This window comes from Photobacterium kishitanii, assembly GCF_000613045.3.
GTDB classification, from domain to species: Bacteria; Pseudomonadota; Gammaproteobacteria; order Enterobacterales; family Vibrionaceae; genus Photobacterium; species Photobacterium kishitanii.
The window spans coordinates 115343-173013 of the sequence record NZ_LN794352.1 but is presented as its reverse complement, the minus strand read 5'-3'; the positions used below and the strand labels follow the sequence as shown (position 1 = coordinate 173013).

The 57671-nt window shown below is 40.7% G+C and carries 49 protein-coding genes (1 of these 49 cut by a window edge); 28 read left to right on the top strand and 21 right to left on the bottom strand.

Translation table 11 applies throughout. The features are described 5' to 3' along the window. Positions 1-797: 797 nt before the first annotated feature. On the bottom strand, positions 798-1160 hold the full coding sequence (locus PPBDW_RS00960) for a DUF4145 domain-containing protein (RefSeq protein ID WP_230850442.1): 363 nt from the start codon (positions 1158-1160) through the stop codon (positions 798-800). A 188-nt stretch (positions 1161-1348) separates the two neighbouring features. Between PPBDW_RS00960 and PPBDW_RS00955 the strand changes: the two genes are divergently transcribed. After that, on the top strand, positions 1349-1681 hold the full coding sequence (locus PPBDW_RS00955) for a DUF2500 domain-containing protein (RefSeq protein WP_036789249.1): 333 nt from the start codon (positions 1349-1351) through the stop codon (positions 1679-1681). Positions 1682-1732: 51 nt separating this feature from the next. Here PPBDW_RS00955 and PPBDW_RS00950 read toward each other — a convergent pair whose 3' ends face one another. Both PPBDW_RS00950 and PPBDW_RS00945 read right to left on the bottom strand, forming a co-directional pair. Beyond that, positions 1733-2737, bottom strand: coding sequence for an acyltransferase (locus tag PPBDW_RS00950; protein ID WP_036789247.1), 1005 nt, complete (start codon positions 2735-2737; stop codon positions 1733-1735). A gap of 151 nt (positions 2738-2888) precedes the next feature. Next, a complete protein-coding gene (locus tag PPBDW_RS00945) occupies positions 2889-3611 on the bottom strand; it encodes an SDR family oxidoreductase (protein ID WP_036789245.1) in 723 nt (240 codons plus the stop codon). Positions 3612-3817: 206 nt separating this feature from the next. Between PPBDW_RS00945 and PPBDW_RS00940 the strand changes: the two genes are divergently transcribed. From PPBDW_RS00940 to PPBDW_RS00930, 3 genes are all read left to right on the top strand, one after another. After that, positions 3818-4663: a LysR family transcriptional regulator gene (locus PPBDW_RS00940; protein ID WP_036789244.1), complete on the top strand. Its 846-nt coding sequence runs from the start codon at positions 3818-3820 to the stop codon at positions 4661-4663. 121 nt (positions 4664-4784) lie between these two features. Next, positions 4785-5672, top strand: a complete 888-nt coding sequence (locus PPBDW_RS00935) for a patatin-like phospholipase family protein (protein WP_036789242.1) — start codon at positions 4785-4787, stop codon at positions 5670-5672. Positions 5673-5799: 127 nt separating this feature from the next. Then, on the top strand, positions 5800-6276 hold the full coding sequence (locus PPBDW_RS00930; RefSeq protein ID WP_036789240.1) for a Dps family protein: 477 nt from the start codon (positions 5800-5802) through the stop codon (positions 6274-6276). Positions 6277-6421: 145 nt separating this feature from the next. Here PPBDW_RS00930 and PPBDW_RS00925 read toward each other — a convergent pair whose 3' ends face one another. Beyond that, positions 6422-7648 carry an EAL and HDOD domain-containing protein gene (locus PPBDW_RS00925; RefSeq protein WP_036789238.1) on the bottom strand — a complete coding sequence of 409 codons (1227 nt, stop codon included), beginning with the start codon at positions 7646-7648 and terminating at the stop codon, positions 6422-6424. Between the two features lie 93 nt (positions 7649-7741). After that, positions 7742-8359, bottom strand: a complete 618-nt coding sequence (gene rhtB, locus PPBDW_RS00920; protein ID WP_036789236.1) for a homoserine/homoserine lactone efflux protein — start codon at positions 8357-8359, stop codon at positions 7742-7744. Positions 8360-8561: 202 nt separating this feature from the next. On the opposite strand from rhtB, the gene PPBDW_RS00915 reads away from it, so the two are divergent. Together PPBDW_RS00915 and PPBDW_RS00910 are read left to right on the top strand one after the other, a co-directional pair. Beyond that, on the top strand, positions 8562-9530 hold the full coding sequence (locus PPBDW_RS00915; RefSeq protein WP_036789235.1) for an alpha/beta fold hydrolase: 969 nt from the start codon (positions 8562-8564) through the stop codon (positions 9528-9530). Positions 9531-9686: 156 nt separating this feature from the next. Beyond that, positions 9687-10490 (top strand): Cof-type HAD-IIB family hydrolase, encoded by an 804-nt coding sequence (locus PPBDW_RS00910; RefSeq protein ID WP_036789232.1) that lies wholly within the window; start codon positions 9687-9689, stop codon positions 10488-10490. 66 nt (positions 10491-10556) lie between these two features. Here PPBDW_RS00910 and PPBDW_RS00905 read toward each other — a convergent pair whose 3' ends face one another. Then, complete coding sequence (locus PPBDW_RS00905) at positions 10557-11015, bottom strand: EVE domain-containing protein (protein WP_036789230.1); 459 nt, start codon at positions 11013-11015, stop codon at positions 10557-10559. A gap of 61 nt (positions 11016-11076) precedes the next feature. Here PPBDW_RS00905 and PPBDW_RS00900 point away from each other — a divergent pair, with 61 nt between their 5' ends. The 11 genes from PPBDW_RS00900 to adiA (PPBDW_RS00850) all read left to right on the top strand — a co-directional run bounded on the left by PPBDW_RS00900 (position 11077) and on the right by adiA (PPBDW_RS00850) (position 30748). After that, complete coding sequence (locus tag PPBDW_RS00900; RefSeq protein ID WP_036789228.1) at positions 11077-11496, top strand: hypothetical protein; 420 nt, start codon at positions 11077-11079, stop codon at positions 11494-11496. A gap of 80 nt (positions 11497-11576) precedes the next feature. Beyond that, a complete protein-coding gene (locus PPBDW_RS00895; RefSeq protein ID WP_036789227.1) occupies positions 11577-12158 on the top strand; it encodes a tRNA-uridine aminocarboxypropyltransferase in 582 nt (193 codons plus the stop codon). Positions 12159-12288: 130 nt separating this feature from the next. Further along, positions 12289-12756: an outer membrane lipoprotein gene (locus PPBDW_RS00890; RefSeq protein ID WP_036789225.1), complete on the top strand. Its 468-nt coding sequence runs from the start codon at positions 12289-12291 to the stop codon at positions 12754-12756. A 694-nt stretch (positions 12757-13450) separates the two neighbouring features. After that, a complete protein-coding gene (gene potE / locus PPBDW_RS00885; RefSeq protein ID WP_036789220.1) occupies positions 13451-14776 on the top strand; it encodes a putrescine-ornithine antiporter in 1326 nt (441 codons plus the stop codon). A 219-nt stretch (positions 14777-14995) separates the two neighbouring features. Next, complete coding sequence (gene adiA / locus PPBDW_RS00880; RefSeq protein ID WP_107188719.1) at positions 14996-17299, top strand: arginine decarboxylase; 2304 nt, start codon at positions 14996-14998, stop codon at positions 17297-17299. 654 nt (positions 17300-17953) lie between these two features. Further along, complete coding sequence (potE, locus tag PPBDW_RS00875; protein WP_036789223.1) at positions 17954-19279, top strand: putrescine-ornithine antiporter; 1326 nt, start codon at positions 17954-17956, stop codon at positions 19277-19279. Positions 19280-19492: 213 nt separating this feature from the next. Next, a complete protein-coding gene (gene adiA, locus PPBDW_RS00870; protein ID WP_107188719.1) occupies positions 19493-21796 on the top strand; it encodes an arginine decarboxylase in 2304 nt (767 codons plus the stop codon). A 653-nt stretch (positions 21797-22449) separates the two neighbouring features. Beyond that, the gene (potE, locus tag PPBDW_RS00865) at positions 22450-23775 is read left to right on the top strand and encodes a putrescine-ornithine antiporter (RefSeq protein ID WP_036789220.1); all 1326 of its coding nucleotides are present in this window, start codon (positions 22450-22452) and stop codon (positions 23773-23775) included. A 219-nt stretch (positions 23776-23994) separates the two neighbouring features. Next, positions 23995-26298, top strand: coding sequence for an arginine decarboxylase (gene adiA / locus PPBDW_RS00860; protein ID WP_107188719.1), 2304 nt, complete (start codon positions 23995-23997; stop codon positions 26296-26298). Between the two features lie 635 nt (positions 26299-26933). After that, positions 26934-28259, top strand: coding sequence for a putrescine-ornithine antiporter (gene potE / locus PPBDW_RS00855; RefSeq protein ID WP_036789218.1), 1326 nt, complete (start codon positions 26934-26936; stop codon positions 28257-28259). 185 nt (positions 28260-28444) lie between these two features. Continuing rightward, on the top strand, positions 28445-30748 hold the full coding sequence (gene adiA, locus PPBDW_RS00850; RefSeq protein WP_036789216.1) for an arginine decarboxylase: 2304 nt from the start codon (positions 28445-28447) through the stop codon (positions 30746-30748). A gap of 203 nt (positions 30749-30951) precedes the next feature. Here adiA (PPBDW_RS00850) and cspE (PPBDW_RS00845) read toward each other — a convergent pair whose 3' ends face one another. From cspE (PPBDW_RS00845) to ftnA, 9 genes are all read right to left on the bottom strand, one after another. Next, a complete protein-coding gene (cspE, locus tag PPBDW_RS00845; RefSeq protein ID WP_036789214.1) occupies positions 30952-31164 on the bottom strand; it encodes a transcription antiterminator/RNA stability regulator CspE in 213 nt (70 codons plus the stop codon). A gap of 252 nt (positions 31165-31416) precedes the next feature. Further along, positions 31417-31629, bottom strand: coding sequence for a transcription antiterminator/RNA stability regulator CspE (gene cspE, locus PPBDW_RS00840; RefSeq protein WP_036789212.1), 213 nt, complete (start codon positions 31627-31629; stop codon positions 31417-31419). A gap of 252 nt (positions 31630-31881) precedes the next feature. Continuing rightward, the gene (gene cspE / locus PPBDW_RS00835; RefSeq protein ID WP_036789210.1) at positions 31882-32094 is read right to left on the bottom strand and encodes a transcription antiterminator/RNA stability regulator CspE; all 213 of its coding nucleotides are present in this window, start codon (positions 32092-32094) and stop codon (positions 31882-31884) included. Positions 32095-32306: 212 nt separating this feature from the next. After that, on the bottom strand, positions 32307-32516 hold the full coding sequence (locus PPBDW_RS00830) for a hypothetical protein (protein ID WP_036789208.1): 210 nt from the start codon (positions 32514-32516) through the stop codon (positions 32307-32309). A gap of 338 nt (positions 32517-32854) precedes the next feature. Continuing rightward, the gene (cspE, locus tag PPBDW_RS00825; RefSeq protein WP_036789206.1) at positions 32855-33061 is read right to left on the bottom strand and encodes a transcription antiterminator/RNA stability regulator CspE; all 207 of its coding nucleotides are present in this window, start codon (positions 33059-33061) and stop codon (positions 32855-32857) included. Positions 33062-33439: 378 nt separating this feature from the next. Further along, the gene (locus tag PPBDW_RS00820) at positions 33440-34627 is read right to left on the bottom strand and encodes a BaiN/RdsA family NAD(P)/FAD-dependent oxidoreductase (protein WP_036789204.1); all 1188 of its coding nucleotides are present in this window, start codon (positions 34625-34627) and stop codon (positions 33440-33442) included. A gap of 146 nt (positions 34628-34773) precedes the next feature. Continuing rightward, positions 34774-35883, bottom strand: coding sequence for a mechanosensitive ion channel family protein (locus PPBDW_RS00815; protein WP_036789202.1), 1110 nt, complete (start codon positions 35881-35883; stop codon positions 34774-34776). Between the two features lie 146 nt (positions 35884-36029). Continuing rightward, complete coding sequence (gene uspB, locus PPBDW_RS00810) at positions 36030-36368, bottom strand: universal stress protein UspB (protein ID WP_036789200.1); 339 nt, start codon at positions 36366-36368, stop codon at positions 36030-36032. A 74-nt stretch (positions 36369-36442) separates the two neighbouring features. Then, positions 36443-36973, bottom strand: coding sequence for a non-heme ferritin (gene ftnA, locus PPBDW_RS00805; RefSeq protein WP_036789199.1), 531 nt, complete (start codon positions 36971-36973; stop codon positions 36443-36445). A 255-nt stretch (positions 36974-37228) separates the two neighbouring features. Between ftnA and PPBDW_RS00800 the strand changes: the two genes are divergently transcribed. Together PPBDW_RS00800 and PPBDW_RS00795 are read left to right on the top strand one after the other, a co-directional pair. Beyond that, a complete protein-coding gene (locus tag PPBDW_RS00800; RefSeq protein ID WP_036789198.1) occupies positions 37229-37651 on the top strand; it encodes a universal stress protein in 423 nt (140 codons plus the stop codon). 137 nt (positions 37652-37788) lie between these two features. Next, the gene (locus PPBDW_RS00795; RefSeq protein ID WP_036789197.1) at positions 37789-38676 is read left to right on the top strand and encodes a carboxylate/amino acid/amine transporter; all 888 of its coding nucleotides are present in this window, start codon (positions 37789-37791) and stop codon (positions 38674-38676) included. 53 nt (positions 38677-38729) lie between these two features. On the opposite strand, the gene fre is transcribed toward PPBDW_RS00795, so the two are convergent. The 5 genes from fre to trxA all read right to left on the bottom strand — a co-directional run bounded on the left by fre (position 38730) and on the right by trxA (position 43683). Beyond that, positions 38730-39440 (bottom strand): NAD(P)H-flavin reductase, encoded by a 711-nt coding sequence (gene fre, locus PPBDW_RS00790; protein ID WP_036789196.1) that lies wholly within the window; start codon positions 39438-39440, stop codon positions 38730-38732. A gap of 9 nt (positions 39441-39449) precedes the next feature. Beyond that, positions 39450-39713 (bottom strand): 2Fe-2S iron-sulfur cluster-binding protein, encoded by a 264-nt coding sequence (locus tag PPBDW_RS00785; RefSeq protein WP_036789195.1) that lies wholly within the window; start codon positions 39711-39713, stop codon positions 39450-39452. 66 nt (positions 39714-39779) lie between these two features. Continuing rightward, positions 39780-41660 carry a 4-hydroxy-3-polyprenylbenzoate decarboxylase gene (gene ubiD / locus PPBDW_RS00780; RefSeq protein WP_036789193.1) on the bottom strand — a complete coding sequence of 627 codons (1881 nt, stop codon included), beginning with the start codon at positions 41658-41660 and terminating at the stop codon, positions 39780-39782. 232 nt (positions 41661-41892) lie between these two features. Continuing rightward, positions 41893-43158, bottom strand: coding sequence for a transcription termination factor Rho (gene rho, locus PPBDW_RS00775; RefSeq protein WP_036789191.1), 1266 nt, complete (start codon positions 43156-43158; stop codon positions 41893-41895). A 198-nt stretch (positions 43159-43356) separates the two neighbouring features. Next, entirely contained in the window at positions 43357-43683 is a 327-nt protein-coding gene (gene trxA, locus PPBDW_RS00770; RefSeq protein WP_036789189.1) for a thioredoxin TrxA, read from the bottom strand. 112 nt (positions 43684-43795) lie between these two features. On the opposite strand from trxA, the gene rhlB reads away from it, so the two are divergent. After that, a complete protein-coding gene (rhlB, locus tag PPBDW_RS00765) occupies positions 43796-45100 on the top strand; it encodes an ATP-dependent RNA helicase RhlB (protein WP_036789187.1) in 1305 nt (434 codons plus the stop codon). A 19-nt stretch (positions 45101-45119) separates the two neighbouring features. Further along, positions 45120-46610: a guanosine-5'-triphosphate,3'-diphosphate diphosphatase gene (gene gppA / locus PPBDW_RS00760; RefSeq protein WP_036789185.1), complete on the top strand. Its 1491-nt coding sequence runs from the start codon at positions 45120-45122 to the stop codon at positions 46608-46610. Between the two features lie 108 nt (positions 46611-46718). On the opposite strand, the gene prlC is transcribed toward gppA, so the two are convergent. Continuing rightward, entirely contained in the window at positions 46719-48761 is a 2043-nt protein-coding gene (prlC, locus tag PPBDW_RS00755) for an oligopeptidase A (RefSeq protein ID WP_036789183.1), read from the bottom strand. Positions 48762-48974: 213 nt separating this feature from the next. Between prlC and PPBDW_RS00750 the strand changes: the two genes are divergently transcribed. From PPBDW_RS00750 to PPBDW_RS00720, 7 genes are all read left to right on the top strand, one after another. Next, a complete protein-coding gene (locus tag PPBDW_RS00750) occupies positions 48975-49814 on the top strand; it encodes a 23S rRNA (adenine(2030)-N(6))-methyltransferase RlmJ (RefSeq protein WP_036789181.1) in 840 nt (279 codons plus the stop codon). A gap of 197 nt (positions 49815-50011) precedes the next feature. Further along, the gene (gene gorA / locus PPBDW_RS00745) at positions 50012-51370 is read left to right on the top strand and encodes a glutathione-disulfide reductase (RefSeq protein ID WP_036789179.1); all 1359 of its coding nucleotides are present in this window, start codon (positions 50012-50014) and stop codon (positions 51368-51370) included. A 95-nt stretch (positions 51371-51465) separates the two neighbouring features. After that, positions 51466-52791, top strand: coding sequence for a tyrosine-type recombinase/integrase (locus PPBDW_RS00740; RefSeq protein ID WP_036789177.1), 1326 nt, complete (start codon positions 51466-51468; stop codon positions 52789-52791). Further along, the gene (locus tag PPBDW_RS00735) at positions 52784-54553 is read left to right on the top strand and encodes a phage integrase N-terminal SAM-like domain-containing protein (RefSeq protein WP_036789175.1); all 1770 of its coding nucleotides are present in this window, start codon (positions 52784-52786) and stop codon (positions 54551-54553) included. Before PPBDW_RS00740 ends, PPBDW_RS00735 begins: the two co-directional genes overlap by 8 nt. A 103-nt stretch (positions 54554-54656) precedes the next feature. Beyond that, complete coding sequence (locus PPBDW_RS00730; RefSeq protein ID WP_341534634.1) at positions 54657-56594, top strand: hypothetical protein; 1938 nt, start codon at positions 54657-54659, stop codon at positions 56592-56594. Further along, the gene (locus tag PPBDW_RS00725; RefSeq protein WP_036789171.1) at positions 56591-57058 is read left to right on the top strand and encodes a hypothetical protein; all 468 of its coding nucleotides are present in this window, start codon (positions 56591-56593) and stop codon (positions 57056-57058) included. Before PPBDW_RS00730 ends, PPBDW_RS00725 begins: the two co-directional genes overlap by 4 nt. A 192-nt stretch (positions 57059-57250) precedes the next feature. Further along, positions 57251-57671: the beginning of a TrlF family AAA-like ATPase gene (locus PPBDW_RS00720; protein ID WP_036789169.1), read on the top strand. The gene runs 2294 nt beyond the window's last position; only the first 421 of its 2715 coding nucleotides appear in the window; the start codon lies at positions 57251-57253; its stop codon lies off the right edge, out of view.

Genomic DNA, 57671 nt, shown 5'->3' with positions numbered 1-57671 from the left:
TCACTCAAGCATCTGTCTCTAATCTTAAACCCACTTTGTAGGCAGTTAAGTCTCACTGTATGAGAAAAGCCACCAATAGCAAACATAACAGACCGCCGCAACACGAAAATAACCGATAAAAAACCGCCACAACTAAAAATAAAAAACAATTAAAACAATCAATTAAAATAAAAAAACAATTAAAAAAACACTAGCAAGCACTAATGGCACCAACTCAGTTTTAAGTGATAAAAAATGTCACGAAAAATACTTAACATAATGAAAAGCCACCACTTTAACTATTTTATAGACGTAAGACATTATCACCACCGACATAAACAGTAGAATATAACCACCAAACAACTCCACCATTAAATATTAGTGTTTTTTATCAACTTATAAAAACAAATATCAAAACAATCATGACAATAAAATAATAAACAAACAAAAACAATTAGTTAAATAAAAAATAAACCACAAATAATTTGATAACATTAAATTTACAACACAAAAAACGTTGTTTTAATAGTGATAAACAGCTCTTATTGCCACCTAAAAATGTTTTTATAGCAGATATATAGCAATCAAACTTGTAAACACCACTAAAAGCATGTTATCTTTATTGTCAAGAGAAAATGCACTCACCATCAAGGATCGAAAAATATGCTTACGCACTCACAAAAACAAGGTCTTGTAATGATTGCTGTTGTTGTTGGTTTAATGACACTGCCAATTATTTACTAAGACTTATTCAAGAAACAAAAAAATAGCGCCTAATGGCGCCATTTTTTTATCTGGGTTATTAATATGCTTCATTGTCATAATTTAATATGTTGCCAATGATAAAAATAAAACCCCAATGCTGCTAAAGTAATCCCACCAAGAAGTACCACTGCCACTCCCCATACTAAACGGCTACTACGTGGCATTAGCTTCTGCTCACACTCTGAACATAAATCGATAAAACGCTGATAGTCACTCGATGCCGATAGTGGAATGTCATCAGCCATTAATTGCTGGCGCATGGTTGCAATTTGATTAAGCTTATTAACCATATCGTCAGGAAAGCGATTATCACAACTATGAACTAATTGGGTTAAGTCAGTACCTTTAGCATGATAATGTTGACGCAGTAAATCTTCTAGTCGTCGAGATTTATCAATAACTTGCTCAATATCCATTATCATCACCTCCCTCGTATTCAATTATGGTTACCTTACCTAAGCTACCAATCCAACATAGTGTTTTAGTAAAATAATTGTATTTAGATCACGATTTTATTATCCATAGCTAGGGATGTATAAATTTGCTGTGAATAATAGCGCGGTATTTATCTAATATAGCTTACTAACTACCAAGGAGTTTGGAGATGCCGACATGGATTATGGTCGTACTGTGCCTGCTATTACTATTAGCATTATCTTATTTTATTTATAACTACCGCCGCCACACTTTAGGTCTTGACGCACCAGAGAAAAAAGTTGAAGTACAAATTCTCGATAAACAAAGTAACCGTATTATTGGTGCACAACCAGGAGAGGAAGACGAAGAGTATTGGTTTTATGTCCAACCATTAGCGGGAGGCCCAAAGCGTGAGTTCATGATTGGTATTCATTATTACCACGCTTTAAACCCTGGTGATATTGGCACTATGACCTACCGTGGTCAGCAATTTGTTCATTTTGCGCTACAACGCCAATAAATTAAGTCTCTGTTTGCTCACCCATACGTGAGCAAACAGATAGTTATTCCGTTATGGCACTAACCAAGCAGTATAACGATTACGACCCAATAACCAACTAGTGACTAACGCTAAGCTCGCTGCAATAAATGTCCATACTGGAATCGCAATTAACGGATTAGCAAAATAGAGATCATATTCTCGTAATGGCCACAAAAAGATCGGATGAATCAAATACACCCCAAGACTGTATTTACTCAACCATGCCAATTTATTTCGAGTTGGTAAGCTTAATTTATCACTCACCATTCGACAGAACATAAAAATAGTCGCTGCAACCAATACCGTATTTAAGGTTTTATACGACATCCAACGCGCCATCTTATATTCACCGGCAGCGAAGCTATTACTGATCACATTATAATCAGTCACGATTACCGCGATCACCGCTAATGGCAATAGCACCACTAAACTTGGCCAACGATACTGATAAAGGCAATAACCTAATAATAAATAACCGCTATAAAGTAAGTAAGTATCACTCCATAAACCATCAATATAAAACAGATATAAACCAGTGATCAGCAGCCATACCATAATGACCCCTTTAACTTGCCCTGGTTCCGCTTTTTTGACCCACCATTGAATAACCGGAACAATAAGATAAAGAGGAATAAAGTAATAGAAAAATCCAAGGTGATAATAGGTTTCATGAACAGGCATTTTTTTCAGTACTGACCAACTAACAGCGCTATCAAAACCGCTGACAGTTAAACCTGAAAACAATGCATAAAACACCGACCATACTAAAAATGGCACTAATACTTTGCCGAGGCGGCGCTTAATATAATAGACGGGTTCAAAAGGACGCTGATCACTGAGCATTAGAGCACCACTGATCATAATAAAGACGGGAACCGCCCAACGACTCAAGCTATTGATCGTAATAGCACTAATCCACTGCCAATCAGGCAATTGACCAATTTGGTCACGATAAGGGCCTAAGACATGGATCACTACTACCGCGATGGCGGCAACCACCCGCAGTAAATCAACAAACCATATTTTTTCTCTCACCAACGTCTCCTTAATAAGCAAAAGCAGAGCCATAATCATTTAAGGCTCTGCTTTGAATATAGCAGCCGTTGCATAGCAAGTATCTAACACTTCAATGAATTAGCCGATAATTCACCGTTATATGACACTCACTTTACGGTCATTTAACTATTTATGGTTGTTGGCGAGTTGCAGCCAATACTATCTCACGAACACATAAATTTTGAGGTTGGTTATAGGCATAGCTAATCGCATTAGCAATATCTTGTGGCGCAATAACGCCACCCATGCCATCTTTCCACTCTTCATAGCCCGCTTTAATTGCATCGCTACTGGTATGAGTTAATAATTCAGTTTCCACCGCACCTGGTGCAATAGTAATAAAACGCACATTATCATCAGCGACTTCTTCACGAATATTTTCAGTAATAGCATGTACCGCAAATTTAGTACCACAGTAAGCGGCATGATTCGGGAACGTTTTACGACCAGCAATTGAACTGATATTAATCACAGTACCACTCTTACGCGCTTTCATGCCCGCAAGTACAACATGAACCCCATTGAGCATTCCCATCACGTTCACATTGAACATGGTTTGCCATTCTGCTGGATCTTGTTCATCAGCAAGACCAAGTAGCATCATACCGGCGTTATTAATCAAGCAATCGACTGGACCAAATTTTTGCTCCGCTTCTGCTACCGCTGCAGCAATTGCCTGTGCATCAGTTACATCAACTTTACGGCATAGCGTATTTGGCAAGTTGAGGGCTTCCATTTGCTCAACACGACGTGCTAATAGCAATAATGGATAACCTTCTGCTGATAGTTTACGCGCAGTTGCTTCACCAATACCTGAACTTGCACCGGTAATCACGACTAAAGATTTTGACATAATTTTGTTCCTCTAGAATAAACCGCATTCTCGATGCAGCCAGCAAAGGTGCTGTTGATGGCAATAACTATAGAGCTAATTATCGATACTGAAAAATATCAATTTCCTTGGTTTATCATCAAAAAAAACTATGGATAGCTCACCACCTTCATAAATTTCAACAATATGATAGGCTAATAGGGTCTTTTTCAACTGAGTATTAATTGATGGATTTACGTCTATTACGGTTTTTTATTGCTGTTTATGAAGAAAAAAATATTACCTTAGCCGCCGAGCGCTGCTGTGTCTCACAACCTTCAATATCTAGTGGTATCAAACAATTAGAACAAGAATTAGCCACCCAACTTTTTATTCGCCATAAAAAAGGCGTTAATCTTACTGACGAAGCACATTACTTGTATCCATTAGCAATTCGATTACTGAATGACGTCAATACCTTACCCCAATTATTTCAGCAACGAACAGAAAGGTTGCCACTAACATTGGCTAATTTCACTGACCTGAGCCAAAGCCAGTTAGCTTTGATTTTCGCGCAATTACAACAACAGATCCCCAATATTTTATTGGAATTAGTTGATCACGATCGCTCCGCTGATGCCCGTATCACGCTTGACATGTTCAAAGCAGAAGATGAAATATTCTTGCCATTATGGGAGGAAGATTATGTGTTATGTATGCTACCCAATCACCCCCTAGCAAGCTTAACCAGTGTCTCCCCCCAACAATTACATCAACACGATTTTATTGAGTGTCCCCCTTGTGAAGCCCACCAACAAACGATTGGTTTACTGGCGTGTGATGGTTTATCGGTTAATTTAGTTGCTAAAGCTGAGCACAAAACTCAAGTAATGCATTTAGTTCAAGCGGGATTAGGGATATCTTTTCTACCGACAGGTGTATTAGAAACAGCGACGCAATTAGTCACCGTACCCCTTGAAGGTCCACGCATGTTCCGTCGCTTAGGATTATGCTATCCCGCCACTAAAACTCTTAATCCAGCTTTAGGCGCTTGTATTAAAGTATTGAGCCTAGGTGTTAGTAACGAGACTTAAATTAATAATAAACGGTTAAGTTTTACCTATTACAGTAATAAGAAAAATCAATTTTTTTATTACTGCTAATCTATTTATGCTGTGTTCTAGGTTAAAGTCAGTTAAATAGATAGGTTAGATAATGAATACAGCTCAACACACTCCCCAGGCTTTGGTTGTCGAAGGTGGCGCAATGCGCGGCATTTTTGCCAGTGGTGTGCTGGATGCATTTCTTGAAAACAACTATCTACCCTTTGACTTCGCGATAGGGGTTTCTGCTGGTGCAACCAACTTAATTGGTTATTTATGTGGTAATTATGGCCGTAGTCATAAAATCATTACCCAATACTCACGCGATCCACAATTCATCAATTTTTCTCGTTTTACGCATGGTGGCCACTTAACTGATATTGATTGGCTATGGCGTACAACTTCGCGTTATTTACCGCTGAACTTATTCAAATACGAACAGCGTCAGATTCCGCTTTACGCCACCACAACGAATTTAGAAACGGGGCAAGCTGAATATATCAAAGTGACCCGTAATAATATTATGCCGTTAATGGAAGCGACTTGTGCTTTACCTGTTGCTTATCGTCATAATCCAACTCTTAATGGGGTTGCTATGAGTGATGGTGGTATCGGTGATTCCATTCCAGTAATTGAAGCTTATCGCCGTGGTGCTCGCAATATTACCGTCATTTTATCGAAACCATTAGGATTTCATAAACACGAGACTAAACTACCGTGGTTAATCAAATCGATGTTTCATGCCCACCCAGCTTTTGCAGAAGCAGTCATGACACGTCCGAGCCGCTATAATGCAGCGCTTGATTTTATTAATAATCCGCCAGCAGATTGCACTATGACCGTTATTGCACCGAATCAAGACTTTCATGTGGGTCGTTTAACGCGCAACCTTAATAAATTAGAGCAAGGTTATTTGCAAGGTAAGCAAGCTGGTCATCGTGTTTGCGGCATTATTCCCTGCGAAGGCGAGCACTGTGGTTCAACATCATTGGTTGCTTAAAGTTAATAGTTTAAAACTATCGTTACAATAGTTAGCAACAGTTATACCTATTAAATAAAGATACCTATACTAGCTTCATCAAAACGAAATACATGTTCGTTTTTAACCAATTTATGAGGAATGTACCATGGCTCACCAAACCAATTTAATCGGTCTTGACAGTGATAAAGCCCAAGCGCTGGCTGCTGACCTCAATCAACTTCTGGCTAACTACCAAGTATTTTATATGAATACACGTGGTTACCATTGGAATATCAAAGGCCAACAATTTTTTGAGTTACATTTAAAATTTGAAGAAATCTATACTGATCTTCAAGTAAAAATTGATGAGTTAGCTGAACGTATTCTAACGTTAGGTTATACCCCAGATCATAGTTTTAGCCGCTATTTGGCGACTAGCGAAATCAAAGAACAACAAAATATCAGTGATGGCCTACAAGGCGTACAGGGCTTAGTAAGTGGTTTTAGTATTTTGCTCGGTCAACAACGTCGTATTCTGATTACCGCAGGCGATGCGAATGACGAAGGTACAGCAGCATTGATGGGCGATTATATTCGCGAACAAGAAAAGTTATTGTGGATGCTTAACGCTTACTTACAATAATAATTAATACAACATGTTAATGAATTAGTCGCTCATTAACATTAATAATATACTTATGTGATGTGGGTATATTTATCTAAGGCGACCCGCCTGACTACTGCAATACATTATATGGTTCTTTTGGGGTCTTTATGGCCCCGTTTTTTTATTTTCGTCCGCCATCAAGTTGAGCACACTTTTCAGCCCATACAACAGCTTGTAAATAACTATCTTGCACTTGTTGTCCTGATAGGCCTAATCCGCGACATTCTGTCATTACTTGCTGCCAGTCTGCTTTATCAAAGGCATCAACTAAATTTAATACTTGTCCCAGCTCCCCTTGTCGATGTAATAGTGCCGCCTGAATATTAGGTTGTAACTTTAATAGCACTAACAGATCAGCTAACGAACTATCTAATAACGCATCCAATAATGAAAACATACCCGCCAAAAATGCCTGCTCTGTCGGTATAATTAACAAACTGTAATCAACTAATTTTTCACACATTTTTGCACGTTGCAATGACAATGCATATAACGCTTTAGGTTTATCTAATGCAGCATGGGCAGTCGCCACCATGCCAACAAACATCCGTAATTTTTCCTCGCCTAAATACACCAGCGCCTGATGAAATGAACTGATTGGCTCAATCAATCGATGGTTAGTATGATTCACATAACGGAGTAATAAATAAGACAATGAAACATCACTACTAATAATCGTTTCGATATCAGTGAAATTAACTGGCTCACGACTAATAGCTTGTAATAATTGAATAGTGGTTAATTCAGAAGCAGCAACTTTACGCCGTTTTAGAAGTTCTGGGCGACTAAAATAATAGCCTTGAAAAAGATCAAACCCCGCCATAAGCGAGGTTTGAAAATCAGCATACGTTTCAACTTTTTCAGCTAAAAACTTTACTTTCATGTGACGATTATTACGTACAAAATCACAAGCTCTTTCTATGCCAAGCACTAATAAATCAAGTTTAATAATATGGACATAACGAAAGAAACGTTGCCATCTAATATCATATTCAAAATCATCTAACGCAATAATATAACCTTTATTGTAAAGATGTTTTATTGCTAAAAACAACGCATCATCGGGGATGCAAGTCTCTAAAATTTCGATAACAACTTTATGCTTGGGTAACAATAGTGGCATTAAATTAACTAAACAGTTTTGCGGAAAATTAATAAAATTCCGTTGACCTTTATAAGCACGATCATCACCAATTGCCATATAGTTTTCCAGCACCAGCCGACATGTTGCCTCATTAGCATCAATATTCGGAAAGGCATTACACTCACCATCACGAAATAATAATTCATGACCAATCGTCTGCTGACGACGATTAAAAATAGGTTGGCGAGCAACATAAGAAAACATGGTAATGATACCTTTCGACTACAGTGATTAACGATCTATTATCAATTGCAATAAAAGACATTATTGCAATTGATTTATGTTGGTTATCTTGATCTATGCACGCGCTAAAGCAAGTAATGCCCCACAGCCAATAAACATCGAACCAAAAATACGATTAAGGCGTGTCATTACTGTTGCAGAGCGAATATAACCGGTAAAACGAGACGCCAAACAGACATAAAACATCATTACACAGGCATCAATAACCAATGTTGTCACCCCTAAGATCAATAGTTGCGGTAATTGTGGTTGAGCGGCATTAATAAATTGAGGGAATAAAGCCACTAAAAAAACGATAGTTTTAGGGTTAGTCAAATTCACCAACACTGCTCGTCGAAATAAACACCCACTCGTCACTGACTTATCGACATTCTCAATTGCCAACGTGCTCTGTTCGCGCCATTTTTGAATACCTAACCACACCAAATAGCCAACACCGACCCATTTAATCACGGTAAAGGCTAATGCCGATTGAGCAACTAATGCGCCTAACCCAACCCCAACTAATACGATATGAACAGCCATTCCCAATTGCAAACCAACAATTGATGCTAATGACTTACGCCAGCCATATACCATACCATTACTGATTGAATTTACGGTGCCAGAGCCAGGCGCGAAACTAAAGACGATTGCAGCAACAACGTAGGCAAGCCAGATCTCAACACTCATTTATATTCCTTTATTATTATATTAAACAGTTAAAAAATGTTGTTATACCTTGAAGCTTGATTAACAAGCAACTAATTGCTTCGTTACGCTACTGACAATAAATAATGTATACTGGCAAAGATGATAATAAGCAACGAGATAGCTTATCGTCGTAAATATCATTCAATACTTTGCCTCATAGTTCACAACTTTCGGAAACGTTATGACCAGCTCTGCCCTGCATTTTTCACAAGAAGCAACCTTCAGTAATATGATGGCAGGCCCGATCGCTGCACTGTGGCAACAACGGCATCAAGGTACATTGCAAGGTATTAATGACTGCCAGTTAAGTTGGGTAAGTTTAACGCCGGGCCACAGTAATAAAGTAATTGTAATAGTGAATGGCCGCATTGAAAGTTATTACAAATACCAAGAGCTTTTTTTTGATTTAGTTAATCAGGGCTATCATATTTATGCCCTCGATCACCGTGGTCAAGGTATGTCACAACGACTAACCGCCGATACTGAAATGGGGTATGTCGGCCACTTTAATGATTATGTTAATGACCTACACACTTTTATTACTGATATTGTCAAACCGCAAGGCTACCAACATCAGTTCCTATTAGGCCACTCGATGGGGGGAACTATTAGTAGTTTACTCCTTGCGCGCTATCCTAAACTGTTTGACCGCGCCGCATTAAGTGCACCAATGCATGGCATCTATCTCAAACCAAGTTTACGCTTTTTTGCTGAGCCATTAGCACGCTTCAATGATCGTATTCATCGTCTGCCCACTTATGCGCCAGGCCAACGGCCTTATTACTCAAAACCATTTGTTAATAATCCACTGACACACAGCGAAATACGCTTTCAATGGTTTAAAAATCTCTACCAACAATATCCCCAATTACGCTTAGGTGGTGCCAGTAATCGCTGGGTATGGCAAAGTATTATTGGTGCTCGTGCCAGTATTGCTGAGGCGAAAAATATCACTACCCCAACCTTGGTATTACAAGGTAGTGCTGATCGCATTGTTGACAATCAATCCCACCGCCACTTTTGCCAACAAACACCGCACTATAGTCGATTAATCACTATCGCTAACGCACGCCACGAATTATTATTTGAAAGTGATCAGTATCGTAATATTGCCTTAACTGAAATTTGCAACCACTTTGCGGTGTCATAACAGTAAATAGCCTAAAAAAGGCTATGCCATCACAAAAATAAAAACGGAAATATTTATTACTAACAATAACCCCTTTTTATCTCTCATTGTGGTTTAAAATTAGCGACTCATATTAGATCTCGTTATCTTTAATCTTTCTGTTTATTGAGAGCCTTCATGTATCAAATTGTTGCTTCAGATTTAGATGGTACGTTACTAAATCCCGATCATAAAATTGCGCCATTTACTCGTGATGTATTACAGCGCCTTGCTCAACAAAAAATAAATTTCGTGTTTGCAACTGGTCGCCATCATATTGATGTCGCAGAGATACGTGAAAAATTAGCCATTCCCGCTTATATGATCACTTCCAATGGCGCACGCGTGCATAACACTCAAGGCGAATTAGTCTTTCAACAAAACCTCAGCGCTGAAGTTATTCGTGGCGTGATTGAATTAGCTAAAGATGATCCAGCCTTACATATTCATATGTACCGTGGTGATCAGTGGCTACTCAATCATGACAATGAGCAATTAAAAGAATTCCATGACAGTTTTAGTTATCAATTATTTGATATTAATAACCCACCAGTAGATGACGTTGCTAAGGTATTCTTTACTCGCGAAGATGGCGATCACGATGCACTGGCGAAATGGGAACAAATATTTAATGATAACTTTGGTGACAAAGCCAATATTGCATTTTCTACGCCATGGTGCCTTGAAGTTATGGATGCTGGCGTATCAAAAGGCCACGCACTTAAAGCTGTAGCTGAAGCTCTTGGCTACCAATTAGCAGATTGTATTGCCTTTGGTGATGGCATGAATGATGCTGAAATGCTAGCAATGGCGGGTAAAGGGCTAGTGATGAGCACTTCCCATGATAAGGTCAAATTAGCATTGCCTAATAATGAAGTTATTGGCTCTAACGCCGACGAAGCTGTAGCGCATTATTTAGAGCAACACCTGTTAACAAAGTGATTTTATTAATACTGCCAATCTAAAGCGATGACAACTATAGTACCCTATTGTTGTCACTGCTTTTTCTCAAAACTGGCCTGTCATCGTCAATATATGCTGCCACTGAGCTGATGTTACCGGCATCACACTGAGCCGATTACCTCTTTTCACTAATGGCATCTCCGCTAATTCCAGCGTTTTTTTCATTCGTGCTAAACTTACTAATCTTAGATGTTGCTGATATTCGATATCAACCATCATCCACGGTGGGTTTTCACGCGTCGCTTTAGGGTCAAAATAAGCACTTGTCGGTTCAAATTGGAAGTGATCTGGGTAGGCCTCTTTGACAACCTTGGCGATTCCAACCACACCAATATCTTTACAAGAAGAATGGTAAATTAAGACCTGATCACCACATTTAATCTCATCCCGAAGCATATTTCGAGCCTGATAATTACGAACACCTTCCCACGGTGAAACTTTTTGTTGTTTTAAAGTGTCTATTGAAAAGGTATCTGGTTCGGTTTTAAATAACCAATACGCCATGGATTTCCCCTAATTACGCTAATTTCAATGTTGAAATTGAGCCTACCATAGAGAGTACATAATGACATACCCACGCTTATCACTTGCCCTACTATTAGCTGCAACCACATTATCGGGCTGTGCCAGCTGGATGCCCGCTGCTTTTAAAAGCGATCCTGCAGAGTCACAATGGGTGGGTAACTATAAAAGTGATACCGAGATGGGATTAACTACACATCTTCACTTAGCAGATGATCATGCAGCAACAACGACTTACACTTATACTAATGGCGATCCTGATTTATTAGAAACAGGGCATTGGCAAGCAATTAATCCAACCAGTGTCAAAGTTACTATGACGACCCACCAAGGACGACCTTTAAATAGCGAACGTATTTATAGTTATGATCCCCACAGTGAGCAATTAAGCACTCAGCAAGAAACAGTAGATGGTCAAACTTATCAATTAGGTGTCGAAGGGTTAATTCTCCAACGTCAATAAACGCTAATATTATTCTCTATCGTGACTCAAAGGTGGCGTTATGCCACACTGCCACCTTTATTATTGATCACGAGAAAAATATGGCTTGTCAGCGTTGCGGGTTTAAATTTAATTGTATTTGCGCTCTCGAACCGCAATTACAATCAACGGCCGACTTTGTACTGCTTACCCATACCCGCGAATGCAGCAAAGATACCAATACGGGTGTGCTAATGACTCGCACCTTACCCAGTTGTCGAGTTGAAATTTGGCACCGTACACAGCCGCCGCAAGCATTATTAGATCAATTACAAGATCCTCACTATCAAGCTTGGTTAGTCTTTCCTAGTGATGAACAACATCCTGCGATGTCTTTAACACTACCAGCAGCAAATAACGCTAAAATATTATTAATTATTCTTGATGCAACTTGGCAAGAAGCACGCAAAATGGTCCGTAAAAGTCCGTGGCTAAACCAATTACCTCGACTTGCTTTAACGCCGCAACAGTCATCAAGTTATGCTTTGCGTCGCAATCAACAACCAGGACACCTTTGCACTTGTGAGGTCGGGATTGAATTATTAGTACTCTTACAACAACACCAAGCAGCAGAGCAACTACAAACCTATTTTAATCACTTTATTGATACCTACCATGCCGATAAAAGTGGTCATGCAAAATAAGCACTCAATAACTTAAATCACACGAATAGTTGTTTTTGTAATATCAGATTTACCGCTTTATTTTCTAAATAAAAAGGCTCAGATTAGCGACAACCATTTTATACACCGTATTTTTAGTGAAGCATATACCATGAAAACCAAAATTCTAGCTGTTGTCATCATAGCCTCAACCTTAGGTCTTGCTGGCTGTGCTGCAAACCCTTATGGCAATGCCTACAATGTAAATGACGCCCGTCAAATGCAACAGGTCTACTATGGTACTGTAGTACGTACGCAAGCCGTTACCCTAAATGGTAATGGTAATGGCATTGGTACATTAGCAGGGGGCGCTATTGGTGGCATTCTTGGTTCTGGTGTCGGCGGCGGTAAAGGTGCAGAAATAGCGACTATTGGTGGCGCATTGTTAGGTGGCTTCTTAGGTAATGAAGCGGGTAACCAAGCCACAAAACGCAACGGCGTTAACTTAACCATCAAAATGGACAGCGGTCGCACCGTTTCTATCGTGCAACAAGTCAATCCACAAGTGATGTTTCATGCCGGTGAGCGTGTACAAGTCAATCTTAGTGATGACGGCACTTCACGAGTTACTCCAGCTTAATCACAACAGCATTAGTTTACAAAAAGGAGCATTAGCTCCTTTTTTATTATTTACAGTTTCCTTCATACTTAATCTCACAACTTTGCCCTCGATTTTGATCGTAACAATCGCCATACCTTGTATTTATTGACTCACATTGCCTTTATTTAGAGCTAAATCGTCATCACAGGTTATTGTTTATGATTATTTAAAAAAAAACCTTCTAAACCATAAAACATGTAACATCACAATTAATGCATAACTATTTTATGCTCATAGCAAGATAACCATGATTTGTATTATAAATACCACCAGATGAGAATTTCAAGCCACTGTTATTAATGGTCTTTTGATTGATATGGCTGATTGGTTAGTAATGAAATATCAATTTTCACGCAATTAAGCGATCGAATAACGATACTCTTTATTAATTTACACTCTAAATATGCAACGTTTCTTTGCGCTTTTACGGTTTTTTTTTTATCAAAATAGCAGCATCATAGCACTCGTTAAATAGCTAAACGGTGATGCAATTAAGTAATAACGATAGAATAAAGTATCTTTAATTTATTTTTTTGGTTAGGTAAGACAATCAAAAAAATAATTTAACTATTACTTTTTCTTTATATTATTTAATCCGCATGACTTTATTTTCATTACGATAAATAAACTATGTAAATAGCGTTTATATCCTTCCTAATCATAGGTGAATATAATGTCATCAGATACTGGCACTAAAAAAATGGGGCTTGTCGGCTTAACTGTACTTGTTGCAGTTAACATGATGGGTTCCGGTATTATTATGCTACCAGCAAGCTTGGCGCAAGTTGGTGCAATTTCTATGTTATCTTGGATTGTGACCGCGTTAGGCGCAATGTGTATTGCTTATACATTTGCTAAATGTGGTGCATTTTGTAAACGCTCTGGCGGTATGTCAGCTTACGCAGAAGAAGCACACGGAAAATCATCTTTCTTCATCTCTTCTTACACTTATTACGTGTGTTTAGTTATTAGCTGTGTTGCGATTGCCGTTTCAGCGTTAGGTTACATCAAACCATTTATGCCTTGGCTTGATACACCTATCCACACTTTCTTCGGTGTCGTTGCTATCCTTATCTTCACTATGGTAGCTAACTTTGGCGGTGCGAAAATCACTGGTCAAATCTCTGCATTCACTGTTTGGGGTATCATTATTCCAGTTGCGGGTCTATCTATCATCGGTTGGTGGTGGTTCGATCCACAAACATTCATGAATGCATGGAACCCACACCACGACACAACTATGCACTCTGTATCTTCTGGTATCGCACTGACTTTATGGGCATTCCTAGGTATTGAATCTGCAGGTGCTAACTCTGATGCAGTTGAAAACCCAGAGCGTAACGTACCATTAGCAGTATTGTTTGGTACTGGTTTCGCAGCGATCATCTACATTGCATCAACTGGTGTTATTCAGGGTATTATTCCTAACTCTGAACTATCAGCGTCAACAGCACCATTTGGTTTAGTGTTCAGCCACATGTTTAACCCAACTGTAGGTAACATCGTTACCCTAGCAGCAGTTATCGCATGTATCGGCTCACTACTTGGCTGGCAGTTCACTAACGCACAGGTTTCTAAAGCAGCAGCAGATGAAGGTCTATTCCCTAAAATCTTTGCTAAAACCAACAAAGCAGGCGTGCCCATTGCCGGTATGTTAATCATGCTAGCTGCTGAGATTCTACTGGCGGTAATGACTATCTCTCCTAACTTGATCAGTCAGTTCAATGCGCTATTGAACCTAGCAGTATTTATTAACATGGTACCTTACATCCTATCGATGACTGGTCTTGAAGTATTACTTCGCAAGAACATGGTATCTAAAAAGCAATACCGTCTGGGTGCAACCGTGGGTACATTAGCTGTTCTTTACAGTATCTATGGTGTGTACGCTTGTGGTGCAACCGCAGTATTCGGCGGTACTATCTTGACGCTACTAGGTTATATCTTCTACGGCTTCATTGCTGCTCGAGATACTAAACCAGAAGTTAAAGCAAACTAATTTAAAAATTTAATAAATTCGATACTAAAGAAATTTATTAATAACTAGCTAGAACGGAAATGGGAATAAATAATAAATAAGTCACGCGTTAATTATTAATTAATAAATGGTATTATTTACTCCCTCTCTAAAATATTCAAACAGACCTTTTTATTACTTCATATTTTTTATGTCGCGGTAAAACACATCTGTTATCAATCATTTTATTCAGGCGTTATTATGAACAACAATAATAGTACAAATAAAATGCGTGCTCTCGTTATTGAGCACCAAAACATTACTCCAAATAGCTTTGCTGATCGTGCAACTAAGTCACTGATCGCTGAACTACAAAACCGTACCATCGAAATCATCACTGCGACTTCTTATGAAGATGCACGTGCGGTTATTCTATCAACTCAAATTGATAGCCTAGTATTAGCACTTGAAAAAACTGAAGAGCAAATCGTTAACTCTCACGAAGAAGTTGATTTGTTAGCAGCACTACAAGCACGTCAATCTGAAGTGCCAGTATTTCTACTAGCAGAACGCGCTCGTACGTCTATCCTTAACAACCGCCAATTAATGGAGCGTGTTGACGAGTGTTATTCAGTACTAGAAGACACCGCTGATTTCGTTGCTGGCCGTATCGTTGCTTCAATGCGTCGTTACCGTGCACAAGTGCTACCACCGTTCATGAAAGCGATGATGCACTACAACGACATCCATGAGTACTCATGGTCTGCTCCAGGTCACCAAGGTGGTATTGGTTTTACTAAGACCCCTGCTGGTAACCAATTCTTTGAATTCTTCGGCGAAAACTTGTTCCGTACCGATATGGGTATCGAGCGTGCTGCACTAGGTTCATTACTTGACCACAGCGGCGCATTTAAAGATTCAGAAGTTGAAGCAGCTAAGATCTTCGGTGCTCACCAGTCTTACTCTGGTATCGTAGGTACTTCAGGTTCAAACCGTACTATCATGCAAGCATGTATGAAAGATGACGACATCGCTATTTGTGACCGTAACTGTCACAAATCAATCGAGCAAGGTCTGATCCTAACGGGCGCGCGTCCAATCTACATGGTGCCTAGCCGTAACTGCTACGGTATTATCGGTCCAATCAGCAAAGTTCAAATGAGCAAAGAAGGCATTGCCCTTAAAGCGAAAAATGCGGGCATTCCTTTCAACGCTGATGAGAAAAAAGCCAGCTACGCTGTAGTAACTAACTGTACTTACGACGGTTTATGTTACCACTCAGAAGTGACTGAAGCGCTACTAGGCGAAAGCTCTAGCCGTATTCACATGGACGAAGCTTGGTTCGGTTACGCACGTTTTAACCCTATCTACAAGGGTCACTACGCAATGCGTGGCGATGCTAAAGACCACACGGGTCCTACAGTATTTGCGACTCACTCAACGCACAAATTATTGAATGCATTGTCTCAAGCATCATACATTCACGTACGTAACGGTGAAAACGCAATCAACTTTGACCGTTTCAACCAAGCTTACATGATGCACACTTCAACATCACCACTATACGCAATCTGTGCGTCTAACGATGTTGCTGCGAATATGATGAAAGGCGAAAGTGGTCTATCGCTAACTAACGAAGTTAACCGCGAAGCGATCATCTTCCGTCAAAACATGCGTCAACTATTCAACGATTACACCGCTGAAAACGATTGGTTCTTCAAGCCTTGGAACGCTGAAACGGTTACCGAAATGAACGGTGACAAAGTTAATTTCGAAGACGCTTCTGTTGAGTCTCTAATGACTATCCAACAGAACTGGAAATTGACACCTGGCGACAAGTGGCACGGCTTTGACGAAATCGACAATGACTGGTGTATGCTTGATCCAATCAAAGTGAGCTTGCTAACTCCGGGGCTTGACGACAACGGTAACTTCCTAGAAACAGGTGTTCCAGCAGCACTTGTCACTGCATACCTAGGTCGTTTCGGTATCGTACCAACCCGTACCACTGACTTCCAAGTAATGTTCCTATTCTCAATGGGTATTACTAAAGGTAAGCGTGACACCTTGATCAACACCTTATTGTCATTCAAGCGTCACTACGATGCAAACGCAGATATCGAAACATTACTGCCTGAGCTAGTCGCTTCTGCTCCAGAAGTTTACCGCGGTCTTGGTCTTAAAGATCTTGGTAACAAGATGTTTGAATACCTAGTACGTCATAACCCAAGCCAAGTACTAAACCACGCTTACTCAAGCCTGCCAGAAATGGAAGTGAAGCCACGTACTGCTTACCAGTTCGTAGTATCTGATGACGTAGAGCTAGTACCTTCTGACAAGCTTGTTGGTCGTGTTGCAGCGAACTCGGTTATTCCTTACCCACCAGGCATTCCAATGCTAATGGGTGGCGAAAACTTCGGTGACGAAACAAGTCCTCAAATCCAGTACTTGAAAGCACTAGAAGCATGGGATGCTGAATTCCCTGGTTTCGAACACGAAACTGAAGGTGCAGAGATCGAAGACGGTAAATACCACGTTCTTTGTATCAAAAAAGACGCACTATAATCGCCTAACACGATAATGTGACTACCCTATCAATCCCTCGCTAATTATAGCGGGGGATTTTTTTATACCTGCTAATCAATATATCTAGAGCCCTAATCAGCATTTTTACTTAGACGGCATTATTTAAAATATAAATTAAATTTCTCTTAACCTAACAATAAAAAAATACGTCTTTATCTCGCAGTGAATTTATTTCCAATATTTATGCATAAATATCACCCGCACATTTAATCTATCTTTAATTCCCACCCATAACAACTTTCTCAAGCTATTGTAAATAAAGATGTTTAATCGCAAAAAAAAACGCGATAAATGAAATATTCTTAAAGGAATGGTCGAATAACGATACTCAATGTGACAGTAATCACTAAAAATGCAATGCTTCATTCCGTTTTTATGGTTTTATTTTCATGGAAACGGGGCATTATATGTCTCGAAAACAAGGTTAAGAGTTCGGTTTAAAATATAACTTTTATAACGTTTACAGTTAAAGAGTTATATTTTAATTATTTTATTACTAAACAAATTTAATAAAATATTTAAGTGTTTATTACTTTCACAATAAACAATTCACCATGGACTTGGTTTTATTTCAATTAAGATAAGCTCTAATTTAAATAAGGTTTATCATTCCACTAATCACAGGTGAATATAATGTCATCAGATACTGGCACTAAAAAAATGGGGCTTGTCGGCTTAACTGTACTTGTTGCAGTTAACATGATGGGTTCCGGTATTATTATGCTACCAGCAAGCTTGGCGCAAGTTGGTGCAATTTCGATGTTATCTTGGGTTGTAACTGCATTAGGCTCAATGTGTATTGCTTATACATTTGCTAAATGTGGTGCATTTTGTAAACGCTCTGGCGGTATGTCAGCTTACTCAGAAGAAGCACACGGAAAATCATCTTTCTTCATCTCTTCTTACACTTATTACATATCTTTAGTTATTAGCTGTGTTGCGATTGCCGTTTCAGCGTTAGGTTACATCAAACCATTTATGCCTTGGCTTGGTACACCTATCCACACTTTCTTCGGTGTCGTTGCTATCCTTATCTTCACTGTTGTGGCTAACTTTGGCGGTGCGAAAATCACTGGTCAAATCGCTACAGTCACTGTTTGGGGTATCATTCTTCCAGTTGCGGGTCTATCTATCCTCGGTTGGTGGTGGTTCGATCCACAAACATTCATGAACGCATGGAACCCACAGCACGCCGGAACCATGCACTCTGTATCTGCAGGTATCGCACTGACTTTATGGGCATTCCTAGGTATTGAATCTGCGGGGGCTGCCTCTGATACGGTTGAAAACCCAGAGCGTAACGTACCATTAGCAGTATTGTTTGGTACTGGTTTCGCAGCGGTTTTTTACATTGCATCAACAGGTGTTATTCAAGGTATTATTCCTAACGCAGAATTATCAGCATCAACAGCACCATTTGGTTTAGTGTTCAGCTACATGTTTAACCCGACTGTAGGTAACATCGTTACAATAGCAGCAGTTATCGCATGTATCGGCTCACTACTTGGCTGGCAGTTCACTAACGCACAGGTTTCTAAAGCAGCAGCAGATGAAGGTCTATTCCCTAAAATCTTTGCTAAAACCAACAAAGCAGGCGTGCCAATTAACGGTATGTTAATCATGCTAGCGATTGAGATCTTACTAGCGGTAATGACTATCTCTCCTAACTTGGTCAATCAGTTCAACGCGCTAGTGAATCTAGCAGTATTTGTTAACATGATACCTTACGTCCTATCGATGACTGGTCTTGAAGTATTACTTCGCAAGAACATGGTATCTAAAAAGCAATACCGTCTGGGTGCAACTCTGGGTACATTAGCTGTTCTTTACAGTATCTATGGTGTGTACGCTTGTGGTGAAGCCGCAGTATTTAGCGGTACTATCGTGACACTACTGGGTTATATCTTCTACGGCTTCATTGCTGCTCGAGATACTAAACCAGAAGTTAAAGCAAACTAATTTAAAAATTTAATAAATTCGATACTAAAGAAATTTATTAATAACTAGCTAGAAAGAACGGAAATAGGAATAATAATAAATAAGTCACGTATTAATTAATAAATGACATTATTTATTCCCTTTCTAAAATATTCGGTCAGACCTTTATTACTTCATATTTTTTATGTCGCGGTAAAACACATCTGCCATTAATCATTTTATTCAGGCATTATTATGAACAACAATAATAGTACAAATAAAATGCGTGCTCTCGTTATTGAGCACCAAAACATTACTCCAAATAGCTTTGCTGATCGTGCAACTAAGTCACTGATCGCTGAACTACAAAACCGTACCATCGAAATCATCACTGCGACTTCTTATGAAGATGCACGTGCGGTTATTCTATCAACTCAAATTGATAGCCTAGTATTAGCACTTGAAAAAACTGAAGAGCAAATCGTTAACTCTCACGAAGAAGTTGATTTGTTAGCAGCACTACAAGCACGTCAATCTGAAGTGCCAGTATTTCTACTAGCAGAACGCGCTCGTACGTCTATCCTTAACAACCGCCAATTAATGGAGCGTGTTGACGAGTGTTATTCAGTACTAGAAGACACCGCTGATTTCGTTGCTGGCCGTATCGTTGCTTCAATGCGTCGTTACCGTGCACAAGTGCTACCACCGTTCATGAAAGCGATGATGCACTACAACGACATCCATGAGTACTCATGGTCTGCTCCAGGTCACCAAGGTGGTATTGGTTTTACTAAGACCCCTGCTGGTAACCAATTCTTTGAATTCTTCGGCGAAAACTTGTTCCGTACCGATATGGGTATCGAGCGTGCTGCACTAGGTTCATTACTTGACCACAGCGGCGCATTTAAAGATTCAGAAGTTGAAGCAGCTAAGATCTTCGGTGCTCACCAGTCTTACTCTGGTATCGTAGGTACTTCAGGTTCAAACCGTACTATCATGCAAGCATGTATGAAAGATGACGACATCGCTATTTGTGACCGTAACTGTCACAAATCAATCGAGCAAGGTCTGATCCTAACGGGCGCGCGTCCAATCTACATGGTGCCTAGCCGTAACTGCTACGGTATTATCGGTCCAATCAGCAAAGTTCAAATGAGCAAAGAAGGCATTGCCCTTAAAGCGAAAAATGCGGGCATTCCTTTCAACGCTGATGAGAAAAAAGCCAGCTACGCTGTAGTAACTAACTGTACTTACGACGGTTTATGTTACCACTCAGAAGTGACTGAAGCGCTACTAGGCGAAAGCTCTAGCCGTATTCACATGGACGAAGCTTGGTTCGGTTACGCACGTTTTAACCCTATCTACAAGGGTCACTACGCAATGCGTGGCGATGCTAAAGACCACACGGGTCCTACAGTATTTGCGACTCACTCAACGCACAAATTATTGAATGCATTGTCTCAAGCATCATACATTCACGTACGTAACGGTGAAAACGCAATCAACTTTGACCGTTTCAACCAAGCTTACATGATGCACACTTCAACATCACCACTATACGCAATCTGTGCGTCTAACGATGTTGCTGCGAATATGATGAAAGGCGAAAGTGGTCTATCGCTAACTAACGAAGTTAACCGCGAAGCGATCATCTTCCGTCAAAACATGCGTCAACTATTCAACGATTACACCGCTGAAAACGATTGGTTCTTCAAGCCTTGGAACGCTGAAACGGTTACCGAAATGAACGGTGACAAAGTTAATTTCGAAGACGCTTCTGTTGAGTCTCTAATGACTATCCAACAGAACTGGAAATTGACACCTGGCGACAAGTGGCACGGCTTTGACGAAATCGACAATGACTGGTGTATGCTTGATCCAATCAAAGTGAGCTTGCTAACTCCGGGGCTTGACGACAACGGTAACTTCCTAGAAACAGGTGTTCCAGCAGCACTTGTCACTGCATACCTAGGTCGTTTCGGTATCGTACCAACCCGTACCACTGACTTCCAAGTAATGTTCCTATTCTCAATGGGTATTACTAAAGGTAAGCGTGACACCTTGATCAACACCTTGTTGTCATTCAAGCGTCACTACGATGCAAACGCAGATATCGAAACATTACTGCCTGAGCTAGTCGCTTCTGCTCCAGAAGTTTACCGCGGTCTTGGTCTTAAAGATCTTGGTAACAAGATGTTTGAATACCTAGTACGTCATAACCCAAGCCAAGTACTAAACCACGCTTACTCAAGCCTGCCAGAAATGGAAGTGAAGCCACGTACTGCTTACCAGTTCGTAGTATCTGATGACGTAGAGCTAGTACCTTCTGACAAGCTTGTTGGTCGTGTTGCAGCGAACTCGGTTATTCCTTACCCACCAGGCATTCCAATGCTAATGGGTGGCGAAAACTTCGGTGACGAAACAAGTCCTCAAATCCAGTACTTGAAAGCACTAGAAGCATGGGATGCTGAATTCCCTGGTTTCGAACACGAAACTGAAGGTGCAGAGATCGAAGACGGTAAATACCACGTTCTTTGTATCAAAAAAGACGCACTATAATCGCCTAACACGATAATGTGACTACCCTATCAATCCCTCGCTAATTATAGCGGGGGATTTTTTTATACCTGCTAATCAATATATCTAGAGCCCTAATCAGCATTTTTTACTTAGACGGCATTATTTTAAATACAAATTAAATTTTTCTTAACCTAACAATAAAAAATATTTCTTTATTTTATAGTGAATTTGTTCCCAGTATTTATGCATAACTATTGTTCATACATTTAATCTATCTTTAATTCCCACCCATAACAACTTTCTCAAGCCATTGTAAAAAAAGATGTTTAATCGCAAAAAAACGCAACAAATGACACATTCTTGAAAGGAATGGTAGAATAACGATACTCAATGTGACAGTAGTCACTAAAAATGCAATGATTCATTCCGTTTTTATGGTTTTATTTTTATGAAAACGGCGCATTATATGTCTCGAACACAAGGTTAAGAGTTCGGTTTAAAATATAACTTTTATAACGTTTACAGTTAAAGAGTTATATTTTAATTATTTTATTACTAAACAAATTTAATAAAATATTTAAGTGTTTATTACTTTCACAATAAACAATTCACCATGGACTTGGTTTTATTTCAATTAAGATAAGCTCTAATTTAAATAAGGTTTATCATTCCACTAATCACAGGTGAATATAATGTCATCAGATACTGGCACTAAAAAAATGGGGCTTGTCGGCTTAACTGTACTTGTTGCAGTTAACATGATGGGTTCCGGTATTATTATGCTACCAGCAAGCTTGGCGCAAGTTGGTGCAATTTCTATGTTATCTTGGATTGTGACCGCGTTAGGCGCAATGTGTATTGCTTATACATTTGCTAAATGTGGTGCATTTTGTAAACGCTCTGGCGGTATGTCAGCTTACGCAGAAGAAGCACACGGAAAATCATCTTTCTTCATCTCTTCTTACACTTATTACGTGTGTTTAGTTATTAGCTGTGTTGCGATTGCCGTTTCAGCGTTAGGTTACATCAAACCATTTATGCCTTGGCTTGATACACCTATCCACACTTTCTTCGGTGTCGTTGCTATCCTTATCTTCACTATGGTAGCTAACTTTGGCGGTGCGAAAATCACTGGTCAAATCTCTGCATTCACTGTTTGGGGTATCATTATTCCAGTTGCGGGTCTATCTATCATCGGTTGGTGGTGGTTCGATCCACAAACATTCATGAATGCATGGAACCCACACCACGACACAACTATGCACTCTGTATCTTCTGGTATCGCACTGACTTTATGGGCATTCCTAGGTATTGAATCTGCAGGTGCTAACTCTGATGCAGTTGAAAACCCAGAGCGTAACGTACCATTAGCAGTATTGTTTGGTACTGGTTTCGCAGCGATCATCTACATTGCATCAACTGGTGTTATTCAGGGTATTATTCCTAACTCTGAACTATCAGCGTCAACAGCACCATTTGGTTTAGTGTTCAGCCACATGTTTAACCCAACTGTAGGTAACATCGTTACCCTAGCAGCAGTTATCGCATGTATCGGCTCACTACTTGGCTGGCAGTTCACTAACGCACAGGTTTCTAAAGCAGCAGCAGATGAAGGTCTATTCCCTAAAATCTTTGCTAAAACCAACAAAGCAGGCGTGCCCATTGCCGGTATGTTAATCATGCTAGCTGCTGAGATTCTACTGGCGGTAATGACTATCTCTCCTAACTTGATCAGTCAGTTCAATGCGCTATTGAACCTAGCAGTATTTATTAACATGGTACCTTACATCCTATCGATGACTGGTCTTGAAGTATTACTTCGCAAGAACATGGTATCTAAAAAGCAATACCGTCTGGGTGCAACCGTGGGTACATTAGCTGTTCTTTACAGTATCTATGGTGTGTACGCTTGTGGTGCAACCGCAGTATTCGGCGGTACTATCTTGACGCTACTAGGTTATATCTTCTACGGCTTCATTGCTGCTCGAGATACTAAACCAGAAGTTAAAGCAAACTAATTTAAAAATTTAATAAATTCGATACTAAAGAAATTTATTAATAACTAGCTAGAACGGAAATGGGAATAAATAATAAATAAGTCACGCGTTAATTATTAATTAATAAATGGTATTATTTACTCCCTCTCTAAAATATTCAAACAGACCTTTTTATTACTTCATATTTTTTATGTCGCGGTAAAACACATCTGTTATCAATCATTTTATTCAGGCGTTATTATGAACAACAATAATAGTACAAATAAAATGCGTGCTCTCGTTATTGAGCACCAAAACATTACTCCAAATAGCTTTGCTGATCGTGCAACTAAGTCACTGATCGCTGAACTACAAAACCGTACCATCGAAATCATCACTGCGACTTCTTATGAAGATGCACGTGCGGTTATTCTATCAACTCAAATTGATAGCCTAGTATTAGCACTTGAAAAAACTGAAGAGCAAATCGTTAACTCTCACGAAGAAGTTGATTTGTTAGCAGCACTACAAGCACGTCAATCTGAAGTGCCAGTATTTCTACTAGCAGAACGCGCTCGTACGTCTATCCTTAACAACCGCCAATTAATGGAGCGTGTTGACGAGTGTTATTCAGTACTAGAAGACACCGCTGATTTCGTTGCTGGCCGTATCGTTGCTTCAATGCGTCGTTACCGTGCACAAGTGCTACCACCGTTCATGAAAGCGATGATGCACTACAACGACATCCATGAGTACTCATGGTCTGCTCCAGGTCACCAAGGTGGTATTGGTTTTACTAAGACCCCTGCTGGTAACCAATTCTTTGAATTCTTCGGCGAAAACTTGTTCCGTACCGATATGGGTATCGAGCGTGCTGCACTAGGTTCATTACTTGACCACAGCGGCGCATTTAAAGATTCAGAAGTTGAAGCAGCTAAGATCTTCGGTGCTCACCAGTCTTACTCTGGTATCGTAGGTACTTCAGGTTCAAACCGTACTATCATGCAAGCATGTATGAAAGATGACGACATCGCTATTTGTGACCGTAACTGTCACAAATCAATCGAGCAAGGTCTGATCCTAACGGGCGCGCGTCCAATCTACATGGTGCCTAGCCGTAACTGCTACGGTATTATCGGTCCAATCAGCAAAGTTCAAATGAGCAAAGAAGGCATTGCCCTTAAAGCGAAAAATGCGGGCATTCCTTTCAACGCTGATGAGAAAAAAGCCAGCTACGCTGTAGTAACTAACTGTACTTACGACGGTTTATGTTACCACTCAGAAGTGACTGAAGCGCTACTAGGCGAAAGCTCTAGCCGTATTCACATGGACGAAGCTTGGTTCGGTTACGCACGTTTTAACCCTATCTACAAAGGTCACTACGCAATGCGTGGCGATGCTAAAGACCACACGGGTCCAACAGTATTTGCGACTCACTCAACGCACAAATTATTGAATGCATTGTCTCAAGCATCATACATTCACGTACGTAACGGTGAAAACGCAATCAACTTTGACCGTTTCAACCAAGCTTACATGATGCACACTTCAACATCACCACTATACGCAATCTGTGCGTCTAACGATGTTGCTGCGAATATGATGAAAGGCGAAAGTGGTCTATCGCTAACTAACGAAGTTAACCGCGAAGCGATCATCTTCCGTCAAAACATGCGTCAACTATTCAACGATTACACCGCTGAAAACGATTGGTTCTTCAAGCCTTGGAACGCTGAAACGGTTACCGAAATGAACGGTGACAAAGTTAATTTCGAAGACGCTTCTGTTGAGTCTCTAATGACTATCCAACAGAACTGGAAATTGACACCTGGCGACAAGTGGCACGGCTTTGACGAAATCGACAATGACTGGTGTATGCTTGATCCAATCAAAGTGAGCTTGCTAACTCCGGGGCTTGACGACAACGGTAACTTCCTAGAAACAGGTGTTCCAGCAGCACTTGTCACTGCATACCTAGGTCGTTTCGGTATCGTACCAACCCGTACCACTGACTTCCAAGTAATGTTCCTATTCTCAATGGGTATTACTAAAGGTAAGCGTGACACCTTGATCAACACCTTGTTGTCATTCAAGCGTCACTACGATGCAAACGCAGATATCGAAACATTACTGCCTGAGCTAGTCGCTTCTGCTCCAGAAGTTTACCGCGGTCTTGGTCTTAAAGATCTTGGTAACAAGATGTTTGAATACCTAGTACGTCATAACCCAAGCCAAGTACTAAACCACGCTTACTCAAGCCTGCCAGAAATGGAAGTGAAGCCACGTACTGCTTACCAGTTCGTAGTATCTGATGACGTAGAGCTAGTACCTTCTGACAAGCTTGTTGGTCGTGTTGCAGCGAACTCGGTTATTCCTTACCCACCAGGCATTCCAATGCTAATGGGTGGTGAAAACTTCGGTGACGAAACAAGTCCTCAAATCCAGTACTTGAAAGCACTAGAAGCATGGGATGCTGAATTCCCTGGTTTCGAACACGAAACTGAAGGTGCAGAGATCGAAGACGGTAAATACCACGTTCTTTGTATCAAAAAAGACGCACTATAATCGCCTAACACGATAATGTGACTACCCTATCAATCCCTCGCTAATTATAGCGGGGGATTTTTTATACCGCTTATAATAGCAATTAAAAATTCTAGCTAAGCATTTCACTTAGACTTAATTATTTTTAATACAAATTAAATTTCTCTAATCTGTGACGAAAAACATTCCTTTAAATACTTACTTGAATTTATCATTGATATTTGCGAATAAATATTCACTAACTGCTACTTTCAATATTATCACTAGGTGACTGTTACAAGTTATTGTAATAAAAGATTTTTCAATCAAATGAAAAAGTAAAAAATAGCTTTTAGGTGCCAATATTAAAATAATATGGTCGAATAACGATACAAAAAACACCACGCGACCTCATAAATGAAATCTTTTATTCCATTTATATTATTTTGTTTTTAACAAAATATACACCTATATTAGGTCGAGTAAAAGATTAAGACTTCACTTTAAAATATAATTTTTATGGTTAAAGAATTATATTTTAATTATTTTATTACTAATGAAATAATTAAATTTTATTACTTACATAATAAATAATTCACCATGGAACCTATTTATTTAAATTAAGATAAATCCTTTTTTAATAAACTTTATCTCCTTTCTAATCATAGGTGAATATAATGTCATCAGATACAGACACTAAAAAAATGGGTCTTGTCGGCTTAACTGTACTTGTTGCAGTTAACATGATGGGTTCCGGTATTATTATGCTACCAGCAAGCTTGGCGCAAGTTGGTGCAATTTCAATGCTATCTTGGGTTGTGACTGCATTAGGCGCAATGTGTATTGCTTATACATTTGCTAAATGTGGTGCATTTTGTAAACGCTCTGGCGGTATGTCAGCTTACGCAGAAGAAGCACACGGAAAATCATCTTTCTTCATCTCTTCTTACACTTACTACGTATGTTTAGTTATTAGCTGTGTTGCGATTGCCGTTTCAGCGTTAGGTTACATCAAACCATTTATACCCTGGCTTGATACGCCTATCCACACTTTCTACGGTGTAGTTGCTATCCTTATCTTCACTATGGTGGCTAACTTTGGCGGTGCGAAAATCACTGGTCAAATCTCTGCATTCACTGTTTGGGGTATCATTATTCCAGTTGCGGGTCTATCTATCATCGGTTGGTGGTGGTTCGATCCACAAACATTCATGAATGCATGGAACCCACACCACGACACAACTATGCACTCTGTATCTTCTGGTATCGCACTGACTTTATGGGCATTCCTAGGTATTGAATCTGCAGGTGCTAACTCTGATGCGGTTGAAAATCCAGAGCGTAACGTACCATTAGCAGTATTGTTTGGTACTGGTTTCGCAGCAATTGTTTACATTGCATCAACAGGTGTTATTCAAGGTATTATTCCTAACGCAGAATTATCAGCGTCAACAGCACCATTTGGTTTAGTGTTCAGCCACATGTTTAACCCAACTGTAGGTAACATCGTTACCCTAGCAGCAGTTATCGCATGTATCGGCTCACTACTTGGCTGGCAGTTCACTAACGCACAGGTTTCTAAAGCAGCAGCAGATGAAGGTCTATTCCCTAAAATCTTTGCTAAAACCAACAAAGCAGGCGTGCCCATTGCCGGTATGTTAATCATGCTAGCGGCTGAGATTTTACTGGCGGTAATGACTATCTCTCCTAACTTGATCAGTCAGTTCAACGCGCTATTGAACCTAGCAGTATTTATTAACATGGTACCTTACATCCTATCGATGACTGGTCTTGAAGTATTACTTCGCAAGAACATGGTGTCTAAAAAGCAATACCGTCTGGGTGCAACCGTGGGGACATTAGCTGTTCTTTACAGTATCTATGGCGTCTATGCCTGCGGTGCAACCGCAGTATTTGGCGGTACCATTCTGACACTACTGGGTTATATCTTCTACGGCTTCATTGCTGCACGAGATACTAAACCCGACATTAAAATAAGTTAATTTATTAATAACCAACTAGAACAAAAATGGGGATAAATAATAAATGCGCTTACTATTAATAATGATATTAATAACCAGCTTTATTTATTCCCTACTTAAAAATTCGATTGAGCGTTTTATTACTTTATATTCATGAAGTCAGCATAAAACATATCAGCCATTAATCATTTTATTCAGGCGTTATTATGAACAACAACTATATAACCAACAAAATGCGTGCTCTCGTTATTGAACACCAAAATATTACTCCAAATAGCTTTGCTGATCGTGCAACTAAATCACTAATTACAGAGCTACAGAATCGCAGTATCGAAATTATTACTGCAACATCTTATGAAGATGCACGTGCGGTTATTCTATCAACTCAAATTGATAGCCTAGTATTAGCTCTTGAAAAAACTGAAGAGCAAATCGTTAGCTCGAACGAAGAAGTTGACCTACTCAGTGCTCTGCAAGCACGTCAATCTGAAGTGCCAGTGTTTCTATTAGCAGAACGCGCTCGTACGTCTATCCTTAACAACCGCCAATTAATGGAGCGTGTTGACGAGTGTTATTCAGTACTAGAAGACACCGCTGATTTCGTTGCTGGCCGTATCGTTGCTTCAATGCGTCGTTACCGTGCACAAGTGCTACCACCGTTCATGAAAGCGATGATGCACTACAACGACATCCATGAGTACTCATGGTCTGCTCCAGGTCACCAAGGTGGTATTGGTTTTACTAAGACCCCTGCTGGTAACCAATTCTTTGAATTCTTCGGCGAAAACTTGTTCCGTACCGATATGGGTATCGAGCGTGCTGCACTAGGTTCATTACTTGACCACAGCGGCGCATTTAAAGATTCAGAAGTTGAAGCAGCTAAGATCTTCGGTGCTCACCAGTCTTACTCTGGTATCGTAGGTACTTCAGGTTCAAACCGTACTATCATGCAAGCATGTATGAAAGATGACGATATTGCTATTTGTGACCGTAACTGTCATAAATCAATCGAGCAAGGTCTGATCCTAACGGGCGCGCGTCCAATCTACATGGTGCCTAGCCGTAACTGCTACGGTATTATCGGTCCAATCAGCAAAGTTCAAATGAGCAAAGAAGGCATTGCCCTTAAAGCGAAAAATGCGGGCATTCCTTTCAACGCTGATGAGAAAAAAGCCAGCTACGCTGTAGTAACTAACTGTACTTACGACGGTTTATGTTACCACTCAGAAGTGACTGAAGCGCTACTCGGCGAAAGCTCTAGCCGTATTCACATGGATGAAGCATGGTTCGGTTACGCACGTTTTAACCCTATCTACAAGGGTCACTACGCAATGCGTGGCGATGCTAAAGACCACACGGGTCCAACAGTATTTGCGACTCACTCAACGCACAAGTTATTGAATGCATTGTCTCAAGCATCATACATTCACGTACGTAACGGCGAAAACGCGATTAACTTCGATCGTTTCAACCAAGCTTACATGATGCACACATCAACATCACCACTATACGCAATCTGTGCGTCTAACGATGTTGCAGCGAACATGATGAAGGGTGAAAGTGGTCTATCGCTAACTAACGAAGTTAACCGCGAAGCGATCGTCTTCCGTCAAAGCATGCGTCAACTATTCAACGATTACACTAGCGAAAACGACTGGTTCTTCAAACCTTGGAACGCTGAAACGGTTACTGAAATGAACGGTGACAAAGTTAATTTCGAAGATGCTTCTGTTGAGTCTCTAATGACTATCCAACAGAACTGGAAATTAACGCCTGGTGACAAGTGGCACGGCTTTGACGAAATTGACAATGACTGGTGTATGCTTGATCCAATCAAAGTTAGCCTACTCACTCCTGGTCTTGATGATAAAGGTCAGTTCCTAAATACCGGTATTCCAGCAGCACTTGTCACTGCATACCTCGGTCGCTTTGGTATCGTACCAACCCGTACCACTGACTTCCAAGTAATGTTTCTATTCTCAATGGGTATTACTAAAGGTAAGCGTGACACCTTGATCAACACCTTGTTGTCATTCAAGCGTCACTACGATGCTAACTCTGCGTTAGAAACAATCTTACCAGAGCTAGTGGCATCTTCACCTCAAACTTACTCGGGCCTTGGTTTACGAGATCTTGGTGAGCGAATGTTCAAGTATCTAGTTCGTCATAACCCAAGCCAAGTACTTAACCAAGCTTACTCAAGCCTGCCAGAAATGGAAGTGAAGCCACGTACTGCTTACCAGTTCGTAGTATCTGATGACGTAGAACTAGTACCTTCTGACAAGCTAGTCGGTCGTGTTGCAGCAAACTCGGTTATTCCTTACCCACCAGGTATTCCAATGCTTATGGGTGGCGAGAACTTCGGTGATACCACCAGTCCTCAAATCCAGTACTTGAAAGCACTAGAAGCATGGGATGCTGAATTCCCTGGTTTTGAACACGAAACTGAAGGCGCAGAGATCGAAGACGGTAAATACCACGTTCTTTGTATTAAAAAAGAAGCACTATAAATCGCCTCATGCGATAACGTGACGCCCCTATCAATCCTCCACGGGTAACTGTGGGGGATTTTTTATCACGATAACTTAAGTGCAGGAAGTGCAGGAAGTGCAGGAAGTGCAGGTATTTGAATCAATAAACATCAATAGCTAAAGCTTTACATATAAAAAATGCCGGCCTTAGCCAGCATTTTCTCAGAAGAAAGATCTTCGAATTATAACGCTACAACATTTGCAGCTTGCAGACCTTTTTGGCCTTGCTCTACTTCAAATGATACTTTTTGGCCTTCAGCCAAGGTCTTAAAACCGTCTGAAGCGATGGCACGGAAGTGAACGAATACATCAGCACCGCCGTTGTCTTGAGTAATAAAACCAAAACCTTTCTCTTCGTTAAACCATTTTACTAGACCAGTTGTTGAATTAGACATGATGTGTCCCTCATATTTTATTTCATTAAGTTGCCGCAACACGCGACAGGCTGAAATGAAGATGTTTGAATATCGATAAAGCAAAGGGAAACACGGATACAACAACATAAATGTAGCGATAAACAGTTTTCTTTTTGATAAAGATGACAAATAACGTTTTCAGCAGTGTAAGACATTTAACTAATATCTTATTTAGTTAAACACCCTAATGGATGTTCAGGTAGCGGCTATACCGCTACCCAACTGTCAGTCTTATAGACCAACAACATTTGCAGCTTGCAGACCTTTTTGGCCTTGCTCTACTTCAAATGATACTTTCTGGCCTTCAGCCAAGGTCTTAAAACCGTCTGAAGCGATGGCACGGAAGTGAACGAATACATCAGCACCGCCGTTGTCTTGAGTAATAAAACCAAAACCTTTCTCTTCGTTAAACCATTTTACTAGACCAGTTGTTGAATTAGACATGATGTGTCCCTCATATTTTATTTCATTAAGTTGCCGCAACACGCGACAGGCTGAAATGAAGATGTTTGAATATCGATAAAGCAAAGGGAAACACGGATACAACAACATAAATGTAGCGATAAACAGTTTTCTTTTTGATAAAGATGACAAATAACGTTTTCAGCAGTGTAAGACATTTAACTAATATCTTATTTAGTTAAACACCCTAATGGATGTTCAGGTAGCGGCTATACCGCTACCCAACTGTCAGTCTTATAGACCAACAACATTTGCAGCTTGCAGACCTTTTTGGCCTTGCTCTACTTCAAATGATACTTTCTGGCCTTCAGCCAAGGTCTTAAAACCGTCTGAAGCGATAGCACGGAAGTGAACGAATACGTCAGCACCGCCGTTGTCTTGAGTAATAAAACCAAAACCTTTCTCTTCGTTAAACCATTTTACTAGACCAGTTGTTGTATTAGACATGATGTATCCCTTACTTTGAATCTGATTAATCATCGCGCTATGCAATAATCTGAAATGATAATATTCATATAAGTAATCGTACTTACCATCATCACTATAATAATACCGAGTAATTATAGAATGCGTTCAATACTTATATTGTTATTAAATAATGTCATTGGCGAGATAAGACATTTAATTAAAATCATTTCTTAATTAAATCCCCTAAGGTATTAATAAGAAATATAGAAATTACCAATTATTTTATTGCTGCTGTTCGTTATATTTCCTGCGGCTGTTTTTTCGCAGTAACTGAATGATATATCAAGATTATCAACATTACCGTTAATAAGAATATGGCGTTTCAATACATCACTATTTAACTGGTGAATATTAGCACTCCAAGTACGTTGATCTTTTACTAAATTAAAATTTACTATCATTATTTAACTTCTTGGTTTTTATTTAAAGTTTCAGGGTTTTCTTGACGATTTTGTTGAAACCAAAATCGCTTACGGCCTAATGAACGAGACATAATTGTCCTCACTTGTTTATTCGCAATAAAAATATTAAGACGATAAAAGTCATCTAAGTTTTTATGCTAATTAAATATTAAAATGCTATTTATAATAATGTAACGAAGAAAATAAGGAACGTAACGACAGATGCAGATTTAGATGCAGATGTTGGAAGTGTTTTATATTTCGATGATATTGTATAAATAATAGTTTGGTGAAAGTAACGTCAATGGTACTACGACCATTGACGTCAACTTAAAATCTTATAGCGCTACAACGTTTGCAGCTTGAAGACCTTTTTGGCCTTGCTCTACTTCAAAAGACACTTTTTGGCCTTCAGCAAGAGTTTTGAAACCTTCAGAAGCGATTGCACGGAAATGAACGAATACGTCAGCACCGCCATTGTCTTGAGTAATGAAACCGAAACCTTTCTCTTCGTTGAACCACTTAACGATACCAGTAGTAGACATAATGTGTCCCTTAATTTAATTAAAATTCATAAAATTTATCGTGCTTAAAATCACGATGCGCTGAAAGCTTGAATTATTGAATGTGACTATGAAGCTAAGGGAAACACTAAGGAATGCAACAATAACGAAGATATTCTGAGGGTTTTTCTTTTACTTGACGTTTTCATTAATAACTCTGAACAACAGAGCGACATTATTATTATCTGGTTAGCGATTATTGTAAAGGTTTATTTTAAGATAAAACACAAAAAGAACATAACAAACTGATATTACTTAGAAAGATTTCACACCTAACCAAGCAATATCAATAAAAAAACACCATTCTGGATGAATTTTGAATGTTTTTAAGGCTTAAAAATTAAATTGATCGTTTTAAAATCATACGTTTTGGCCAGCGACATAGCCAGAACTCCACGCCCATTGGAAGTTATAACCGCCAAGCCAGCCACTAACATCCATCACTTCCCCAGCAAAAAACAGCCCGTTAATTTTTTTCGATTCCATGGTTTTTGAAGACAACTCATCGGTATCAACACCACCTAAAGTCACTTCTGCAGTGCGATAACCTTCAGTACCATTGGGTGCAATATTCCATTGGTGGAAATAGTTCGCTAGCTGCTCAAACTCTTTATGATTAAGTTGCTTTAACGGCTTATCAGTAATATCACCACGGCTGATTAACACTTCAATTAAACGCTTTGGCAATAAACGCGATAAGGTGTTCTTTAAACTCTGATTAGGATGCTGTTCACGTGACTCAATCAACGTTTCAGCCAAATTAAGCATTGGCAACAAATCAATACTCACTTTCTGTCCAGGCAACCAGTAAGATGAAACTTGCAGTACTACAGGCCCTGATAAACCGCGATGAGTAAATAATAAATTTTCTTTAAAGCTGGTGCCATCAGCAGTCGTGATCACCGCAGGTACTGCGATACCTGATAATTCCTCGAAGGTATCTTTATCTTGTTTATGTAACGTAAACGGCACTAATCCTGCAGTCGTTGGCACCATCTTCAAACCAAACTGCTCTGCTACTTGATAACCAAATGGGGTGGCACCCAATTTCGGCATTGATAACCCCCCCGTTGCAACCACCAACGATTCACAGCTAATAGTCTCACCGTTAACATCAAGACTAAAACCCGTCTCGAGCTGCATGATTGACGTAATATCGGTTTGATAACGTAAAGCGACATTTGGTAAGTCACATTCAGCAACCAACATTTTGACAATGTCTTTAGCTGAATCAACGCAAAACAACTGTCCATGATCACGTTCTTCATAGTCAATTTCATACTGACACACTAAGCCGATAAAATCCCATTGGCTGTATTGCGACAACGCTGATTTAACAAAATGGGGATTACGACAAACATAATTATTAGCGGCAACATCATTGTTAGTGAAATTACACCGACCACCACCTGAAATTAAAATTTTACGGCCAGGTTTCTTGCCGTGATCAAGTACTAACACTGAACGTCCACGCTTACCTGCCGTGGCGGCGCACATTAAACCCGCTGCACCTGCGCCAATAATTACTACATCATATTTGTTTGCCATGGATTTCAATCAGCCTTTAATGTCACTAAATAAACGCAAAAAGGATGCTAACGATTAGCATCCTTTTTCTATTGTCGCTGCTATTTTACCTGCCTCTTGGCGCAATACCAACCGCTATCCAATCTCAGTTATTTATTCGATTAAAATCAAGCTTGTTGACGATTATCGATAGCGGTTAATGCACTAATCGCAGCCGTTGGCATATCTAAAGTGGTGGTAGGAAATGCGAAATCAGCCCCGTGTGAATGTACAATCGCGACAATTTGTAACATCACATCTTGCTGTACCGCTTTGTATTTGACCCAATCAACTGTTTTAGTAAAGGTATACACCAGTATATTTAGTGATGATGGTCCATAGGTATCAAAGCTAACAATCAATGTTTGGCGAGTTTCAATATCAGCATGGTTTTGCAGCATCGTCTTAATATCATCGACCACCAATCCAACCACCGCCGCATCACAATAACGTAAGCCAACACTTTGCTTAATCCGGCGATTCTGCATCCGTGAAGCATTCTCAACCACCACCGAACTAAACACAGAGTTAGGTACATATAATGGTCGCTTATCAAAGGTACGGATCACTGTCATACGAAATCCAATCCGTTCAATCGTACCTTCTATTTGGCGATCTGGGCTACGAATCCAATCACCAACCTTAAATGGGCGATCAAAATAAATCATCATGCCACCAAAGAAGTTGGCCAGTAAATCTTTAGCAGCCATACCGACAACTAAACCACCGACACCACCAAAAGTGAGCAAACCCGACAAACTTAAGCCGAAATTCTGCATCACAATTAAACTACTCAACACTATTACAATTAAGCGTAATATTTTTGAAATAGCAGTCACCGTAGTCGCGTCTCGATGAGGGCGATTATCTAATATCGTCTGCTCAATATTGGTGATTAACCGCATCAGAATCCAAATAAAGACCCCGACCAACAATAAGTGGCGTAATAAAGACAAAAAACCACTGGAATAAGAGGTAATATTATCGACCATAATGCCTAATGACATCAGTCCTGGCCACACCCAAATACATAACGAAACCGGCGCTCGAATAGCATCAATTAACGCATCATCCCAAATTAAATGGGTTTTACTCGCTATCGTGGCTAATCGGCTTGAGAGTAATAACCATCCCCCCCAAAGTAACGCACTCAACAGTAGCAACAAGCCAATGTTATACATCCAATTAACGGACGCACCTTTTTCAAGTGATGACAACCAGATTAAAAATTGATCCATAGCTACTTTGGTTCCGATACTGAAGATAAAAATGAAGTTTCATTGATAAACTATTGTTATATTGATACTAATGATATAACACTGAGCGGGGATACAGCAAAGAAAGTGCCACTAGAGCAGTGACACCTGAAGAAATAAACTTAAGATTAGAGTCCGAGGAAGGCCACGGCAAAAATAGCCACAAAAAAAGTAATCATAAACGTACTTGCTAACACAAATAATTTACGAACTTTCATGCATTTAGCCATAAAAAGCGGATCGTGATGTTTTTTATACTGTTGGCTACGAATGTAATGAAATAAGCGGATCTGTTTACTAACATTACCTTGAGATGAAAAGAAACCACGCCCATCTACCTGCTGGTATAATAACGGATCACAATCTCTCATCACCACCAGCAAAGAACGCAATGTGCTGATATACCTACAAGTATTAACTGTTGCCACCACAAAAATCGCAACCAAAAGTGCATCACCACTGATCATAGTTATCCCCCTCTTAATATCACTAACTTATAGGGATAAAAAGGGCAGCGGATTACCACCACCCTAAAACCACTTTAAGCTTGTGAGTCCATTACCGATGTTGGTGCTGATTCGCCTTTAGCCATCGCTGCTAAGTCTTTATCAATAAAGAATAGCGCTTTGCCATCTTCACCAACTAACTCTATTTTATCTAAAATGCCTTTGAATAATTTCTCTTCTTCATGTTGCTCTGCCACATACCACTGCAAGAAATTAAAGGTTGAATAATCTTGAGTAGAAAATGCAACATGGGCTAATTCATTAATTTTTTTAGTGATAAGTTGCTCGTGCTCGTACGTTTCACGGAACACTGCGCCTAAAGATGCAAATTCATGCTTAGGTGCTTCAATGGTACCTAAAATAGGTAACGCACCCGTTTCGCTCACATAAGTAAACAAACGTTGCATATGCTCCATCTCTTCAGCAGCATGCACACGTAAGAACGCCGCAGCACCTTCAAAGCCTTTATCTTCACACCATGCGCTCATTTGCAGATATAGATTTGAAGAAAAGAACTCTAAATTAATTTGCTCATTAAGATTTTCAACCATTGCCTTGGCTAACATTGCACTACTCCTGTTTGTTTAAGTGTAATCAAGACATTGTCACTGTGCATTGTTAAGAATGCAACAAATGAACAAAACGTCTTCATTAAAGATAACCACTGTTAGTATAAACCACTAAAATAACAATAAAAAATAATCGACGATTACGGAAAATAATTAACCATTTAGTAACCTATAGATGCGACCTAATCGATATTTTTAAGTTTATACCAGTGCTAACATACATCATTATTGTATTGCTATGGAGTGTAAGTGATGGTTTATAAACATATTCTCGCTGCTATCGATCTTTCTGAAGACAGCGCCTATCTCGTCGATAAAGCAGCCAAATTAGCGCAGTCATTGGATGCTGAACTATCACTGGTCCACATTGATGTCGACTACGCTGATCTCTACACTGGTTTAATTGATATTAATCTAGCAGAGATGCACGAACGTGCTGAAAGTGATGCTCAGAATAGATTACACCAACTAGCTAATAGCGCAGGTTATCCGGTAGCACACACTTTAGTAGGTAGCGGCGATTTAAGTGAAGAAATTTGTGTCGCCATCAAAGATCTTAATGTTGATCTGGTTATTTGTGGCCATCACCAAGATTTCTGGAGCAAAATTTTATCATCGACGCGTCAACTTATTAGTCGCACTCCGGTTGATTTATTAATCGTCCCCCTAAAGTAATTCAACTACAGATACAGCAGTTGTTATCATTATGGCTGCTGATCGTTGTTATTATTCTGCATTTTAATTCTCATATTCCTGCTGCCGCAATTTAGTTACACTATCATTACCCTTTATCAACACACCATGTTGCGACGATGAGATATTTATCTGTAATTACCCTGTTATGGGCTTTTTCTTTTAGCTTGATCGGCGTTTACCTTGCAGGCCAAGTCGATGCTTGGTTTTCAGTGTTAACCCGCGTTTGTTTAGCCGCAGTCGTTTTTTTACCGTTTTTACGCACCAAACATCTACACCCTAAGCTAGCGCTAAAATTAATGGCCGTTGGCGCCTTTCAGTTAGGACTGATGTATTGCTTCTATTATCAATCGTTTCTATATTTAACGGTGCCAGAAGTACTGCTGTTCACTATTTTTACCCCCATTTACGTGACCCTTATCTACGACGCACTGCATAAACAATTCTCACCATGGTATTTACTCAGTGCAGTGATCGCAGTATTAGGTGCCGCAGTGATTAAATTTGAAGGTATTAATCAGCACTTTATTATTGGTTTCTTAGTGGTTCAAGGTGCCAATCTTTGCTTTGCGATTGGTCAAGTAGGCTACAAAAGAATTATCGAACAAGAGCAAGCCGATATTCCACAACATACCGTCTTTGGCTGGTTTTATTTAGGTGCGGTTTGTGTGGCAGTGCCGATGTATTTATTGTTTGGTAATAGTGCCAAACTACCAACGACCTCGCTGCAATGGGGAATTTTAGTCTATCTTGGCGTGATAGCTTCAGGAGTCGGCTATTTTATTTGGAACAAAGGGGCGACGCTGGTCAATGCTGGCGCCCTGGCAATTATGAACAACGCCTTAGTACCGGCAGGTTTGATCGTCAATATTGTAATCTGGAACCACAATGTTGATTACCCACGGTTAATTATTGGCGGCGGGATTATTTTATTATCATTATGGTTTAACGAAAGCTGGGTAAAAAATAAAGTCGCAACTCAGCGTCAAACGCTAGACTCGCAATGACAATAATATAAAAAAGGCGCGTTAAACGCGCCTTTTTTAATGATTATTAGCGGTTAAATAAACGCAAATGCATCCGCAAACATATGCTCACGCACAGCGCCTTTTTCAGTACAGAAACGCTCACGAGCGGCTCCTGCCATTTCAAAACGACCGCAGACATAAATGTCATAGGCCGATAAACTGACAAAGTCTTCAGCAACGGCATCAAGCACATTACCCACTTTACCTTGCCAACCTTCCGGCGCGGTTTCAACCACAGGTACATAACTAATATTTGGGTATTGCTGTGCCAATTGCTGCATTTCATCATTAGCATATAGCTGACACAAATCACGTCCGCCCCAATAAATGAATATCGGTTGGGTTAAACCACGACTAATACAATTATCGACCATACTGCGAATATAAGAGAAACCAGTACCACCAGCAATCATCACTAATGGGCGCTGACTTTCATGACGCAACCATGCCTCACCATGCGCAGCTTCAATTGTTACCGTCTGCTGATCACTTAAGGCATTTTTCATGGTCTCAACCACTTCTAATGCATAAGCATTATGCTCGGCTGCACCAATATGAAGTTCAAGCTCGCCTTGACGACAAGGGCTGCTAGCAATCGAAAATGGGCGTTTATCCTGCTCACCCATGACAGCTAATAAATATTGCCCAGCTTTAAAATCGAGGGCTTGTAATGGCTTTAATAAAATACGGTATGTATTACACGCCAACGGTTCAACTGACTTTACTTCACATTTGATAGACATGGTTTTCCTCTAGTCTAACGATAATACCAAGTCACTTTCCACCCTCGCTTGGCAAGCAAATATCCAGCCTTGTGCCTGCTCTTGTGGCGTCAGCATCGGCTCAAGCACATAGCTTATTTGGCCCTGCTGTTTACGACACATACACATCGCACAAGCACCGACTTGGCAGCGATTAGGGAAAGCAATACCTGCGTCGAGCGCTGCTTGTAATACTGTTTGCTGCGCATTGGCTGCAAAAGTAATGTTATTGGGCAACAGGCGTACTTGGTACATAAAAAACTCTCATTCAGTGGTAAGTTTTATCACTGAAACATAAAATATTCGGCTCTTGATTGGTACTCAATCTAACGAGTGTGATTCATTAGCAATCGCTAATTGAGACCACATCGCATCAATGCGTGCCACAATCTGTGGATCTTTAACTATCGGAGTTCCCCACTCACGTTGGGTTTCAGCGCCAAGTTTATTGGTGGCATCAAAGCCGATTTTCGAACAACGGCTTGCCGTCGCAGCGATTAATACCGTATCACGGCTTGGATCCATACGGGTAGTGACAGCCCAAATAACATCATTCCAATCACGAACATTGACGTCACCATCACACATAATCACAAATTTAGCATCTGTGAACTGATTCAAAAATTCCCATACCGCCGTCATCACTTGCAGCGCTTCGCCTGCAACAGTTTTATTAATACTCACAATTGCCATACTGTGATCAACCGCTTCCGGCGGTAGATAACAATCAATAATGGCAGGGAATTGCTGCCGTAATGCGATTAATCCCGCTTCAATATCAAACTCTGGGTTAATTAATGGCGCTTTTTCTGTGGTATTTGCTAACTCTGCTGGCCATTTAATAGTGGCATCAATACCCATTTTTGAGCCTAAGCCCACCACAGGTGAAGCAAAATCAAGTGAATCTATCGGAGTGTTTTCAATTAATAAGCTGTCTCGTACGGGATCCATTTGGGTTGTCATCGCGCCAATCACACTGTGCCAATCGCGTGCATTGACATCATCGTCACACACAATTACAAATTTAGTGTACATAAACTGGCGTAAAAACGACCACACGCCCATCATTACTCGTTTAGCATGACCGGGATATTGTTTCTTCATCGTTACCACCGCCATACGGTAAGAACACCCTTCTGGCGGCAAATAAAAATCTACAATCTCAGGAAATTGCTTGTGCAAAATAGGCACAAACACTTCATTTAACGCGACCCCAAGTACTGCTGGTTCATCCGGTGGGCGGCCAGTATACGTACTGTGGTAAATCGGATCATTACGCATCGTGATATGGGTGATGGTAAATACATGGTGCCGCTCAACCTCATTGTAATAGCCAGTATGATCACCATAAGGACCTTCATCGGCGTATTCTTCAGGGTCGATATAGCCTTCCATCACGATTTCAGCACTAGCAGGCACTTGTAAATCATTACTGATACTTTTAACTACTTCAGTACGGCTACCACGTAATAACCCTGCAAATGCATATTCAGACAAAGTATCTGGCACTGGAGTAACTGCACCGAGTACTGTTGCGGGATCAGCACCAAAGGCAACTGTGACCGGAAATTTTTCACCCGGATGTGCTTCACACCATTCACGCATATCTAACGCACCACCACGGTGAGCTAACCAGCGCATAATGACTTTATTTTTAGCTATTTTCTGCTGGCGATAAATACCGAGGTTTTGGCGTTTTTTATTTGGGCCTCGAGTAATGGTTAAGCCCCATGTCAACAACGGTGCTACATCATCGGGCCAGCAACTCATAACCGGGATTTTATCTAAATCTACCTCGTCGCCCTGCCATATTATTTGTTGGCAAGCCGCCTTGCGAAGTACTTTAGTTGGCATATTAAGCACTTGCTTAAATACAGGGATTTTATTGATGGCGTCCCGTAAACCATGCGGTGGCTCCGGCTCTTTTAAATAGGCTAACCATTCACCGACTTCACGTAACTGCTTAACATTATCACGCCCCATTCCCATCGCGACTCGTTCAGGTGTACCAAACAAGTTTGCCAATACTGGCATGTCATAACCTACAGGATTTTCGAACAACAATGCTGGCCCACCAGCACGTAAAGTACGATCACAAATCTCGGTCATTTCCTGATTAGGATCAATCGGCTGTTGAATACGTTGTAATTGCCCTTGCTGCTCTAAATAGGCAATAAAGTCACGTAAATCCTTGTATTTCATAGCGACTACCTGTAGCTAAACTAAGTCAACCAGCATCACTGATATCAACTTAATGAGAATGATTTTTGGTAGTATAACCAGTTGTGAGATGGAAAACACCCGTCGTCCACAAAAAGAAAATACCCGTTTTAATTCTGTGGGTTAACGAATAGAGACAATGAATAACATTTAATTTAAGCAAAAAAAACGTCACCCTAGGGTGACGTTTTTAATTCAATAACCACTCACTTAATTATGATTTCTGACGACGCATTGCGTCAAAGAATTCTTCATTAGTTTTAGTCATTGATAGTTTGTCGATTAAGAACTCCATGCTGTCCGTTTCACTCATTGGGTGAACGATCTTACGCAGGATCCACATTTTCTGTAGTTCATCAGCTTTCGCCAATAGCTCTTCACGACGCGTACCAGAACGATTGATATCAATCGCAGGGAAAACACGCTTCTCAGCAATCTTGCGAGAAAGGTGAAGTTCCATGTTACCAGTACCTTTAAATTCTTCGTAGATAACTTCATCCATCTTCGAGCCAGTATCAACTAGCGCTGTTGCGATGATTGTTAAGCTACCGCCTTCTTCGACATTACGTGCGGCACCAAAGAAGCGCTTAGGACGGTGAAGGGCGTTAGCATCCACACCACCTGTTAGCACTTTACCTGAAGAAGGAATCACAGTGTTGTAAGCACGTGCAAGACGGGTAATTGAATCAAGTAAGATAACAACATCTTTCTTATGCTCAACCAAACGTTTTGCTTTTTCGATAACCATTTCTGCCACTTGAACGTGACGTGATGCTGGCTCATCAAACGTTGATGCAATCACTTCGCCTTTCACAAGGCGTTGCATCTCAGTTACTTCTTCTGGACGCTCATCAATCAGCAATACCATCAACACACATTCAGGGTGGTTGTGAGAAATACTTTGAGCGATATTTTGCAGTAACATGGTTTTACCCGCTTTCGGCGGAGCAACAATCAAACCACGTTGACCTTTACCGATTGGCGAGGCTAAATCAAGTACACGTGCCGTAATATCTTCGGTTGAACCATTACCACGTTCCATACGCATACGAATATTAGCATGTAACGGAGTAAGGTTTTCAAATAGGATTTTATTGCGGGCGTTGTCAGGTTTGTCGTAGTTTACTTCGTTAACTTTCAGTAGTGCAAAGTAACGTTCACCGTCTTTAGGTGGACGAATCTTTCCGGCAATAGTATCGCCAGTACGAAGGTTAAAACGACGAATTTGGCTCGGTGATACGTAAATATCATCAGGACCTGCAAGGTAAGAACTGTCTGCGCTACGCAGAAAGCCGAAGCCGTCTTGCAAAATCTCTAGAACGCCGTCGCCAAAAATATCCTCACCACTTTTAGCATGTTGCTTAAGAATGGAGAAGATGATGTCCTGCTTACGTAGGCGGGCCAGGTTTTCCAATCCTAAACTTTCGCTAAGTGATACCAACTTAGGAATAGGTTGGCTCTTGAGTTCTGTAAGATTCATAGTGGTGGGTTTCTTGTCTGTCAAAATCGGGGTTCTATATTAGTTGAGATAAGGATGACCAATAGGGCCTGGTCAAGAAATGAACGGAAATGCAATTTCTGTGCGTTACGTTAACACTAAACGTTCTATTCGTCTAGCATAGTCGCTAGACAAACCATGCACAACTTAGAAATTGTGCATGGCTCGCAATTATATCACTTATAAGTTCGCATCAAGGAACTCTTTTAGCTGTGTTTTTGATAACGCGCCAACTTTAGTTGCAGCAACTGCGCCATCTTTAAACAATAATAACGTTGGAATACCACGAATACCAAATTTTGGCGGTGTCGCCGCATTTTGGTCGATATTTAATTTACCAATCGTTAATTTACCTTCATATTCATCAGCGATTTCATCAAGAATAGGGGCAATCATTTTACATGGTCCACACCATTCAGCCCAGAAATCGACTAGTACCGGGCCAGCAGCATTGACAACATCAGTATCAAAACTTTCATCGGTAAGCTGCACAATCTTATCGCTCATCTTCCACTCCAACAGTGATTTTGTTAGCTGATATTGAATTAACCAGCAAATCGTTATCCTATTTGAATGGAATACGTTTCGTATTGCAACCCTAAGCTGATATTCTATAGTAATGAAGACGACACATATCACAGAGCAGAAATTTGCCGAACTAGGGTTAAACCCTCTAGTGCTAAAAGGATTGGAAGAGAAAGGGTTTCATAATTGTACCCCGATCCAGGCCTTGGCATTGCCAGTTGTGCTCACTGGCCATGATATCGCGGGACAGGCTCAAACAGGTACGGGTAAAACCCTTGCCTTTCTGACCGCTACTTTTAACCATCTATTGGAGACTCCTGCACCAGCAGAACGTAAGACCAATCAACCGCGGGCGATCATTATGGCGCCAACGCGAGAGTTGGCGATCCAAATTTTCAATGATGCTTCATCGCTACTTGCGAGTACAGGCCTTAAAGCTGGTCTTGCTTATGGTGGTGAACCTTATGAAAAACAAAAACAAGTGTTTGATGAAGGTGTCGATATTCTAATCGGTACTTGTGGTCGTATTATCGACTTCTACAAACAACGCGTTATTGACCTTGCAAGCATTCAAGTCGTAGTACTTGATGAAGCTGATCGCATGTTCGATTTGGGCTTTATTAAAGATATCCGCTTCTTGTTCCGCCGTATGCCAGAGCCTAAAGCTCGCCTAAATATGCTGTTTTCAGCAACATTATCATACCGCGTTAAAGAGCTTGCCTTTGAACACATGAATAGCCCTGAAAGTGTTGTGGTTGAACCTGCACAAAAAACAGGCCACCGCATTCAAGAAGAATTGTTCTATCCTTCAAACCAAGAAAAAATGCGTTTATTACAAACGTTAATTGAAGAAGAATGGCCAGATCGTGCGATTATTTTCGCCAACACTAAACATCGTTGTGAAGATGTTTGGGGTCATTTAGCCGCTGATGGTCATCGCGTTGGTTTACTCACTGGTGATGTACCACAGAAGAAGCGTGAACGTATTCTAGAAGAATTCACCAAAGGTGATCTTGATATCCTTGTCGCAACAGATGTTGCTGCACGTGGTCTACATATTCCAATGGTTACCCACGTATTTAACTATGATCTACCTGATGACGCTGAAGATTATGTTCACCGTATTGGTCGTACTGGCCGTGCCGGCGAAAGTGGTCATTCAATCAGCTTTGCTTGTGAAGAATACGCGATTAACTTAACAGCGATCGAAACCTACATCGAGCATGGTATTCCACAATCAAAATATGACTCTGATGCCCTATTAGATGATTTACCAGCACCGATTCGCTTACAGCGTAATCCTCGTCAAGGTGGTCGTCGTAATAACCAGCGTCAAGGTCAGGGGCAATCTCGTCAGCGTAATAATCGCCGTCGTCCGCCACAAAACAAACCAGCATAAAATAAGTTAAAGTATCTCTATGGAAAGAAATTCAGTATCACCGCTTTATGCCGCAATTGATTTAGGTTCTAACAGCTTTCATATGTGGGTTGTTCGTGAAGTCAATGGCAGTGTTCAGACGCTAGCTAAAATTAAACGTAAAGTACGTTTAGCGGCGGGTTTGAATAATCATAACGAGCTCAGCCAAGAAGCCATTCAACGTGGCCTTGACTGTTTGGCTATCTTTGCCGAACGTTTACAAGATATCAAACCTGATCATATTCGCATTGTCGGTACTGCCGCTTTGCGTACAGCGGTCAATGCTGACGAATTTCTTTCTCAAGCTCACAGTATTCTTGGGTATCCTGTGAGTGTCATTGCGGGTGAAGAAGAAGCACGCATTATCTATCAAGGGGTAGCACATACCTCTGGTGGCAGTGACAAACGCCTAGTAGTCGATATTGGCGGTGCGAGCACCGAAGTCATTATTGGCGAAGGTTTTGATGCCAGTGCATTAACTAGCCTAAAAATTGGTTGTGTCACGTGGCTGGAGCGCTATTTTAAAGATCGCTACTTAACCTCGGTCAACTTTGATGCTGCCATTAATGGTGCTAAAGAAGCGATTGAAGCCATTATTGAGCGTTATACCCAGCAAGGCTGGGAAACCTGTGTTGGCGCAAGTGGCACCGTGCAAGCATTACAAGAAATTATGCTGGCACAAGGCATGGATGAAATTATTACCCTGCCAAAACTTAAGCGTCTTCAACGCCAAGCGATGCAGTATGAACGTTTGGAAGATCTTGATATTGAAGGCTTAACATTAGAACGAGCCCTTGTTTTTCCAAGCGGGTTATCGATTCTAATTGCGCTGTTTGAATCATTACAAATTGAATCAATGACTCTCGCTGGCGGTGCGCTACGTGAAGGCTTGGTTTATGAAATGATGGATCAAATGCGTCATCACGATGTCTGCGCTCGAACGATTACTAGCATGCAACAACGGTTTCAATTAGATCATCACCATGCAGACAGCGTGAGTGATATGGCACTGGCGTTGTTAGCTCAGTGTCCAAATTGGCAATTGGAACCGCCTGCAGAAAACCTCCTTCAAGCTGCCGCTAAATTACATGAAATTGGCGCTAGCATTGAATTTAAAAAAAGTGGTGAACATGCGGCTTACTTAATTAAGCACATGGATTTACCCGGCTTTACTCGCGCCCAAAAAAATCTTATCGCTGAGCTACTGCGTCGTCATAACGGCCCATTAACCAGCTTACCAGAACAACATGCGTTATCAGCGCCAAGTGCAGCTCGTTTACTACGCTTGCTACGACTAGCGATTATTTTATGCCATCGTCGAGATCAAACCTGTTTGCCTCCATTTAGCTTACACATGGAAGACAACAAATTGACCTTATTATTATCGGCGAAATGGTTGATCAATAATCCACTAACTCGCAGTGAACTGACCCAAGAAGCCACCCGCCAAACAGATATGGGCTGGCCAATGGTAGTAACGGCACAAGACTGATTACCAGCATAATAATTTAGCGACGAGATTTATTCTCTTTGCACTACGATCAAAAAAGGCTCCCCAAGGAGCCTTTTTTATTAGCGGTTACTTTACTATCAACCCGATTTAGCCAGTAATACCACTGTGACGCAGCATTGCATCCAGCTGTGGTTCTCGGCCACGGAAACGCTTAAACAATTCCATTGGCTCTTCACTGCCACCTTTTTCCAACACGCAAGTCAGGAAGTCGCTACCTGTTTGAGGGTTAAAGATGCCTTCTTCTTCAAAGCGTGAGAACGCATCAGCCGACAATAATTCTGCCCACAAGTAACTGTAGTAACCAGCACTATAGCCACCGGCAAAAATATGACTAAAACTATGTGGGAATCGGCCCCACTCTGGGCTTGGTACTACCGAAACTTTATCTTTAACTTCAAGTAAAGTTTCTAGCACTTGAGCACCAACCTCTGGATCGTAGTTAGAGTACAAGCTGAAATCAAACAACCCAAACTCAAGCTGACGTAAAATAAACATCGCCGATTGGAAGTTCTTCGCCGCTAGCATTTTATCTAGCATCACTTTCGGTAGTGGCTCACCGGTTTGATAATGACCAGAAATAAACGCTAATGCTTCTTCCTGCCAGCACCAGTTTTCAAGAAATTGACTTGGTAATTCAACTGCATCCCATGGCACACCATTGATTCCTGACACTGCCGCAACATCAATCTGAGTCAGCATATGGTGGATACCATGACCTGTTTCATGGAATAACGTCGTGACTTCGTTATGGGTAAACAACGCAGGCTGATCGCCAACAGGACGATTAAAGTTACAGGTTAAATACGCGACTGGTGTTTGCAAGCTGCCATCAATGCGAGTACGGCGAACCATACACTCATCCATCCATGCGCCACCACGTTTATGTTCACGAGCATATAAATCTAAGTAGAAACTACCACGCAATGTACCTTGAGCATCAAAGATGTCATAGAAGGTCACCGATTCGTGCCATACTTCAACCCCTAAGCGCTGTTTGATATCTAAGCCAAATACGCGCTTTAGCACTTCAAATAAGCCTGCAACCACTTTTTGCTCAGGGAAATACGGCCGTAACTCTTCATCAGAAATACTGTAACGATGCTGTTTTAATTTTTCAGAATAAAACGCAAAATCCCATGGTTCTAACTTTTCAACGCCAAATTCATTACGAGCATAGTCACGTAACTCAGCAACTTCACGTTCACCTTGTGGCTTCGCACGATCAGCTAAATCATTTAAAAAACCCAACACTTGATCGGTTGATTCAGCCATTTTGGTTGCCAGTGATTTTTCACCATAGTTGCTAAAACCTAATAAACTCGCCAGTTCATGACTCAGTTTCAATTTTTCAGCAATAATTTCTGAATTATCAAACTCACCCGCATTTGGACCGCGATCAGAAGCGCGCGTACAAAAGGCTTGATACATTTCAGCGCGTAACTCACGGTTATCACAGTAAGTCATCACTGGTAGATACGATGGAATATCTAAGGTAAACAAATAACCTTGCTCACCTTTGGCTTCAGCATTTGCTTGTGCTGCTTGCAATGCAGATTCTGGTAAACCGCGTAGTTGCTCAGCATCAGTAATCACTTTGCTCCATGCCATGGTGGCATCTAACACGTTATTACTAAAGGTTGAGGCTAATTCAGATAAGCGTTTACTAATATCACCAAAACGTTTTTGTTGCTCAGCAGGTAAACCAATACCCGATAACTCAAACGCTTTAAGGGCATCATTAACCGCTTTTTGTTGTGCTTGACCTAAATCAGCAAAATCTTCACTGGCTTGAATCATCTTATACGCATCATAAAGGCCTTTATGCTGTCCAACCCAAGTGGCGTAATCTGACAATAACGGCAAGCAGCTTTCATACGCTTGGCGTAACTCAGGGCTATTTTTAACCCCGTTAAGGTGTCCGACTGGTGACCAAATACGTCCTAAACGATCATCCAACTCTGCCAATGGGCGACAAATCGTGTCCCAGCTTGGCATTTGTAATTGCGATAGCACCGATTCAACGTTGTTACGACAATCAATGATCGCTTGTTCAACCGCAGGTTTAATGTGCTCAGGCTTAATATGAGCAAACGGTGGTAAATCGGTCATCGTCAATAATGGGTTAGACATACGCTTTTCCTTTATTTTTATCTTCTTATTAACATGCGCCCGCAATAGATAAATTTCAATCCTTTGATCGGTTTAGAGTATAAAAAGGTAGAAATAGCGTATTTAGTCAATGTTGATCGCCGCAAAGGTTGGCACCATGGTTGGATATTAGTGAATAATTGACGATAATAGCCTTTAGCACCCCTGCTTTAGATACCGATAGAGACTGATTTCATGCTGAGTTATCGCCACAGCTTTCACGCTGGCAACCACGCAGATGTGGTTAAACACATTGTTCAAAGCCTAATTCTGGATGCACTCAAGCAAAAAGATAAACCGTTCGTGTATCACGACACTCACTCAGGTGTTGGTCGTTACGATCTCCAAGATGAGCGCAGCGAAAAAACCGGTGAATTTAAGCAAGGTATCGCCCGTATTTGGTCACGCGATGATGTACCAACAGAAATCGCCGCTTATATTGATGCGATTAAAGCCCTTAATAACAGTGATGAACTACGTTACTACCCTGGCTCACCAAAAGTAGCGCGCGCACAAATTCGTGACCAAGACCGCATGGTATTAACCGAATTACATCCAAGCGATTTTCCATTATTACTGCAAGAATTTCGTGGTGATCGCCAAGTTAAAATCTATCAAGAAGATGGCTTTGCCCGTCTAAAAGCGAGTTTACCGCCGAAAGAGCGTCGTGGGGTGGTATTGATTGATCCACCTTATGAACTCAAACATGAATACCAAGATGTAGTAAAAGCGATTAAACAAAGCTATCAACGTTGGGCGACAGGTACTTATGCGATTTGGTATCCCGTCGTTTACCGCGAAACAATTGATAATATGATTGCCGGTCTAAAAGACCTCAATATTCGTAATATTCTTCAAGTTGAACTTGGGGTTGAACCTGATACTGAAGAGCGCGGAATGACGGCTTCTGGAATGATCATCATTAATCCACCATGGAAACTTGCTAGCCAAATGCAGCAAATACTGCCATGGCTACAACAAGCAATTGCGCCAAATCACGGTCATCATAAAGTTGAGTGGATCGTACCAGAATAAGCTTACGGCATTATTTTTTCGCTCAATAAACAGCCACGTTCCCCTGTGGCTGTTACATTTCTCACGTGACAATCATCATTTCCGATGGTAAAACACTATATTAATCGGTTTTTCCGATTTTAAATCCTCGTCACTCAGCCCAATCTTGATTACACTAGGTGACAGTGAATATTCATAACATCTATTGGAGTAAAGTCATGGCAAAGCATTTTGATTACATCTGCATCGGTGGCGGTAGCGGTGGTATTGCATCAGCAAATCGCGCTGCAATGTATGGCGCTAAAGTAGCAATCATTGAAGCAAAAGCGCTTGGTGGCACTTGCGTTAACGTTGGTTGTGTACCAAAGAAAGTAATGTGGCACGGTGCCCAAATCGCAGAAGCTATGCACCTTTACGCTAAAGATTATGGTTTTGACGTTGATGTAAAAGGCTTTAATTGGGGCAAACTGGTTGAAAACCGTGAAGCCTACATTAGCCGAATTCATACCTCTTACGACAATGTATTAGGTAAAAACAACGTTGAAGTGATCAATGGTTTTGCCACCTTTGTTGACGCTAAAACAATTGAGGTTAATGGCGAACATTACACTGCTGATCATATTTTGATTGCAGTTGGTGGCGAGCCAACGATTCCCAATGTACCTGGTGCTGAATATGGTATCGATTCTAATGGTTTCTTTGAGTTACTAGAGCAACCTAAGCGTACCGCTATTGTTGGTGCAGGTTACATCGCAGTTGAAATTGCAGGTGTATTAAGTGCACTGGGTACTGATACTCACCTGTTTGTTCGTAAAGAATCACCACTACGTAGCTTCGATCCTATGATTGTTGATACCTTAGTTGAAGTAATGGCAACAGAAGGTCCAACTCTACACACCCATTCAGTGCCTAAAGAAGTGGTTAAAGAAGCTGACGGTTCAATCACGCTTCATTTTGAAAATGGCGAATCACACAATACTGATTTACTGATTTGGGCCATTGGTCGCCATCCAACCACTGACAAGATCAACCTCCAAGCGACGGGCGTTGAAACCAATAGCCGTGGTTATATTAAAGTTGATCAATTCCAACAAACCAATGTTGCAGGTATCTATTGTGTTGGTGACATCATGGAAGGCGGCATCGAGCTAACACCGATTGCAGTTAAAGCAGGACGTCAATTATCTGAGCGTTTGTTTAATAACAAGCCAGATGCCAAGATGGATTACAGCCTAGTTCCTACTGTTGTATTTAGTCACCCACCGATTGGTACTATTGGTCTAACGACTCAAGAAGCTATTGACCAATACGGCGAAGACAACGTCAAAATCTACCAGTCAGGCTTTACTGCTATGTACACCGCGGTAACTACCCACCGTCAGCCATGTAAAATGAAACTTGTTTGCGCAGGTGATGATGAGAAAGTCGTTGGCCTACATGGTATCGGTTATACCGTTGATGAAATGATTCAAGGTTTTGGTGTCGCGATGAAGATGGGCGCAACTAAAGCTGATTTCGATAGTGTGGTAGCTATTCACCCAACAGGTTCTGAAGAATTTGTTACCATGAGGGGTTAGTGTAGAAACTTAACTCCCACACGTTTAGAAATCTGGAAAAATACTTAACACTGCTTATACTAATTGTATAAGTAGTGTTCTTTCTAGGTGGATAAATGACTCAACTAATACATTCCAGTGACGTTTACAAAGATACAGAATTAACACTCAGAGATGATGGTACTTACCATTGTCAGCCAACAAAAAACAACATAGGCTCTCTTCCAACACTGTTTTCTGATGACGGTGCTTTTCTCCAAGAACCAAACAGCTATCTCTTTTATCTCAAAGCTGTAAAGAAAGCGAAAGACCTCAACCCATGCAGTCGCGCTCTACTCAAATACTATCAGTTCCTAGAAGGTGAACAGTTGGAATGGAATCACTTCCCTCCAATCAAAAGACTAAAGCCCACTTATCTGTTCCGCTCTCACTTGCTTAAGCTAGTAAAGCGTGGCGAGTTGGCACATAGCACCGCCAATACATACATGAATCAAGTTAAGAACTTCTACCTTTGGGCAATGCACGAAGGTTATTTGCGTATAAAGAGAGAACAAGAAGCTCCATTCAAAATGGAATTTGTGCAGGTTCAAAACCTCGGAATGCTAGCGCACATTAAGACAACATTTACTGTGGAAACTAGCGACCTTAGAATCAAAGTTCCCAAAGACAGCGATTCAAAAAACATCCGCCCCCTTACCCCGCTAAACCAAGAATATCTTAATTTATTGCTCTCATTTCTACCTAAAACGTCAGAAGAACTCAGGCTACAAGTACTCCTTTCAATTGATACTGGAATGCGTATTGAAGAAATAGCCACCTTTAGCTTAAACGCATTAGATTCTGCAATGCCTGTTGCTGAGAGCCAACATCGCTTTGAATTAACGCTATGCCCCCAGTCTACTGGGGTTCAAACCAAATTTGATAAAAAACGTCGAGTTGAAATTTCTATTGAACTATTAGAAGCACTACGTGAATACCAAGTTTCAGAACGCAGGCTTAGCCGCGCCAACAAGTTATATAAAAAAATAAATCAATTCAGGGATGAGTCCGTAACTCTTAATCACCACAGCATAGAAGTGTTAGAACGATGCGAACGCCACGAACCCTTCTTCATCAGCCAGCAAGGCAACCCGATGAGTAGAGAAACCATCGAATCTCGCTGGATTGAACTAAGGGGTGAAATACAGAAGGTAGACAGTTCTTTTAAGCATCGCTTCCATGATCTCAGAGCCACATACGGAACGTACAGGCTCAGTGACTTACTTGATGCTCACTTAGGAACGATTGAGGCTCTAGAGCTGCTGATGGGCTGGATGGGGCATAAGGATGAAAGCACGACTTGGAAATACCTACGCTACCTCAGACGAAAAGAAGTATTCAAAACAAAATTCGGAATTCTTGATTCAATTATGCATAAAGCACTAGGTGGCGAAAATGAATAATGTCACTTATTTGAACGGCTGGAACCCTTCTATATGCTTACGAATGGAGTATGAAAAAAACTATCTATGTGATTTTAATCGATTGCTTCACAGGGGCTTTCCAAGCACTCAGTACATACAACAAGGAAAACCTGTTAAGTCGGCTAATCGTGATCGCTTTATTCTTCAAATCAAAGAACGCTTTGATGAAAAGATCTCCGAAGGTGCCTCACAAATCACGCTCTATCACCTCTTCAACCACATCTCACAATATCTCAAGTGGTGCGATGCGAAAGATGCTGAGGGTTTTACACAACAATCACTTGAAGCTTATATGGCAGCACTGTTTCATCAGGTACGGCTAGGAATATTAAAAGCGAGCAGCTATACGCAAAAGTTAGCGCGAATGAGCGTTCTATTTCGGGATTATCTAGATTTTCCAACTCATTGGTTTCTTAACATCCCCATATTAGGAAGGGCTGATACCGAACCTTTTGAGGCATATACTCAAGCCGACTTAAAACAATTGTTACCATTTCTTCGACAACTTTTTAATCAAACATCAAGGCAATTCCTTGAAAACCCACAAAAGCACATCGACGCATGGAAAACCACATCTACCATGACATTTAGATGGCATGGGCAGGATTACAAACTGTGCTCGGCAATCAGCAAAATGATGTGTGCGGCGACATATTTGATGAGTTACTACACCTACTCTAATACTGGTGTACTTTTTGATCTAAAACGTCCGACAAATGCCTCAATATCTGTTGGTGAACAGTGGTATCAAATGCCAGCCTTTAAACGTCGAAGTTTCAAGATTATTCACGTCGAAATAGGTGAGCACGGCTATCTTGAAGTTCCTAAATACAGTATGGGTTTCTTTGATAAATTGCTCGAAGTTTCAAAGGTCTTAGACAATTCAAGTAATGCATTGTTATTACAGACCATCGCTCACAACAAATTACAACCAGTTAAGCAAGCCACCCTCCAAGCCTTCAATAAAAACTGGCTAGAAAAGCACTTTAGTTTTACTGACCAAACAGCGCGAAAACTAAGACCAGTTGTGAGCCGCTTTCGAGAAACTGGAGCACAAATAACAACGGCTTATCAAGGCGAACTTGCCAATGACATAACCCTTGGCAATACACCACAAACGCGCAAACGGCACTACACTACGGGCAATAAACACAACAACAATGCCATGATGCAGGACGTGACGACTATCAGGCAGGAGCAAGCCCACTCCAAACAAGGTGTAACAGCAGCACGCTCCGCTTTAGGGATAGAGGTTCTAACCATTGAAGAAGAATTAAAAACAACCTTTCCTGAGCTTAGTAGAACCCCAAATGGAGGAAGTTGTGCCAATCCATTTGGTGAAAGATCCAAGGCTTACAACCGAAAAGCACAGCAACGTAAGTTACTTAAAGACGGAGAAAAGTTGGCGTGTGCAGATTTACTCAAGTGTTTTGGTTGCCCAGAACAAGTGATAGTGCAATCGGTCAGTGATATCTGGTGTTTACTGTCATTTAAAGAGTGTATTGAAGAGTCTCTATACCTGCATTTGAGCGCCCATCACTATCGCCAAAACTTTGAAAGCATAGTGGTATTCATCACTGAGAAAATCTTCCCAAAAATTAACAAAAGCATCTTAAAGCAAGCTGAAGCATTGATTGATGAAGAAGGATTGCATCCTCTTTGGGAAGACTCTGATGCAATCCTTTCCATGATACCAACACAGCGTATTGATTCGGCTGCCAAGGAATTGAACAATGACTAATCCATATCTTTATACAACGGACTTCCCAGAACAGCATAGGGTTATAAACTCCGACATTATCAGTTTATTTCACAACAACGATTGGGATGCACTCAATAAGTTAGTGGTATGCCGAGACAAAAATGGAAAAGTCACTGCTCGTTTTGGAGACGTTCAATGGAACCTACAGCCCTACGCTCGAAGCAAAGATAAATATAACATTAAGTTTGATGATTGGAGCGATACCCCCAAGTTACAAACTGAACTCAAATTACTGACTTATGGTTGGCTTCACCATAAGGTGGTGAAAGGCAATGCCCCTAAGTACACAACCGTTTGCCACAAAGTTTGTACTATTAAAGTAACCTTTCAATTCCTAAAGCAAATAAAAGCAACATCACTAGCCGATTTATCAAAGAACAAAAATTTTGAAGAGTTTAAAAACTTTCTAATTGCGCGAAGTCGCAGCCAAGGCAACTTGGAAAAAATATTTACTGCTATTAACAATGCCATCACCTTAGAGCCTTGGCTCCAGTTTTCTTTTGGTTTTTCAAAGAAACTGGAACCCTCTCATCTATCGAAAGAAATGAGTAGTAAATACCCACAACAAACTCTGGCAATACCAGAACGCTTGAGTGATGAAATCTATGGGAAAGCCATTGATCTAATTGAAACAGCACTTCCTCGCCAGAATCTCATTGCGAATATAGAGTCTGAGTTACAACACAACTACATAGAAGGCAAAGCCTTTGTCGATAGTAAGATTCGTAGTGGCTGTAGATTTAGTTGCACCGACGGTAATAGGCAAGTTAGTGATCGGCATAAATACGCACTACTAATTAACGACAACCTACGTCTGCACCCCAAAGAGATAGTTGTTCCACTCTCGAATCAGATAGCTGGTATCACAATCAACAATGCTGTTGATTTTCAACGATACCTAGGACAGCTAATCACTGCTTGCTATATAGCATGCGGAGGCTTTTCTGGAATGCGAGAATCTGAGCTTGAAAAGCTCACCCCAGATAGTTATTACAAAGATCATTTTCATGGTCGTGACTTTCACATGCTCCAATCCAGCACCTTTAAATTGGGGGAAAAACGCGAGACGTGGGTTGCAGCACCTATCGTTGAGAAAGCAATAGAATTGATGTCTACCCTCTCTGAGGCATGGCGAAAGAGCGTCAAATACCCCGACGAACGCTACTCAAATACACTTTGGTGCAATCAAGGTGCTCGGTCTAGATCTCCCGCATTAATTACCCAATGGAATAAGCGATTAGAGCGTTTCTGTAAGCATTTTTGCTTTGTGGTAACTAAAGAAGATTATCAAGAATGCATAGAATCTAACCCAAACTCATTAGACAGAATCAAAAACCGTGTAGTCATTGGAAAACCTTGGCCTTTAGCAACTCACCAGTTTCGGCGTTCATTAGCTTTTTACACCATCAAACACCGACTAGGGACTAAAGTAGCCCTAAAACAACAGTTTAAGCATCTCTATCTTTCAATGACTGAGTGGTACACCAATGGTGGGCAGATAGCTAGCCTCCGAGACTTAACCGTTGATAAAAAGGTACAACAAGCACTCGATGAAATTAACGCCGAAATGACAGCTAGCAAGATCTTTAAACAATGGCACTCTGACGATCCACTATCAGGCTCTATGGGTAAAGCCATCGTAAAAATGCGTGGTGACATTCCGCATATTTATAGCTCTTGGGAAACCATTTACGAAGCCGTCAAAAAAGGCACTTTGACCTTACACGGTACAGCACATAGCTATTGCAAGAATGGCTATGATTGCGACATGGATGGTGTGGTAATGCCTCAATTCTGTGTTGATTGTGCAGGTCAAGGAAGCATCATTGATAAAGACCAAGCCTTATGGTGGCAAAAGAAGCACAAGAACTTGGTTCGCTACATGGCGTTAGGGGAGGATATTTCAGTAACGGACAAGAGCCACTACATTACCCAGATCAGGGCAGCCGAAAATGTAATGGCTGACTTTGGTATGCCCTTCACCCCATTTGAACCAGATCTAAAGGTAGCGAATTTATGAGTAAAAGTGAAAACACCTTAATTGCCTTGGAAGCAGCACTAGAGCGTATGGCGCAAGGTAAGCCTAAGCGTATTCCCACCACGCGAAAACTTAGCGTAAGAGCTGTGGAGGAAGAAGCTAATCTAGGTAACGGAAGCGGCTATTATTACCCAGATTTCGTTCAAAAAGTGAAACAGGTCAAAGCCGATATTGCGGAAGCGAAAGGTGAATATGTTCAGCCTGAGATTCAGTCGGTACGAACCAAACTCAATGAACAAAAACGTATCAAGCAAAACTACAAAGATAGGTATGAGGCTGTTAAGCAGCAACTAGCAGACTTTTCAGCAGCTCAGCATCATCTGAATGATAAACTCATAAAGGCTCTGAGTGACAAGGAAGAATTGGAGTTTGAGAATGATAAATTACGAGAAGAATTAGCTAATTTCAAGCGGAGTAAGGTCACCTATATTACACCGATAGATTAACCCTTTTGCATCCTCACTTTGACTGGACGTCACTTTTCTATGGTTTCGACACCACCTCCATTTCGAAGCCATAGAAATCACTAACAGCTTACATGTATTTACTCAGACATTGATACCTGTCATGTGAATTTAATTGAATAAGTTATTTCCGCAAGCATAATGAAGTCATTCTTCATAATCGCGTACAAAACCATGAATAATATTGTTGGCTCCAGATGGTGGAAATTTGACTTACACGCTCATTCCCCTGCATCACTAGACTACAAACAGCGAAACATTTCTCCGAGAGACTGGTTGCTAGGTCACATTGAACATGGAATCGAATGTATAGCCGTAACCGATCATAACACTGCTGGATGGATAGGCGCTCTTCAACAAGAAGCTCAACAACTAAGAACAGAAGGCCATTCCATACACCTATTTCCCGGTGTTGAATTAAGTACACAAGGCAACGTTCATGTCCTTGCTATATTTGATCCTTCCGTGGATGCTCAACATGTCTCTACAGCGATAGGAGTCGCTGGGTATACAGGAACTTATGGTGATAGTGATACAGATGGAAGCCAAAGCCCAGAGCAAGTAGTAAAAGCCATAACGGAAAACCTAAATGGCG

Bases quoted from the DNA above. Each gene is read 5' to 3' on its own strand.
- PPBDW_RS00960 (WP_230850442.1), bottom strand. From the start codon at position 1,160: ATGGATATTGAGCAAGTTATTGATAAATCTCGACGACTAGAAGATTTA.
- PPBDW_RS00955 (WP_036789249.1), top strand. From the start codon at position 1,349: ATGCCGACATGGATTATGGTCGTACTGTGCCTGCTATTACTATTAGCA.
- PPBDW_RS00945 (WP_036789245.1), bottom strand. From the start codon at position 3,611: ATGTCAAAATCTTTAGTCGTGATTACCGGTGCAAGTTCAGGTATTGGT.
- PPBDW_RS00940 (WP_036789244.1), top strand. From the start codon at position 3,818: ATGGATTTACGTCTATTACGGTTTTTTATTGCTGTTTATGAAGAAAAA.
- PPBDW_RS00935 (WP_036789242.1), top strand. From the start codon at position 4,785: ATGAATACAGCTCAACACACTCCCCAGGCTTTGGTTGTCGAAGGTGGC.
- PPBDW_RS00930 (WP_036789240.1), top strand. From the start codon at position 5,800: ATGGCTCACCAAACCAATTTAATCGGTCTTGACAGTGATAAAGCCCAA.
- PPBDW_RS00925 (WP_036789238.1), bottom strand. From the start codon at position 7,648: ATGTTTTCTTATGTTGCTCGCCAACCTATTTTTAATCGTCGTCAGCAG.
- rhtB (WP_036789236.1), bottom strand. From the start codon at position 8,359: ATGAGTGTTGAGATCTGGCTTGCCTACGTTGTTGCTGCAATCGTCTTT.
- PPBDW_RS00915 (WP_036789235.1), top strand. From the start codon at position 8,562: ATGACCAGCTCTGCCCTGCATTTTTCACAAGAAGCAACCTTCAGTAAT.
- PPBDW_RS00910 (WP_036789232.1), top strand. From the start codon at position 9,687: ATGTATCAAATTGTTGCTTCAGATTTAGATGGTACGTTACTAAATCCC.
- PPBDW_RS00905 (WP_036789230.1), bottom strand. From the start codon at position 11,015: ATGGCGTATTGGTTATTTAAAACCGAACCAGATACCTTTTCAATAGAC.
- PPBDW_RS00900 (WP_036789228.1), top strand. From the start codon at position 11,077: ATGACATACCCACGCTTATCACTTGCCCTACTATTAGCTGCAACCACA.
- PPBDW_RS00895 (WP_036789227.1), top strand. From the start codon at position 11,577: ATGGCTTGTCAGCGTTGCGGGTTTAAATTTAATTGTATTTGCGCTCTC.
- PPBDW_RS00890 (WP_036789225.1), top strand. From the start codon at position 12,289: ATGAAAACCAAAATTCTAGCTGTTGTCATCATAGCCTCAACCTTAGGT.
- potE (WP_036789220.1), top strand. From the start codon at position 13,451: ATGTCATCAGATACTGGCACTAAAAAAATGGGGCTTGTCGGCTTAACT.
- adiA (WP_107188719.1), top strand. From the start codon at position 14,996: ATGAACAACAATAATAGTACAAATAAAATGCGTGCTCTCGTTATTGAG.
- potE (WP_036789223.1), top strand. From the start codon at position 17,954: ATGTCATCAGATACTGGCACTAAAAAAATGGGGCTTGTCGGCTTAACT.
- adiA (WP_107188719.1), top strand. From the start codon at position 19,493: ATGAACAACAATAATAGTACAAATAAAATGCGTGCTCTCGTTATTGAG.
- potE (WP_036789220.1), top strand. From the start codon at position 22,450: ATGTCATCAGATACTGGCACTAAAAAAATGGGGCTTGTCGGCTTAACT.
- adiA (WP_107188719.1), top strand. From the start codon at position 23,995: ATGAACAACAATAATAGTACAAATAAAATGCGTGCTCTCGTTATTGAG.
- potE (WP_036789218.1), top strand. From the start codon at position 26,934: ATGTCATCAGATACAGACACTAAAAAAATGGGTCTTGTCGGCTTAACT.
- adiA (WP_036789216.1), top strand. From the start codon at position 28,445: ATGAACAACAACTATATAACCAACAAAATGCGTGCTCTCGTTATTGAA.
- cspE (WP_036789214.1), bottom strand. From the start codon at position 31,164: ATGTCTAATTCAACAACTGGTCTAGTAAAATGGTTTAACGAAGAGAAA.
- cspE (WP_036789212.1), bottom strand. From the start codon at position 31,629: ATGTCTAATTCAACAACTGGTCTAGTAAAATGGTTTAACGAAGAGAAA.
- cspE (WP_036789210.1), bottom strand. From the start codon at position 32,094: ATGTCTAATACAACAACTGGTCTAGTAAAATGGTTTAACGAAGAGAAA.
- PPBDW_RS00830 (WP_036789208.1), bottom strand. From the start codon at position 32,516: ATGATAGTAAATTTTAATTTAGTAAAAGATCAACGTACTTGGAGTGCT.
- cspE (WP_036789206.1), bottom strand. From the start codon at position 33,061: ATGTCTACTACTGGTATCGTTAAGTGGTTCAACGAAGAGAAAGGTTTC.
- PPBDW_RS00820 (WP_036789204.1), bottom strand. From the start codon at position 34,627: ATGGCAAACAAATATGATGTAGTAATTATTGGCGCAGGTGCAGCGGGT.
- PPBDW_RS00815 (WP_036789202.1), bottom strand. From the start codon at position 35,883: ATGGATCAATTTTTAATCTGGTTGTCATCACTTGAAAAAGGTGCGTCC.
- uspB (WP_036789200.1), bottom strand. From the start codon at position 36,368: ATGATCAGTGGTGATGCACTTTTGGTTGCGATTTTTGTGGTGGCAACA.
- ftnA (WP_036789199.1), bottom strand. From the start codon at position 36,973: ATGTTAGCCAAGGCAATGGTTGAAAATCTTAATGAGCAAATTAATTTA.
- PPBDW_RS00800 (WP_036789198.1), top strand. From the start codon at position 37,229: ATGGTTTATAAACATATTCTCGCTGCTATCGATCTTTCTGAAGACAGC.
- PPBDW_RS00795 (WP_036789197.1), top strand. From the start codon at position 37,789: ATGAGATATTTATCTGTAATTACCCTGTTATGGGCTTTTTCTTTTAGC.
- fre (WP_036789196.1), bottom strand. From the start codon at position 39,440: ATGTCTATCAAATGTGAAGTAAAGTCAGTTGAACCGTTGGCGTGTAAT.
- PPBDW_RS00785 (WP_036789195.1), bottom strand. From the start codon at position 39,713: ATGTACCAAGTACGCCTGTTGCCCAATAACATTACTTTTGCAGCCAAT.
- ubiD (WP_036789193.1), bottom strand. From the start codon at position 41,660: ATGAAATACAAGGATTTACGTGACTTTATTGCCTATTTAGAGCAGCAA.
- rho (WP_036789191.1), bottom strand. From the start codon at position 43,158: ATGAATCTTACAGAACTCAAGAGCCAACCTATTCCTAAGTTGGTATCA.
- trxA (WP_036789189.1), bottom strand. From the start codon at position 43,683: ATGAGCGATAAGATTGTGCAGCTTACCGATGAAAGTTTTGATACTGAT.
- rhlB (WP_036789187.1), top strand. From the start codon at position 43,796: ATGAAGACGACACATATCACAGAGCAGAAATTTGCCGAACTAGGGTTA.
- gppA (WP_036789185.1), top strand. From the start codon at position 45,120: ATGGAAAGAAATTCAGTATCACCGCTTTATGCCGCAATTGATTTAGGT.
- prlC (WP_036789183.1), bottom strand. From the start codon at position 48,761: ATGTCTAACCCATTATTGACGATGACCGATTTACCACCGTTTGCTCAT.
- PPBDW_RS00750 (WP_036789181.1), top strand. From the start codon at position 48,975: ATGCTGAGTTATCGCCACAGCTTTCACGCTGGCAACCACGCAGATGTG.
- gorA (WP_036789179.1), top strand. From the start codon at position 50,012: ATGGCAAAGCATTTTGATTACATCTGCATCGGTGGCGGTAGCGGTGGT.
- PPBDW_RS00740 (WP_036789177.1), top strand. From the start codon at position 51,466: ATGACTCAACTAATACATTCCAGTGACGTTTACAAAGATACAGAATTA.
- PPBDW_RS00735 (WP_036789175.1), top strand. From the start codon at position 52,784: ATGAATAATGTCACTTATTTGAACGGCTGGAACCCTTCTATATGCTTA.
- PPBDW_RS00725 (WP_036789171.1), top strand. From the start codon at position 56,591: ATGAGTAAAAGTGAAAACACCTTAATTGCCTTGGAAGCAGCACTAGAG.